Genomic DNA, 43,475 nt, shown 5'->3' with positions numbered 1-43,475 from the left:
GCCGGTCACCGCCAGCACGGTGGTGAACACCGCCCCGGCCTCCACGATGAACATCACCGGGTTACGCCACAACGTCACCGGATTCAGCTTGCGCAGCGCCTCGGGCAGTGAGGTGAGGAGCTGCTTGGGGTCGAGCAGCCCGCCGCCGACCTTTTCGTCGCGGGGTTCGGGAGCGGGTCCGGGCGGTGCGGGGGCACGGCCCGGGGCGTAGATCCCAGGTGTGGCCATTAGCTGATTCCTTCTGCGAGAGGCCCGAGCGCCAGGGCGGGGAGGAAGGTGAGCGCGACGAGGATGACCGTCACGCCGACGACCATGCCGACGAACTGCGGCCGGTGGGTGGGCAGCGTGCCGGCCGACGCCGGCACCGGCGCCTGCCGGGCCAGCGACCCGGCCAGCGCGATGACGAAGATGATCGGCAGGAACCGGCCGAACGCCATGCACAACCCGAGGACGGTGTCGTACCAGGGGGTGTTCACCGTGATGCCGGCGAACGCCGAGCCGTTGTTGCTGGAGGCGCTGGTGAACGCGTAGAGCACTTCCGACAGGCCGTGGGGACCCGCGTTGAGCATGCTCGCCCGCTCGGCCGGCGAACCCATCGCCAGGGCGGTGCCGACGAGCACCAGCACCGGCGTGGTCAGGAAGTACATCGAGGCCAGCTTGACCTCGCGGGCGCCGATCTTCTTGCCCAGGTACTCCGGAGTGCGGCCGACCATCAGGCCGGCCACGAACACCGTGATCACGGCGAGCACGAGCATCCCGTACAAGCCTGCGCCGACGCCGCCGGGCGCGACCTCGCCCAGCATCATGTTGACCATGGTGATCATGCCGCCGAGGGCGGTGAAGGAGTCGTGGAAGGAGTTCACCGCGCCGGTCGAGGTCAGCGTCGTGGCCGCCGCGAAGGCGCCGGAGTCCGGCACGCCGAACCTGACCTCCTTGCCCTCCATCGCGGCGCCCACCGCCTGGGGGACGGTGCCGTGGTGCGCGATCTCCAGGCCGGTGAGCACGGCGACGCTCGTGAACGCCAGCACGCCCATGACCGCGACGATCGCGTACCCCTGCCGGGTGTCGCCGACCATCCGTCCGAAGGTGCGCGGCAGCGCGAAGGGCAGCACGAGGATCGCGAAGATCTCGATCCAGTTCGTCCAGCTCGTGGCGTTCTCGAAGGGGTGGGCGGAGTTGGCGTTGTAGAAGCCGCCGCCGTTGTTGCCGAGCTCCTTGATGATCTCCTGGGTGGCCACCGGCCCGCCGGTGATCTTCTGGGTGCCGCCGGCCAGCGTGGCGACCTCGTGCACGCCGGAGAAGTTCTGGATCAGGCCGCCGGCCACCAGCACGAGCGCGCCGATGAACGCGATCGGCAGGAGGATGCGCACCGTGCCGCGCACGAGGTCGACCCAGAAGTTGCCGAGGTTCTCGGTGCGCCTGCGGGCGAAGCCGCGCACCAGGGCGATCGCCACCGCGATGCCGACCGCCGCCGAGACGAAGTTCTGCACCGCGAGGCCGGCCATCTGCACCAGGTGGCCCATGGTGGACTCGCCCGAGTACGCCTGCCAGTTGGTGTTGGTGACGAAGCTGACCGCCGTGTTCCAGGCGATGTGGTCGGGCACCGCGGGAAGGCCCAGGTTGAGCAGCAGCTTGTCCTGCAGGCGCTGGAAGGCGTACAGGAACAGGATGGACACGGCCGAGAAGGCCAGCACGGCGCGCGCGTAGACGCTCCAGCGCTGCTCGGCGTCGGGGCGCACGCCGATGAGCCGGTAGACCACCCGCTCGACGGCCAGGTGCCGGGTGCCGGTGAAGACGCGGTACATGTAGTCGCCCAGGGGGCGGTGCGTCAGCACCAGGGCGAGTATGAGGGATCCGATGAACAGGACGCCCGCGAAGGTCGATGACATCAGAAGCGCTCCGGGAAGAGCAGGGCCGCGACCATGAAGATCACCAATGCCGCGGTGACCACCAGCCCGGCTGCGTTGACGGCGCTCACAAGCGCTCCACCGCCTTGACGACGAGCCCGAGGATCGCGAAGATCGCGATCGTCAGGGCGACGAAGATGACGTCGGCCATCCCCACTCCTTGAAATCCGGATCGGCATGCTCGAGGCCGCCCAGACGGACGGCCACAGAGTCAGCAAATCGCGAGATTTGGGGGGTAATACGACTCTTGACGCCTTCCATACGCGTCCGTCTGGATTATTGACGCGATCCCGACGAGCGCCCTTGATCGGCCCGTTCCGCGCCGGCCGTCCGCCCGACCAGCACGGTCACGCGCCCGCGCTCAGCCGACGTGGACGTGCGGGCGGCGCTCCAGCGCCGGCTCGGCCTGGCGCAGCACCTCGCGGGTGAGCGGCGGCACGTCGCCCCCGCCGAACACCAGATAACGCAGCATCGCCGTGATCGGGTTGCCCTCGGCCCAGTGGAAGTAGACGTGCGGCACCCGGCCGGTACGGTCGCGCAGGTACAGCATGAGCGCGGCCAGGGCGTTCGGGACGGTCGAGCTCTCCACCCGCAGGATGCGGTGCCCGTACCTCTCCTCGCCGGTGACGCGCAACTCGGTCTCGAACTCCGAGGCGTCCGGCACGGTCACCTCGACGAAGATGATCGGGTCCCTGCTGTGCAGCCGGTGGTTCAGCCAGGTCTCGCGCAGCTTGTCGTGGTACTCGTCCTGGTCGCGCCGATGCGGCTCGTTGGCGATCAGATGGATCTCGCCGCAGGCGTCCCGCACGAACCGGTCGGCCTGCGCGTCCAGACGGACCTCGCTGACCCGCAGCTCGGTCGAGCGGGTGGCCCGGGAGACCAGCGAGGTGACGATGATCGCCACGATGAAGAACGAGGCGATCTTCACGCCGTCGGGCCGTTCGATGACGTTGGCGACCAGCGTGTACGCCAGCACCACGCCGATCGCGACGAACCCGTACATCAGCCCGCGCTGCCCGTGCCGGCGGGCGGCCAGGGCGACCGCGACGTTGGCCGACATGAACAGCACCAGCACGCCCGTGGCGTACGCGCCGCCCTGCGCGTCCACGTCGGCGTCGAAGATGATGGTGATGGCGAACGCGATCGCCGTGAACACCAGCACCAGGGGGCGCGTCGCGCGGGTCCAGTCGGGCGCCATGCCGTACCGGGGGAGGTAACGCGGCACCAGGTTGAGCAGCCCCGCCAGCGCCGAGGCGCCCGCGAACCACAGGATGGCGATCGTGCTGACGTCGTAGAGCGAGCCGAACCAGTCGCCGAGGAACCCGTGGGCCAGGTAGGCCAGGGCACGGCCGCTCGCCTTGCCGCCGCTCTCGAACTCCCGCTCGGGGATCAGCACGGTCGTGGCGAAGCTGCTGAGGATCAGGAAGACGCTCATGATGGCGGCCGCGACGGTGAGCAGGCGCTTGGTCCCCCGGACGCGCCCGGCGAGGTCGCCCTTCACCAGCGGCATGACCGCGACGCCGGTCTCGAAGCCGGACATGCCGAGCGCGAGCTTGGGCATGGCGAGCGCGGCCAGGGCGGCGCTCGCCGAGGTGCGGCGGGTGCTGCGGCCCGGGGGCCGGCTCCACTTCTACGAGCACCAGCGCTCGGAGCACGCGACCCTCAGGCTGGCCGAGCGGCTGGTCACCGCCCCGGTCTGGTCGCGCGTCGCCGGTGGCTGCCACCCGGCCAGGGACGTCCTGGCCGCCATGACCGCGGTGGGGTTCGCCATCGATGGGCTGGACCGGTTCCAGTTCTTCCACGTCAACCACGTCCTCGGCGTCGCCCGGCCCGAGTGAGCCGGCCCGTACGCCGCACCAGGGCCCGTCAGCGCGGGCCCTGGTGGAGATAGGCCCGTGGGCGTCATTCGAAGCCGAAGCCCCAGGGAAGGGGAGCGTCCTTGAACAGATGGGCGGGGACGGCGTCGGCCAGGGCCTGGTAGCCGGTGGGGTTGAGGTGCAGGTGGTCGCCCACGTCGTAGGCGGGCAGGAGCTGCCGCGGGTTGGCGGGGTCGCGGGCCGCGCGGTCGAAGTCGATCACGGCGTCGAAGCGGCGGCTGGTGCGGATCCACTGGTTGACCGCCTGCCGGGACGCCTCCCGGTACCCCTGCGGATCGTCGTAGGCCTGGTTGCCCCCGAACGGCGTGAGCGTCGCGCCGTACACCCGGATGCCCAGCGCGTGCGCCCTGATGACCATCTGGCAGAAGGCGTCGATGAGGTCGGCCGTGACCTGCCGCTGGGCGGCCTGGCTCGCTTCGGCGGTGCCGATGTCGTTGACGCCCTCGAAGACGAGCTGCCACTTCACCCCGCTCTGCGAGAAGACGTCGCGGTCGAGGCGCGAGAGGGCGTTCGGGCCGAGACCGTCGTTGAGCACACGGTTGCCGCCGGCCGCCTGGTTCAGGACGGCGACGCCGGAGGTGGCCGGAGAGGCGTGCAGGCGTTCGAGCAGCCGGTCCGGCCAGCGGTCGTTCCCGTTGGTGGTGGATCCCCGGCCGTCGGTGAGCGAGTCGCCGACGACGACGACCGCCGCGGTGCCGGGCTTGGACCACACCTCGAGCCCGCTGAGGAAGTACCAGTGCGCGGTGGAGGCGGCGCCCGGCAGGTCCTCGGCGTCCACGTGGTCGCCGTTGATCATGTACGAGGTGGTGCGGGAGCCGGGATGGGAGGTGATGGCGGTGGACTTCTGCCCCTCCGCCAGGTAGATCGTCACGGTGAGGTCGGACCGCGGGGCCAGCTCGAAGTTCAGCGGGTCGGAGACGGCGAGCGAGCCGACGGGGATGACGACGGACGGCCGGCCGTTGAAGGTCACCGGCTGGGAGGTGCCGGGCTTGATAGAGCTGACGCCGGCCTGGCCGCCGGCGGGGAGCGCCACCGAGACCCGCGTGATCGGCAGCGCCGCGCCGCCGAAGGCGTTGGAGAAGCGCAGCCGCACCTGCCGCCCGCCGATGGAGGTGTGGACGGTCTGCCGCAGCGTGCTGTCGGCGAGCACGAGGCCGTCCTGGGTGAAGGGGGCGGGCGGCATGTTGGACGGCTCGGTGAGCTGCGGCATCGACACCCACGTGTTGACCCAGTGCCCGTTCATCTTCGGTGTCACCTTGGTAGCGTGATCGCCGCCCCGTGCGCCGAACGCCCCGAGAGCGGGGGAGGCCACCGCGACCGCGACCGCGGCGGCCGCGGCGGCGGCCACCTTCGCGAACGTGGACGGGGACGGAATGCTCGACATCGGATACGGCGTCGACCGGTCGCCGGGCCGCCTGCCGGTCCGGCGGACATTACGCCATAAGGCGAGCAACACGGACCTGAGATGTGTCATCGAGGCTCCCATCGGCCCGGCCATGGCGATCATGGCCCGAAACATTTCGCCATATCCTCGAACATTTCTGGCGCACCGTATGTCAGGGTGATCACCCGGTCAACGTCCTGCGCGCACTTGCCGGGACGACCGTGCGTCCGGGCTCGCGCCGTCGTGAAAGCTTCACGTCCGGGGCCCTCGCCGGGCGCGGACGCGCGGCGAGCGCCGACGCCCACCGGGTGGCCGCCCATCGCGCGCGGCCCCGGCCCACTCACGGCCGCGGCGTGAATCCCGTCACTGCCGGGCTGCTCGTCAAGAAGGCGTCTGTTCCTCGGGCCTGGCCGTCAGGGCTCCGTCAAGGCGAAGTCATCGGTCGGTCATCGCCGTCTAGCTTGGCTTTTGAGGGGTTTGACCCCGATCGCCGGTTTCGATGCTAGGAGGATCATCATGGCCGACCCGTTGTTAGTGGTGCCGGTACGCGAGGGGACGGCAACGGTCTCGCTGCGGCTGTTCCGCACGGCCACGGGCGACAGGACGGCGGTCGCGTTCTCCTCGCCGCTCGCGCTGGCACGGGTGCTCGGCCCCGGCCAGCGCTGGATCCGCCTCAGCGCTCCCGCGCTGCGCCACATGGTCGCCGACCTCGGCGTCACCGGCATCGTCCTGGACCCCGCCGGGACCCTGCCCCCGCGGAGCCCCGCGACGGGCCACGACGTTCACCGCCTGCGGGTGGCGTGATGTGCCTGCTGGCCCAGCACCTGCAACTCGACGAAGATCCGGTTAGGAGCGAGGTACCCATGATCGCGATGACCACCATGCCGCCCGTGGCCGAGATCGGCAGGGGCCCGTGGCCCTCGGCGGCCTGGTTCGGACCCGGCGGCGAGGCCACGCTGGCCGGAATCCCCCTGGTACGCCTCGCCCAGCGGTTCGGCACCCCCGCCTACCTGCTGGACGAGACCGACGTCCGGCTGCGCTGCCGCGCCTACCGCGCCGCGCTGCCCAAGGCCGAGATCGCCTACGCGGCCAAGGCGTTCCTGTGCCGCGCGATGGCCGACTGGGTCCGCTCGGAAGGGCTCAGCCTGGACGTGTGCAGCGGTGGCGAACTGGCCGTCGCCCTCTCGGTCGGCTTCCCGGCCGAGCGGATCATCTTCCACGGCAACGCCAAGACCCCGCGTGAGCTCCAGGCGGCGGTGACCGGGGGAGTCGGCCGCATCGTGGTCGACAACATCGGCGAGATCAACCGGCTCGCCGCGCTGGTCCCGTTCGGCCGGCGGCAGAAAGTGCTCGTGAGGGTCGTCCCCGACATCGCGGCCGGCGCCCACGCCGCCGTCCGCACCGGGCGCGAGGACCAGCAGTTCGGGCTGTCCATCGCCACCGGCGCCGCGGGCGAGGCCGTGGCCCGGGTGCTCGCCCAGCCGTCGCTGGAGCTCGCCGGCCTGCACTGCCACCTCGGCTCGCAGATCACCGACGCCGCGCCGTACGAGGCCGCGGCGCGGGTGATGGTGGAGCAGATGGCGCGAATCCGGGAGACCCACGGTGTCATGCTCGCCGAACTCGACCTCGGCGGCGGTCACGGCATCGCCTACCTTCAGAGCGAGCGCGGGCTGGACCTGGTCGACTACGCCGGGCGGCTCACCGCCGCGGTCGAGGAGCGCTGCGCGGGCCTCGGGCTGCGCGCGCCGCGGCTGGTCGTCGAGCCGGGACGGGCGATCAGCGGCCCCGCCGGTCTCACCCTGTACCGGGTCATCTCGGTGAAGAAGGCGCTGAACCACACCTACGTCGCGGTCGACGGCGGGATGAGCGACAACCCGCGCCATGCGCTGTACGGGTCGCGGTACGAGGTCCGCGTGGTCGGCCGCAGTCATCAGGGCGGGATGCGCACGATGACCGTGGTCGGTCACCACTGCGAGACCGGGGACACGATCGCCGACGACGTGCCGCTCCCGGCCGACGTCCACCCCGGAGACGTGATCGCCGTCGCGGCGACCGGCGCCTACCACCACTCCATGGCCTCGACCTACAACCTCACCGGCCGCCCCCCGGTCGTGGCCGTCGGCCCGGACGGCGCGCGACTGCTCGTCCGCCGTGAGGAAGCGGGCGACCTGATGGGCCGCGACGTCGGCTTCTGACCCGGCGATCGCGTGCTCAGTGGGGGGCGCGCAGGGCGATGGCCAGGTAGCGTTCGCCGGTGTCCTCGCAGGTCGTCAGGGTCCAGCCGGTGCCGCGCAGCAGGGGCCGCAGGTTGTGCTCGGCGCGGATGTCGTCGGGCGCGGGGACGCGGCCGCGCCGCGCCGCCAGGACCGCGCGGCCGACCGGGTGGAACAACGCCAGACGCCCGCCGGCGACGGTGACGCGCGCGAGCTCGCCGAGCACCGCCGCCGGGTCGGGCAGGTGCGAGAGCAACCCGGCCGCGAGGACCGCGTTCACGGCGGCGTCCGGCAGAGGGAGGCGCCCCACATCGGCGATCAGCAGCCGGCCGTGGGCGTGGCGGCCCCGGTCGCGGGCCGATCGGATCATCTCGGGGGTCAGGTCGACGCCGATCACCCGTCCCGCGGGCCCGACGGCCGCCCGCAGCGGGGGGAACGCCCGGGCGGTGCCGCACCCGGCGTCGAGCACGACGTCGCCCTCGGCCAGCCCCATCGCGCCGACCGCCGCCGCGAAGGCCGGATCGTCGTCGGGGAACTTCTCCTCCCAGCCGGCCGCGCGGGAGGCGAAGAACGCCCGCGTCTCCTCCGGGGTCCGGGCCGACGACGCGTCCTCGGGCGCGTGCGGACCACGCTTGACGCCGCCGGACGCCTCGGGGCCGCACTCGCCGCCGCCGGACGTCTGCCCGCCGTGCTCCCTGCTGTCGGAGATCATGCCCATTTCGCTCCTTTCCTCCCACCGCTTGGGAAGACCTCGCCGGTGGAACGATTCGACCACCCTGCCATGCGCGTCCGGTCATCGCGTACGCCTCGCGGATCGTGAGCGGGCGGGGACGGGCCGCCGGCCGGGGCCCGGGCTCGAAGTAGGTCTTGTGGGCGGCCCGACCTGGTGTTACGTTGCCGGAATCGAATCAGTTCGACGGTGCCAGGGAGCCGGGCAATGGCCGTGACGATCGCCGATGTGGCGAGGCACGCGGGGGTCTCGCGCAGCACCGTGTCCTATGTGCTCAGCGGCAACCGTTCCATCTCCGCCGAAACGGTCAAGCGGGTCGAGCGCGCCATCGAGGAGTTGCGGTTCCGGCCGCACGCGGGCGCGCGGTCCATCAGGACGCGCAGGTCCGGGGTGATCGCCATGGCGCTGCCGATGGTGCACGGGCCGCACAACCAGGTGCAGATGCCCTACGTCTGGGCCGCTCTGTCGGCCGCGCAGGACGCCGGGCTGAAGCTGCTCATGCTGACCGACGACGACGGCGAGAAGGCGATCAAGGACGCGGTCGCCGGCGCGCTCGTGGACGGCGTGATGCTGATGGAGGTCCAGCGGCGTGACCCGCGGGTGGAACTGCTCAGGACGCTGGAGTGTCCCGCCGTCCTGGTCGGCACGCCCGACGACCCTGCCGGGTTGTGCCAGGTGGACTTCGACTTCGTCCTGTCGGGACGGCTGTGCGCGCAGCGCCTGCTCGATCTCGGGCACACCGAGGTCGGGTTCCTCGGGCAACCGCCGGAGGCCTACGCGCGCGGCGGGGCCTACGCGGCGCACGCCCGAGACGGCGCGCTGGAGGCGCTGGCCCGCGCGGGGGCGAAGGCCGCGTGGCAGCCGTGCGAGCCCTCGTCCGGCGGGGTGGTCACGGCGCTCGACGCCATGTTCGGCAGGCTGCCGGGCATGAGCGCGCTGATCGTCTACAACGAGTGGGCGCTGCCGCTGGTGGTGGACCGGCTCACCGGCACGGGCCGCCGGGTCCCGCGGGACATCTCCGTCATCGCCATCAGCTCCGACGATGTGGCCGAGCGGATGGCCGCCCCGGTGACCTCGCTGGTGCTTCCGGTGGAGAACCTGGCGCGCACGGCCGTCCGGCGCCTGGCGGGCCTGATCCGCGGCGAGCCGCAGCCGCAGGTCACCATGCTGGCGCCCGAGCTGAAGATCCGCGAGAGCACCCGTCCCTACCGGCGACCACGGCGCGATCGGGATCAGCCGCCGGCATCGCCCCGACTGGACCGCGCCCGATCATGACCGCCCTGCTCCGGGCCGCGCCCGGTCATGGCGCGCTCCTTCGGGCCGCGCCCGGTCATGGCGGCCTTCGTGCGGGGCGCGCCCGGCCTCTCCGTGACGGGAGGCCGGGCGGGTGCCGGCCCGGTCAGCTGTTGTGCTGGTCCATGGCCCGGTGGACCACGTCGCGGATCCGGTCCATCATCGCCACCGGCGTTCCCACCAGCACGTTCTTGGTGGCCGACTCGATGCCGGGGTGCGGATGCGTGGGCGCCATGGCCTCGGCCGCCTTCACGCCGGCGGCCAGGGCGCGGCGCTCGGCGGCGGTGGTCTGGGCGCGCAGTTGGGTGAACTCGTAGCGTTCCTCGCTGCGGGCGTGCGCCGTCACCGCCGTGCGGAGCAGGAGGAGTCGTTCCAGGAAGTCGGGGGCGTCGGGCCCGTTCTTGTCCAGGTCCTCCAGCAGTTGCTTGGCCTGGTTCTCCTCGGCCAGGCGGTCGTCCACGACTCCGTCCCCGCCGTCGATCTTCTTGCGCGCGTACGGGTGGACGGTCTCCTCCTCGGCCGTCTCGTGCACGGCGAGCATGCGCACCAGCCGGGTGAACGCCTCGGGCCGTTCCTCGGCGGACGCCTGCTCGACCTGGTCGAAAAGGTCCCTGATGAGCGCGTGCTGGCGCAGCAGCAGCTCGATCACGTCGTCCTCGGCCATCGTCTCCGGGGCGGGCGGGTCCTGCGTCATCGTCTCCTCCTTGGCCGTGCCGGTGGTCAGCGGTCGGTCCGCAGGCTGGGCACCGGGTGGGGGCCCTCGGTCTCCAGCCGGTACTCCTGGCCGCTCTTGTCGCGGTTGTCGGTGATGACCTGCTCGGACGGCAGGGGCTCGCCTCCCATGATCGCCTCTTGCATCTTCTCGAAGCGCTCGTGGGCGTCCTGCACGTATCCGGTGCCGATGGTGGTGTAGTCGATCTCGGTGGCGATCAGTTCGCGCAGGTAGGCCTTGTTGGGCTCGAAGGTGACCGGCGCCGGCAGCTCGGGGGCGAGCACCTGCTCGGGGTCGCGGCCGTCGTGCTTCTTGAACAGCTCGGCGGCCAGGCGCAGGTGTTCCAGCTCCATGTTCAGGTGCAGTTCCCAGATGGCCTTCACCTTGGGGTCGGACTCGGTCTCCATGAACGAGTGGTACAGGTAGCACTCGTTGTACTCGTGGTTGAGCAGCATCTCCCACCAGGTCTCACCCGGGTCGACCAGCGACTCGTAGTGGGTGACGTGCTCTTCTTCGATCAGGCCGATCTCCTGGTAGAGCCGGCGGGCGATCGGCTCCATGTAGGTCGGGCCGACGTTCATGTAGAAGTTCATGGTCTGCTGTTCGGCGGCCATGATCGTCAGGGCGTGCAGTTTGGAGATCGGCGCCGCGGCGCTCTTGTCGTACGGCTCGCGCACGTTGTCGACCGGGTCGCGGTGGTGCAGGTAGGTCGGCCGTCCCGGCATGACCTCGGTCAGGTCGTCCACGATCTTCTCTGCCTTGCGGTGCTCGATCAGCTCGTACAGGTTGGCGTACCGGTACAGGTGGTCGAAGTCCTCCAGCACGCCGAACTGGTAGGCGCGCTTGAGGTAGGGGTCGGGCTCCATCCGGGCGACCCAGGCCGTCAGGTCGACGGCCACCTGCTCGTAGGCGATCGTGGTCTCCAGCACCGAGGCCAGGCCGGGCAGCAGCCAGTTCACGGCCTTCTGCTGCTGGGCCTCGATGTAGCGCACGCGGGCGAGCTGCTGCTTGAGCTCCACGCTCGGGCAGTGCCGGGCGAGCTGGTGGCTGAACATGATCGCCTCCACCTCGATGCCGTTCATCGCGATGATCCGGCACCGGGTGTAGGGATCGGAGTGGTCGGGGTCGACCGGGGCGACGTCGAGCTCACGCCAGTTGCGCAGCTGCTTGTCCAGCGGGATTCCGCGCTCGTGCAGGGGATTGAACGTCATGCGGCACTCCTAGGAGACTGGAAGGACGGTGCGGCGACCGCCCCCGTACGTGTTCGGACGACCGCGTGCCCTCGGGCGGAGCGGTGAGGTCCGGGGTCCGTCTCACGGCACGCGGCGAGGAACCGGTCCGCGTCGTGCGCGCTGACTGACGCACGGTCAACGCATCGTGGACGCTCGGCTTCTGGCGCCGACCGTGCACGGCCGGAGCTCAAGGGTGCCGAGCCTTGGCGCTGACGGATGCACGGTCAGCGCTCAAGGGTGCTGAGCCTTGGCGCTGACGGATGCATGGTCAGCGCTCCTTCGTGCGAGCCCCTGTACCCGTGACGGACCCGCCAAACACGAAGTCCCCTCCTCCAGCGCAGGAGCGCTCCTGGAGGGAGACCTGAGGCGCGGTGTGTGCCGTTGTGCACGCTCGCGGCGCTGTGTGGATTCCTACGTATAACGCCGCCGGCCGCGGACCTAACGTCTGGGTTGTCCGAAACGCACCCTTACGGCAGACCTAAGGAAGATTCTGATGACGAACATCGAGCGCACCGGCCGCGAGCGGAAGACCTGGCAGCGCGTGGCCGGCCGGATGACGGCGGGGGCGGCGATCTCGGCGCTGGCCCTCGGCGCGGTCGCGGTGCCGGCCGGGGCGGCCACCGCCTCCTCGCCCGCCAAGGTGAGCGCGGCCTCCGCGTCCACGGTTTCGGCCGCCGGGCATGTGACGGTGAAGCCGAAGAGCTACTACTTCGGTGCGGTGCTGCTGGGCCGGAATGAGGTGCGGGAGCCGGGTAAGAAGGTGAACGATCGGGATGGCGTCGCGGTGGCGAAGTTCCGGATCCAGGGGAACCGGATGTTCTACTTGGTGCAGTGGAAGCGGACGGGCAGGCCGACGGCGTTCCACATTCACCGGGGTAAGGCCGGTGTGAACGGTCCGGTGGTGATCGATCTGCTGCACGATGGCACGATCCGCGGTAACTCCGCCTTTGGTTCGGTGCGGGTGAAGGACCTGAGTGTGCTGGCGGGGATCAAGAGGAACCCGGGGAACTGGTACGCCAACATGCACACCGAGCAGTTCGCCGACGGCGCCGTCCGTGGCCAGCTCCTCAAGACCGGCCGCTGGTAACCCTTCCCGGCCCGGACGAGGCCGGGGTCTCACGCCCCGGCCGGCCTTCAGCCGCGGCGGGCGAACCGGGTGAACCTGGCGAACCGGCTGAACCTGCCGGGTGCTGGGTGCAGCCACGCGGCGATGTCGGCCACCACCGCGGGGTCGACGTGCTGCGCCCTCTGGTATCCCGCCGGCGTCGAGGGGCCCGTCCCGGGAAAGAACAGGTGGTCGTCGGCCGCATAGAGGCGGAACTCGACGTCCGCGCGCCGCGCGAGGCCCGCCTTCCACCGCGCGAGGTCGTCCTCGACCGTCACCTGGTAGTCGCGCCCGCCCTGGAGGATCAGCATGGGCACCTCCAGCGCCGCCGCGGCGGCCACCGGGTCGTAGGCGCGCAGGTCCAGCCAGTACGACGCCGGCAGGCCGAGCGGCAGCAGCGCGGCGGGCGTCGAAGGCGAAAGGGCGGGATCCTCCACCTGGGCGGCCTGCCGGGCGATCGCCTCGGCATCCGGCTCCGTCATCGCGCCGATGGCCGGCGAGGCGAGGTGGCGGGCGACCCGCACGGCGGAACGGTGCATCGGCTCGGCGTCACCCGCCATGATCACCAGCCCGGCGACGGACGGCTCGGCCGCCGCGACCCGTGGCGCGACCTTGCCCCCCATGCTGTGGCCGGCCACGAAGACCCGCGCGGCGTCCACGGAGGGCCTGCTCCGCAACAGGCGGACGGCGGCGACCGCGTGCGGCACGTACTCCTCGGTCATCGTGAAGCCGTCCGCGTCGCTCACCCGCGCGCCGTGGACGCAGGTCACCTTGTCGAACCGCAGCACCGCGACCCCCCGGCAGGCCAGGCCCCACGCGAGGTCCTTCAGCGGCTTGTTCGGCCCGCTCGTCGCGTCGCGGTCGAACGGACCGCCGCCGCTCAGCAGCACGACGCCGGGGTGCGGGCCCCGTCCGCGCGGCATGGTCAGGGTGCCGGGCACGGCGAGCGGACCGGTGCCGAGCGTGACGTCGTGCTCGCCGAACCTTCCGCGCGCGGCGTAGGGCGGCGGCGCCCAGGACGTCGTGGCCGCGGGGGCCAGTCGCAGGCCGTTCAGCGCGCCGGCCCCGTCCACCGACATCACCACGGTGAGCCCGCCATCCCGCCCGCTCACCGGCACACTCACCCGTGTCAGCCCCGCCCGTCCGGCTCCGCCGCCCGATGCGCCCGCCGGTCCTGCGCCTGAGCCCTCCGGCGGTCCGCCGGCCGCGTCTCCCGCCGGTCCGTCCGCGCCATCGGGCATCGGTTCGGTCGCCGGGGTTCCTATGGCGGAGACCGGGCCGATGGAGGCGATCTCGGCCGCCCAGGCCATCCGCAGTGTCCTGGCGGAGACGACCGCGCGCAACCGTGGCGCGAACAGCGCCTCGATCTCGGTGAACCGTCCGTCGCGGGCCATCTCGACGACGGTGACGGCGATCGCCGCAGGGTCGGTGTCGTTCCCCATGCCAGACGCCATCCTTTCTCATTTTTGCGAACGGTAGCAGATATGAGATCGTATGGCGATGGACCCTCTGGAGCTCCTGGCCCACCCCGTGCGGCTGCGCATCGTGCACGCGATGCGCGGCGGGCGCGAACTCGCCACCTCCGAGCTCAGCGCGCGCATCCCCGACGTCTCCAAGGCGACCGTCTACCGGCACGTCGACCTGCTCGCGGCCGGCGGGGTCCTGGAGGTGGCCGGCGAGCGACGGGTGCGCGGCGCGGTCGAGCGCCGGTACCGGCTCCGCCAGGACAGGGCCGTGATCGACGCCGAGGCGATGCGGTCGCTGTCGGCCGACGACCATCGCCGCGGGTTCGCCGTGGCCATGGCCGCCCTGCTCGCCGAGTTCGGCTCCTATCTCGGCCGCGAAGGCGCCGACCCGGTCGCGGACTTGGTCGGCTACCGGCAGCACGCGGTCTGGCTCAGCCGCGAGGAACTGCTGGAGATGATCGCCCAGATGCGCGCGGCGATCGCCCCCCGCCTGGCCAACCCGCCCGCTCCCGGCCGGGCGCGCTATCTGCTCAGCCCCATCCTGTTCCCCACCGAGGACCCCTTCACCACCGCCGAGGACCTCTCCACCGCCGATGAGGACCTCTCCACCACCGCCGGCGAGGCCCCCTTCGTCACCGAAGAAGACCCCTCCGCCATCGACGAGGACTCTTCCGTCGCCGCCGATCCGGCCGGCCCAGGCACGCCCGCCTGACCCGAATCCGGCCCCGGCCGAGTGGCGCCGCGGCACGCGCGATGCGGACGGCCGGGCTACCCCCGTGTGGAGCCGCTCAAACCGGTGCGCGCGTCACCGCGTTCCCTCGATACGGTCTGGTTCCGGCGCGGGAATGGGCCGATCTGTGTCGTCCCACGTCGAAGGGGTACGGCTCACTGGTAAACGAGAGGTCCGCCGTCGGCCGGACCGGGCGGCGCGCCGGACGCGCCCGTCGCGAGGGGCCGCCGGTGCGCCGGATCGCCACATACCCAGCCATGTGAGGTTCACATGAGCGGAGCGAGTAATCACAAGGCCCGCCGTCTGGCCGCGGCGCTCGGATGGGCCAGCCTGGGACTGGGCGCCGCGCAGCTCGCCGCACCCCGTGTCCTCGGCCGGCTCGGCGGCTTCGAGGACTCGGCCGTGTCCCGGGCCACGGTGCGCCTGGTCGGCATGCGGGAACTGCTCCACGCGGCCGCCCTGCTCGGCAGCCGCAGGCCGGCGTCGATGGTGTGGACCCGGGTCGCGGGCGACGCCATGGACCTGGCGCTGCTCGGCCGCGCCCTGGCTCGCCGCGCGGGCGCCAGACGCCGCCGTGTCATGGCCGTCTCGACGGCGGTGGCCGGCATGACGGCCGCCGACCTGTACGCCGCGATGCGGGTCGAGAAGGGCGGGACGATCACGCCGGTCGCGCCCACCACCGGCCTGCGCGCCTCCATCACCGTCAACCGGCCCCGTCAGGAGGTCTACCGGTTCTGGCGCGACTTCGAGAACCTGCCTCGGTTCATGATCCACCTGGACTCGGTGGAGACCGGCCCGGGCGGGCACTCCCGGTGGCGGGCCAGAGGGCCGGCCAGGAAGCCCGTCGAGTGGGAGGCCGAGATCGTCCAGGACCGCGAGGACGAACTGATCGCCTGGCGGTCGCTGGAGGGCGCCACCGTGCGCAACCGCGGATCGGTGCGCTTCATGGACGCTCCCGGCGGGCGCGGCACCGAGGTGCGCGTGCGGATCGACTACGACGCGCCGGTCGGCAGGCTCGGCCTGGCCTTCGCCCGGCTGCTCGGCGAGCACCCCGACCAGCAGGTGCGGGACGACCTGCGGCGCTTCAAGCAGGTGATGGAGACCGGCGAGGTGACCCGCTCGGAGGGCAGCCCCGAGGGCACCCGGGCCATCCGGCAGCTGTTCCAGCACGTGGCCCAGCCGATGAGATGAGGAGGACCCCATGAAAGCCATCTGCTGGATGGGGCGCGACAAGGTCGAGGTCCAGGAGGTCCCGGAGCCGAGGATCCTCAACGCGCGCGACGCCGTCGTCCGCGTCACCTCCACCGCCATCTGCGGCTCCGACCTGCACCTTTACGACGGCTACATCCCCACGATGAAGAAGGGCGACGTCCTCGGCCACGAGTTCATGGGCGAGGTGGTCGAGGTCGGCCCGGGGGTGTCGAACCTGCGCGTCGGGGACCGCGTGGTCGTCCCGTTCCCGATCGCGTGCGGCGGCTGCCTGTCCTGCCAGAGCGGCATGTACTCGGTGTGCGAGAACTCCAACCCGAACGCGGGGCTGGCCGAGAAGCTCATGGGACACGCGCCGGCCGGCATCTTCGGCTACTCCCACATGCTCGGCGGCTACCCGGGCGGCCAGGCGCAGTACGCGCGCGTGCCGTTCGCCGACGTCGGACCGATCAAGATCGAGAACGGCCTGCCGGACGAGAAGGTGCTGTTCCTGTCCGACATCCTGCCGACCGGCTGGATGGGCGCCGAGATGTGCGACATCAAGCCCGGTGACGTCATCGCCATCTGGGGCGCGGGCCCGGTCGGCCAGTTCGCCGCCGTGAGCGCCTTCCTGCTGGGCGCCGAACGCGTCGTGGTCATCGACCGTTTCCCGTACCGGCTGGAGATCGCCGCACGCACGGGCGCGGACACCCTCAACTACGAGGAGACCGACGTCCTGGACGCGCTGCGCGACATGACCGCCGGCCGGGGCCCCGACGCCTGCATCGACGCGGTCGGCATGGAGGCGCACTACCCGGTCCCCGCCATGCACGCCTACGACCGGGCCAAGCAGGCGACGCGGATGGAGACCGACCGGCCCTACGTCCTGCGCGAGGCCATCATGGCCTGCCGCAACGGCGGGATCGTCTCGGTCATCGGCGTCTACGGCGGCTTCGTCGACAAGTTCCCGGTGGGGTCGTTCATGAACCGGTCGCTGACCATGCGGACCGGCCAGTGCCATGTCCAGCGCTACCTCAAGCCGTTGCTGGAGCGGATCCGCGCCGGGGACATCGACCCCGCCTTCGTGATCAGCCACCGCGTGCGGCTGGAGGACGCGCCGCACGCGTACGAGATGTTCAAGCACAAGGAGAACGAGTGCAACAAAGTCGTCCTCCAACCCTGGTGAGACACCCCCGGGACGGGGGATTCGCGCGCGGATGACCCCCTCGGGGGAGGTCTTCAGGGGCGGAGGCGGGGGACGCCCGCGCGCGTCCCCCGCCGAGGTGGACCGACACGGCGCCGGGGAGTCATGATGATCATGCAGGTGATGGCGGACTCCGCCGACGCCGGCCTGGGCGCCGCCCGCATGCAGATGGCGCTCTCGCTGGGCTGGCACATCGTGCTGGCGTGCCTGGGCGTGGGCATGCCGGCCATCACGCTGATCGCCGAGTGGCGGGGGCACCGCCGCGGCGACCCGCACTACCGGTTGCTGGCCCGCCGCTGGGCCAGGGCCATGGGCGTGCTGTTCGCCGTCGGCGCGGTGTCGGGGACGATCCTGTCCTTCGAGATGGGGCTGCTGTGGCCCCGGCTCATGGGCGCCTACGGCCAGGTCATCGGCCTGCCGTTCTCCCTGGAGGGCATCGCCTTCTTCATCGAGGCCATCTTCCTGGGCGTCTACCTGTACGCGTGGGACCGGTTGACGCCGGTGGCGCACATGCTGTCGGGCATTCCCATCGTGGTCGCCGGGGTGGCCAGCGCCTTCTTCGTCGTCACGGCCAACGCCTGGATGCAGCAGCCGACCGGTTTCCGCCTGGCCGGCGGCCGCGTGGTCGCGGTGGATCCGTGGGCGGCCATGTTCAACCCGGCGACCCCGCCGCAGACCGTGCACATGATCCTGGCCGCGTTCATGGTCACCGGGTTCGGCATCGCGAGCGTGTACGCCGTCGCCATGCTGCGCGGGCGCCGCGACCGGTACCACCGCGCCGGCCTGCTGCTGCCGCTGACGGCCGCGGCCCTGGTCACCCCGGCGCAGATCGTCGTCGGCGACTGGGCGGCCCACTTCGTCGCCTCCAACCAGCCGGTCAAGCTCGCGGCCATGGAAGGGGTGTTCCACACCCAGCGCGGAGTCCCGCTGCACGTGGGCGGCATCGCCGTCGACGACCGGATGCGGTACGCCCTGGAGATCCCGGACGGGCTGTCGCTGCTCGCCCACTTCGACCCCGACGCGGAGATCATGGGCCTGGACCGGGTGCCGGTCGCCGACTGGCCCCCGGTCAACGTGGTGCACCTGGCCTTCCAGCTCATGGTCGGGCTGGGCTTCGCCCTCCTCGCGTTGTCGGCGTGGCTCGCGGTGGCCTGGGTACGGCGGCGCGACCTGCCGCGCTCGCCGTGGTTCCCGCGCGCCGCCGCCGTCTCGGGCGTCGCCGCCGTCCTGGCGCTGGAGGCCGGCTGGGTCGTCACCGAGGTGGGCCGCCAGCCGTGGATCGTCTACCGCGTGATGCGCACCGCCGACGCGGTCAACCCCGCGCCCGGCCTGGTGTGGGGGTTCGTGCTGGTGAGCCTGGTGTACGCCGTGCTCACCGTCGCGACCGTGTACGTACTGCGCCTGCTCGCCCGGGACCGGCCCGTGCCCATCGCGCCCCAGGAGCCCGACGTCCACGACGAGACGGACGAGAGAGTGGTGTGACCGATGCCGCTGGCGGAGGTCATGATCGGGGTCATGTGGGCGGGCCTGACGGCCTACGTCCTGTTCGCGGGCGCCGACTTCGGCGGCGGCGTCTGGGACCTGCTGTCCGGCGGCGCGGCCTCCGGGCGGCGCCGGCGCGAGCTGATCGAGCACTCCATCGGCCCGGTCTGGGAGGCCAACCACGTCTGGCTGATCTTCGTGATCGTCCTGATGTGGACCGGCATCCCCGGGGTGTTCGCCGCCGTCGCCTCCACCCTCTACATCCCGCTGACCCTGGCGGCGCTGGGCATCATCGCGCGCGGCGCGGCCTTCGCCTTCCGCAAGGTCTCCACCGAGCTGTGGCAGCGCCGCCTGTTCGGCGCCGCGTTCGCCTTCTCCTCGGTCGCCACCCCGTTCTTCCTCGGTACGGTGGCGGGCGCCATCGCCTCCGGCCGGGTCCCCGCCGGCATCGCCGCGGGGAACGTCGTGTCGAGCTGGCTCAACCCGACCTCCGCGATCACCGGCGCGCTGGCCGTCGGCGCCGCCGCCTACCTCGCCGCCGTCTACCTCACCCGCGACGCCCAGCGCGCCGGCGAGGACGGCCTGGCCGAGGAGTTCAGACGGCGCGCCCTGACCTGCGGCGCGGTCGTGGGGCTGCTCTCGGCGGCCGGTCTGCTCGTGCTGCGCGCCGACGCGCCGCGGCTGTTCGCCGAGCTCACCGGCGGCCGGGCCCTGCCGCTGCTCGCGCTGTCGGTCGCCGCAGGGCTGGTCTCCCTGGCGTTGTTGTGGCGCCGCGCCTACCTGGCCGTCCGCCTCACCGCGGCGCTGGCGGTGACCGGGCTGCTGTGGGGCTGGGGCGTGGGCCAGTATCCGGACCTGCTGCCCGGCGTCACGCTGGAGGACGCCGCGGCCACCACCGACGTCCTGGCCGCCACCCTGGGCGCGCTCGCCGTGGGCGCCGTGCTGCTCCTGCCGTCCCTGTGGTGGTTGTACGCGACGTTCCAGCGTGGCAGAACCGGCCCGCCGCACGAACGGGGCGATTCGGCGCTGCGTAATGAATGAAGGGCCGGATGGTATTGTCCCGCGTTTATCCGCGCCGGCCGCATCGGAGGACGGCGGTGGCCGGACGAAAGTCGCCGCCCTGAGGTATTCCCGCGTCATCGCAGGTCACCCGCTGTCGGGCATGAGCAGAACGTCACGTCACGGATTCGTAAGAATCGGCGGGCGAACACCGCTGTAACGTCGCCCTGTGATCGAGATCGACCCCTCGGCCGGCCGTCCGGAATCCCCTGTGGCATGCGAGTCGGCCCCCCGAAATCCCGCGGCCCGCCACTTTCACCCCGACCACCCTTCTTTCGCGGGCCGCCGTTTTCCCGTGTCGCCGGCCACCGGGTCCGGCGGGCGTTCGGCCGGACGCGGGGAGGCCGCGTGATCGGCGCGCTGTACGAGGAGGCGCTGCAGGGAGGGGACGTGGACGTCGAGTACTCCGACGGCCAGGTCCGGCCGCTGGCCGCCGGGCGCTGGCTGCGGCCGATCGACGGCGACCGGGGCCTGTTGGACCGGTGCGACGGGCCGACGCTGGACGTCGGTTCCGGGCCCGGCCGGCTGACCACGGAGCTCGCCCGCAGGGGCGTCCCGGTCCTCGGCATCGACATCGCCCCGCTGGCGGTCGCCCTCACGCGGCGCGCCGGCGGGGCGGCCCTGTGCAGGAACGTCTTCGAGCCGCTGCCCGGCACCGGGCGCTGGGCGGTGGCGCTGCTGGCCGACGGCAACATCGGCATCGGCGGCGACCCCGGCGCGCTGCTGCTGCGGCTGCGCGAGCTGGTACGTCCCGGCGGCGCGGTCATCGCCGAACTCGCGCCGCCGGGGACGCCGACCGCGGTGGACCGGGTGCGGCTGCGGCACGGCGGGCGGGTCGCCGACTGGTTCACCTGGGCGACGGTGTGCGCCGACGACATCGGCCCCCTCGCGCGGCGCTCCGGCTTCCCGTCCGCCGAACACTGGACCGAGGCAGGACGATGGTTCGCCACCCTGACCTGAGACTTCCGCGTCGCGTGGACCACCGCCCCGAGGCGGGACGATGATGCGCCATCCCGACCTGAGACTTCCGCGTCGTGCGAAACAGCGTCCCGAGGCGAGACGGATGGTTCGCCACTGTGACGTGAGGCTCCCGCGTCGCGTGGGCCACCGGCCCGAGGCGGGACGATGATGCGCCACCCCCGACCTGAGGCTCCCGCGTCACGCGGAACACCGGCCCGAAGCCGGATGACGATGCGCCACCCTTACCTGATGCTCGTGCGCCCCACGGACACCCTCGCGGAGGTACGCCGGACGCGGGCGGCGCTCGCCTGGTGGGGTGCGCTGATCGTCGCCTCCTTCGCCGCCGGCGCGGTGCTGCACGCGCTGGGCGTGCTGCGCATCGACCACCTGCCGCCGCTGCACGCCCACTTCCGGGTCCTCACGGTCACGCTCGTCCCGGCGGCGGTCCTCGCCGCCGTCGCCGTCCGCGTTCTTCCCGGGGCGGTCCGGCGAGGCGGGTTCGGGCGGGCGTCGCTCGTGGCCTACGGGTTCGCGCTGGCGTGGACGGTGCTGCTGGCGATGTCGGGCGACGGGCTCGCCGCGCCGTTCACCCACCCTCAGGAGTACCTGGCCGTGCTGCCGCAGGTGGGGCACGACCCGCTCGGCTGGCTGGCGGGCTTCACCCGGCGGCTGGGCGAGTACCCGACGCACGTGCGCGGGCATCCGCCGCTGCCCGTGCTGGTGCTCTGGGCGCTGGCCGCCGTGGGGCTGGGCGGGCCGCTGTGGGCGGCGGTCCTGGTCATCGCGGCCGGCTGTTCCACTACGGTGGCGATCGGGCTGACCGTGCGCCGCCTGGCGGGGGAGCAGGCCGCCCGGCGCGCGCTGCCGTACCTGGCCCTCACCCCGGTATCGGTATGGATCGCCACCACGATGGACGCCTTCTTCGCGGGCGTCGGCGCGTGGGGCGTCGCGCTGCTGGTGCTCGGCCGGGGCACCACGGCCAGGACGTTGTGGGCGGGGGGAGCCGGGGTGCTGCTGGGCGCGCTGCCGTATCTCAGCTACGGACTGGTCCCTTACCTGCTGATCCCGGTGACGGTCGCCGTGCTCGCCCGCCTGCCGCGCCCGGCCGTGACGGCGGCGCTGGCCGGGGCGGCGTCGGTGACGGCCGCGTTCGCGGCCGGAGGGTTCTGGTGGCCCGCCGGGGTGGTCGCCACCCACGCGCAATGGGCCGCCGACCCGGGCGCCGCCCGCCCCTACCTGTACTTCCTGGTCGCCAACCTCGCCGTGCTCGCCCTGACGACCGGCCCCGCCACCGCCACAGGCCTCCCCCGCCTCGCCGTCGCCCTCACCAACCGACCCGCCGCCTCCGGCCTCAAGAACCGGCCCGCCACCTCCGGCCTCAAGAACCGGTCCGCCACCATCGCCCTCCGGGACCGGTCCGCCACCATCGCCCTCCGGGACCGGTCCGCCGCCTTCGGCCTCGGTGACCGGGCCGTCTCCCTGTGCCTCGGGGACCGGCCTGCCGCCTTCGTCGTGGCCGCGGCCCTGGTGGCGGTACTGGCGCTGGACGTCAGCGGAGTGACGCGAGGAGAGGTGGAGCGCATCTGGACCCCCTTCGCCATGTGGATCGGCCTGGCCGCCGCGTACGCCCCCGGCCGACGAACGCTCGCCACCCAAGCGGTCACCGGCCTCCTACTGCAGGCCCTGATCCTGTCCCCCTGGTGACCACAGCCCGACCTACCGCGCTCTCGGCCGGTCTCACCGGCCTGGATGTCGCCGCGCCCTGATCCGCCCGCGGCTCGTTACCGTGCGCCGGTGTTCTGGAACTCCCTGGCGGCGATCGGTTCGTAGCCGAGCCGGCCCCGGGTGGCGATGAGCAGTACGACTGCTGCCACCCCTGAGCCGATCGCCAACGTGTGCACGCTGTCGCCGAACGCGTCCAAGGACGGGAAACATGCTTCCCATACGAGGGAGTAGACGGTGTTGACACTGGCGTGGAACAGCATGACGACCGGCAGGCTCTCGTTCGTCCGGTTGAACACCCACGTCATGACGAGGCTCAGTGGGATCGCCGAGCCGACGAACTCCGCCATCATCAGCCAGTCCACATTGGGCCAGTCGGCCCACTCGCTGAAGAACAACGGCAGGTGCCACGCACCCCACAGCGGGCCGAGGATCAGCGAACCGGCGAGCGGGCCGTAGCGGGCCTGCAACCTGGGCTGGGCGAAGTCACGCCAGCCCGGCTCCTCCGCCAGTCCGGTCGTGAGGAACTGCATGACCAGCATCGGGACGTACAACAGCAAGACGGTCGCGCCGGGGATGCGGAAGTCGGCCAGTGCACCGGGAAGCGGGAACGTCGAGACGACCGCGACGACCGGGACGGCCAGCAGGACCCCGAGGTACCAGCGCGGGCTCACCCGCCAGCGGACCAGCCGTTTCGCCCAGAGCCGCAGGCCGGCCCGGCCGTCCACGACGGCGGTGACGATGAACGCGGCCGTGATCGGGCCGAGGTAGCCACCGGGCAGTACCCCCAAGGTCTGTGAACTTCCCAGTATCTCGGGATAGCGGATGGGCAGCAGACCGAGCCCGGTCTCGGACAGGATGTAGGGGAGCCAGCACAGCCAGGTGATGCCGTACGACAGCGTGAAATAGGTCAGTAGCGGATGTTTTCTCATGGTCGGCAAGCACACCAGCGAGCCGGGCGCGTGGCACTACCCCTGGTCACCGATTCCGGGTAGGGCTGGCTATACCTGAGGTGTAGGGCCGGCTCGGTGGGAACCGCCGCCCGTGCTGGTTAGCGTGATCCCTGTGTCCGCCAACCCGCCCCGCACCGCGCTCTCCGCGTTCGTCACACGGCGTCTCATCATGTCCGTCTGGCCCCTCAGGTCCGCGATGTACGTCCTGTCGTCGGTCCCGATCGCGATGCTCCTTGCGGTACCGCTCGGACTGCTGGCCTTCCCATGGGCGCTGCTCGCGCGGCGGGTCGCCACCAACACCGCACAACCCGCGTCCGGGCTGATCCTGCTGGTCCTCGGCGCTGCGCTCGTGGCCACGCTCGGGCCGCTGGTGGCCCGGCCGCTGGCCGCCGCCGAACGGGTCCGGCTGCGCCTGGTCGACCACCGGCCGGTCCCGTCAGTGCGCCGGGCACCGTTCGGCCTCTCCTGGTACCGCCAACCGCTGACCTGGCGGGAACTGTCGTACGCCGTCCTGCTCGTGACCGTGGTCCCCGCGCTCTACAGCATGGTGGCGTTCGTCCTCATACTGATCGCGGTGTGCGCTTTGAGCCCCTGGCTGGTCCCCGCCGGGGAGATCAACTTCGGCGTCACCGTCATCACCACGCCGCCACAGGCCGTGCCCTACTCCATCACCGGCTTCGCCGCCCTGGTGACCGTGCCCTACCTGCTCACCCTTGTCGCCGGCGTCCACGGCGCGGTGGCCCGGGCACTGCTCCACCCCGGCGCCGCCGACGAACTGCATGCGGAACTCGTCGAGGTGTCGCGGTCACGAGCCCGCCTGGTCAGCGCGTTCGAGGCCGAACGCCGCCGAATCGAACGCGACCTCCACGACGGCGCACAGCAGAAGCTCGTCGGACTGACCCTCCAGCTCGGCCTGGCCAAGCTCGACATCCCGGCCGCCTCCCCCGCCGCCGGGGCCGTCGAAACGGCTCATCAGCAGGCCAAGCAGCTGATGTCCGAGCTGCGCGAGCTGATCCACGGCATCCGCCCGAACGTGCTGACCGACCTCGGCCTGCCTGCCGCGCTGCGCGAGCTCGCCGACCAGTGCCCCATCCCGGTCGTCGTCGAGACCGACCTTCCTCGGCGCCCACCGGAACAGGTCGAGGCGACCACCTACTTCGTCGTCGCCGAAGCCCTCACGAACGTCGCCAAACACAGCGGAGCCACGGCCGTCACGGTCACCGCCCGCGAGACCGCGGGCCTGCTCACCGTCGAGATCCGCGACGACGGCCGAGGTGGCGCCGACCCCTCGAACGGCACGGGTCTCACCGGCCTCGCCGACCGGGTCGCCGTCGCCGCCGGGCGAATGCTGCTCTCCAGCCCGCCCGGCGGCCCCACGCTGATCCGGACGGAGCTGCCATGCGCGTAGTCCTGGCCGAAGACGGCGTCCTGCTGCGCGAGGGCTTGGCCGGCCTGCTGGAACGTTTCGGCTTCACCGTGGTCGCCAGCGTCAGCGACGCCACGGAACTTCTGCGGGCCGCGGCCGAGCACTCACCCGACCTCGTGGTGACCGACATCCGCATGCCACCGACGTTCACGGACGACGGCTTACGCGCGGCCGTCCAGCTGCGCCGGGACAACCCCGGCCTGGCCGTGGTCGCACTGAGCCAGTACGTCCAGCACGGTTACGCCGCCGAACTCCTCGATTCCGGCGGCGGGCTCGGCGTCGGCTACCTGCTCAAGGACCGTGTCGTCGACGTGGAAGACTTCGTCTCCGCCCTGCGCCGCGTCGTCGCCGGCGGCACCGTGATCGACCCCCAGGTCGTCCGCCGCCTGCTCAACCGCCAGAACAACCTGATCACCCGCCTCTCCCAACGCGAACGCGAGGTGCTCGCCTTGGTCGCCGAAGGTCACTCCAACCTGGCCATCGCGAAAACGCTGATCCTGTCGGAGGCCTCGATCAGCAAGCACATCGGCAGCATCCTGGCCAAACTCGACCTCTCACCCACCGACGACACCAACCGCCGCGTCCTGGCAGTGCTGACCTACCTACGCGAACGGTTCCCCGAGCTGCCATAAAGATCAGAGCCTGCACGCCTCAAGCACCAGATCCGCCAGGCGCCCACCCGACCAGGACGCTGCCCCCCGATGGCCGGACGAGTTGAGTGCAGTAAGCAGGGCAGGGGAGGAGGCCCTCGTACGGCCTATCGGATCATCTGGGCCGAGGTCGACGCCGGCGTCTGCATGACCGTGACCGCCGCGCCCCTGGAAGCGCTCAGGCGTGTCCTCGCCGAGCAGGCGGATCGTCAGACCGCCGTAGCGCCGCCGCGATGACGGTGTTGGATCCGGCACTGCTCGCAGGCGTGGCATGTCCGCCCCCATGCTGGTCGTTCTGTCGCCGTTCCCTGGGGGATGTGCCTGCCCCCTGTCGTCTTCAGCGGATCCCAGATGATGCAACATTTCGGAGTTCTTGCGCGTCTTAGCCGGGATGAACGAGAGGATTCCCGCCCGTGGATGACGCACCGGATTTCGCGGACTTCGCCGCCGATCGAATCGATGCGTTGTTCCGCTACGCCTACATGCTCACCGGCAACCCACACGACGCCGCCGACCTCGTTCAAGAGGGGATGGTACGGCTGCGCAGCTCATGGCCGCGCGTGCAGCACAAGCACAACCCGGAGAGCTACGTGAGAACGACGATCACCCGGCTGCACATCTCCGTCTGGAGACGGCGCAGGCGCGAACATCTGGTAGGGGAGGTGCCCGAACAGCCGCAACCGGTGGCGGAGCCACCACCGGACCTCTGGGACGAACTGGCCAAACTGCCCAAGAGACAACGTGCCGTACTGGTCCTGCGCTACTACGAGGATCGCTCGGATGCCGAGATCGCCGAGATCCTCGGCATCAACCCCGGAACCGTACGGAGTCAGGCATCCCGCGCCCTCGGCAAACTGCGTGACATCGTCAACCCGCTAAGGAGCCTGCGATGAACGACGTCGAAGAGGCGCTCCGCCGTACGTTCGCCCGAGCGGAGGCGCGCGTCCCGACCACGCCGCCGCATTTGCTGCGGCAGGTGACCGCGGGACAGGCCCGGCGCGCGCGCCGTGGCCTGGTGTTGGCGACCGCGATGGCCACCTGTCTGGTGATTTGGGCGGTATCAGCCGTGACATGGCGGGCTCCCGAGTCGCCACCCGCCATCACGGTCAAGCCTGCGCCGTCCATTCACGAACCACGGATCGTGAAGGAGATCGCGCCGCCGCTGGAACAGGTGCTGCCCTCGGTGATCGCGGAGGTCCCTCGGAAGGTCCCCAACGGTGAGGCCTTCACGCCGAAACGGTTCATCGATTCACGCACCATGCTCGGGTACGTGTCGAAGGAGGGCTACGATCCTGCGCCTGAATTGTGGGCTTATCGCCTGGAATCACAGACCTTTCAGCGCCTGGCCATCATCGACCATCCCATCGCGCCGGTGGACTCGCCGGCGGTGGGCGAAGGGGTGATCGCCTGGTTCGAGTACGTGGACCGAGACATCCACATCATGACGATTCCGGTGACCGGGGGCACTCCCCGCACGGTGGTCTCGTTCCCGGCCGAGCTGGATGTGGACAAGGTGAACGGGGACACCATCCATGGTGTGGACCTGGCCGTCGGAGGCGGCAGCATTTTCTGGTCGTCGACCAAGTCGGGGGGCGTCAACCGGGTTCCGGTGGTGGGCGGCGAACCGTTGTTCGTCCCGGGCACGGAGGGGCTGCGTCTCTTCTCCTGGCCCTGGGCAGGGCGTCCCGCCGATGGTCCGGCAGCCATGACGAATCTGCTCAACCTGAGCACCGGGGAGCGGCTCGACGATCCGGCGCAAGCGCGGTGCGATGTGAGCTGGTGTCTCACCGGCAACCAGGCGACCCGCCGCGGCGGCAGCCAGGTTTTGGAGCTGCCGGGCGACAGCCCCCGGTCACTCGTGGCCGGCCGCTTCGTCACCATGAATCAGGTCGACGAGCAGGGACGGAAGGCCTCAGTGATCTTCGATCTCGCCACATCACGGGTCGGCAGGCTGTGGATTCGCAACGACCGCAAGGCATCCCCCACTCTCTACATCGATACGGAGATGCTCTACTTCAAGCGCGGTGACAAGTGGGCCGTCATTCACGACTCGAACCGCTAGGCCAAGGCCCTGCGATCTGCGTGGACGAAGACGACATGAGCGAACTGTGCGGCGAAGCAGTCCGCCTGGTCAGAATGTAGTGCTGCCGAATCACAAGCCACCGCCACGATGAGGATTCACAAAGGGCCATGCTCGGACGCGGCATCACTTCTCAGTCCGACGCCCGTCGAGGAGTACTTGGCGGGCGGCACCGAGACGTGGCGCTTGAAGTGGCGGGTGAGGTGCGCTTGGTCGTAGAAACCCACCTCGACAGCCACCTCGGCCGGTGGTTCGCCCCGCAGCAGGCGTTTGCGGGCCTGTTCGATGCGACTCGCGATGACGTAAGCGTAGGAAGAGTCACGGAGCTGGTCGGCGAGCGACGATTCGGGTTCTGGCTATGTCCTCGCTCACGTCGGGATCGTACAAGATCCATTATCGGTACCCTCGGAAGATGGATGGTATGAAAACCGAACCCGTCAACCTGACAGAGGCGCTCGCGTCCTTCGACGACGTCTACAGCCCCAGAATCGTCGCCCGCATGAACGACTACGACGTGCGGATCGCCCATACCAGCGGAGAGCACGTCTGGCATGCGCACGAGGAGACCGATGAGTTCTTCCTCGTGCTCGACGGCCGGTTCAACATCGCCATGCGCGACGCCGAGGGCGACGAGACCACGGTCGTGCTCGAGAAGGGCGACACGTTCGTCGTACCTAGAGGCGTCGAGCACAAGCCGTCGTCACCTGGTGGGGCGATTCTCATGTTCGAGCCGTCAGGGACTCTGACCACCGGGGATCGCCACGAAGGGGAGATTCCGGACACGGTGGACAGTACGACCGGTCACGAGCTGGCGTAAGGAGCCGCGACGTGCTAGGCCGACGGCCCCGTAGTACCGCGCGAGGCGAGCCACTAGCACCAGCAATACCTCTTTGAAGTGCCAAATGGTTATTGCGGCATCGGCGGCACCAACGTCAAGCTAGGCGACCCATCCGCGTGCCTGACGTCGGGCCTGGCGCCCAGTGAGAATAGCCCTGCCAGTCCTGGTTGTGTGGCACAGCTGACCTCTGTGGCTTTGAGCCGCATTCGGTCGTTCAGCTTTGCCGCTGCAGGCATCGATGGGAAGCTCATCGTGTTCAGGTGAAAGCAGGACGTTACAGAGTCGTGGCTCATAGCATCAACGCTATGAGCTGGGGTACCGTGGAGCTGGAACAGAGGTTCGGAAGTGGCTTGAAGATCTGCCTGCGGCGTCGTTCGCCAGGGTCGCGTTCTATGTCGATCTGCTGGCGGCGGTGGGCCCCCTGCTGGGCGAGCCCTACACGAAGCAGCTTGACGGCAAGCTGCGTGAGCTCCGGTTTCATCTCGACGAGTTCGCGGTGCGCATCACCTACTGGATCGCACCTCGTCGCCGGATCGTGCTCTTGACCTTGTTCCACAAGACACGGTCACGCGATCACCGTGAGGTTGAGCGGGCTCGGCGAGCAATGCGTCGCTGTGTCGAACTGGCGCACACCGTTGACGAGGAAGAAGAAGCGGTATGAGCGAGCAGGAAAGCTGGCGAGAGCTCAGGGATCGCCGGATGGCCGAGCCGGGTGCGGCTGATGCCTATGAAGCTACACGTCTCGCCTACGAACTGGGCAAGACGGTGCGTGCGATGCGTGAGGAACGTGGCTGGAGCCAAAGCGACTTGGCCCGTGAGGCCGGCATGACCCAGTCGGCGGTGGCGCGGTTCGAAGCAGGCGGAACCGTTCCCACGTTGCCGGTTCTGGAGCGCCTGGCGCGTGCCTTGGACGCGGATGTCGAGGTCCGGCTGACGCCACGGGCTCCCGCTGCCTGAACTGAGGTGCCAGTGCCGCTCGGAAGTTCACTATCACGCGCCGAGAGCTTTGGGAGGCTATTGCGGCCGGCATCGGCGGCACCAACGTCAAGCTAGGTGACCCATTCGATGGGCTGCCTGTCAGACAGGCAGATGTGATCAGGCCGGCGACGATCTCGCCGGAGGGTGGTACCAAAAAGTGATACCATCAGCGTATGGCTGAGACACGGCTCCGGCTGCCGGACGAGACGTATGAGCAGATCAAGCAGCTCGCCAGTGGTGACGCTCAGAGCGTCAACTCGGCGATGGTGGTCGCCATCGAGGAGTACATCGCCCGGCGCAGGCGGGAGCGCTACCAGGCTATGGGCCGAAAGATCGCCGAGCGAGACCGGGAGTTGCTCGAGCGGCTCGCCCGATGACTTCCTATCCGACCACAGAGGACCTACTGGCCTTGGCGGAGGCGGTGCTCCCGGTGGTCCGGATACGTGACGGCGGTCAACTGCACGCTGCGGTGCTCCGCCCGCAGACGACCGTGTTCGGTGACGACGCCTATCCGGACCTGTGGCAGAAGGCGGCCGCCCTGATGCAGAGCATCCTGATCGGGCATCCACTGGTGGACGGTAACAAGCGGCTCGGCTGGGCCGCGGCCGTCGCCTTCCTTGAGGACAATGGGGAGATTCTGGAGTATCGCGACGTGGATGAGGCCGAAAGGCTGGTCATCTCCGTGACGACAGGCGAGTTGGAAGACATTCCTGACCTGGCGCGGCGACTCCGCAAGCTAGGCGCGTGAAGACGAGCCGACAGACGACGCGATCACCGTCTGAAGCCGGAAGCGACTCGCTGCCACCAGCAGCGCCTTCCCAAAGAAACGACTACTGCGGCATCGGCGGCACCAACGTCAAGCTAGGTGACCCATCCGAGTGGGCCGCTTGCCCGACGGGCCTGGTCCCGACCGCAGAGTAGTTTCCGCAGGTCTCGATCTACGGCTCGCGCTCTACTCCTGGGCGTGAGCCGTCCTGCTGTCCGGACCCTCCAACTGATCAAGGCCGATTACTGCCGCACGCGCTGCTCAACGGCCCGGGTCAGTGCGCGGCGAGTCTGACCGTTGCCGGGGGATCGCGGCCGGCACCATTGAACTCGGTCCCGTAAGAGGCCGACAAGGAGAAGGTCCCGCACTAGCCTGAGATTGTCGATGTCGCAGGAGGTGCGAGGGCTATGCCCGAAGCCAGCACAGTAGGTCGGCAGATCAAGTCGCTTCGTGAGGACCGCGGCCTCACTCAAGAAGAGCTGGCCGAGCGCGCTGGCCTTAGCCGTGACATCATCGCCAAGCTCGAACAGGGGCGTCGGCAGACGGCCCGGCTCACTACGCTGGTCCGGATCGCCAACGCCCTGGACGCGGAGCTGAGCGCCCTGATCGGCAAGCGGGACCGCATGGGCGCCGAGCGGACCGGCGGCGGTGTCCTGGCACTTCGGGATGCGCTGCTCTCGCCGTCGTACCTACCTGACGTGGACGATGGACATGACGGCGAGCCGACCCGGCTGGAGGACATCACGACCGCCGTGGACAGTGCCTGCGCGAGCTACTGGCGTGGCGACTTCCCGTGGCTCGTCGCTCACCTGCCCGGCCTGATCGCCGAAGCACGCCTCACACACGCTGCTGTGGGTGAGTCCGCCCTCTACCCGTTGGTGATGGCCTACGACCTGGCCGCCAGCCTCATGGTTCACCTCGGCCGGGATGACCTGGCCGCGATCGGTGCCGAGCGGGCCGTCACCACGGCGCACGGCGGGAACGATGAGTTGCTGTGGGCCACGCTGCATGGCACATATGCGTGGGTGCTGCTCCACCAGGGCCGCCTCGACGCCGCGGAACGCCTCGCCATCTCCATGGCCGAGCGCATCGAACCCTCGTTCTCCGCACCGGCCGACCGGGTGGCCGCGTGGGGCAATCTGCTGCTCATGGCGCTGGCTCCCGCGGCCGCCGCAGGTCGCGACGTCTCGGAGTACATCGCACTGGCCGCGGCCGGAGCCGAACGCCTCGCCGGACAGGTCACGATCTATAACTCCGTGTTCGGCCCGGCGAAGGTCGCCATGGAGGCCACCCACGCTTATACGGTACTTCGCCGGCCAGAGCGCGCTCTGGCCGAGTCGCGGCGTGTCCGGCGGGAAGACGTTACCGGCATTTCCTATGGCCGGCATTTGCTCGACGTCGCACAGGCCCACGTGGACGCAAGACACCACGGCGCAGCGGTGCAGCGGCTCCAGGAGTCGCAGGCGTTGTCGCCGGTATGGTTCCGCCATCAGCGGGTCGCGCATGATCTGGTCATGGGGATCCGTGAAGTGGAGATGCGCCCGTCGTCGGCCATCCGCTCGCTTATGGGATCTCTCCACATCGGGATGTAGGACACAGTGTCCTCATCGGCAGCGAAGCGATCGGGCCATCTGGACAGCCTGTCCCTGGTGGTAGGCATGCAGTGATCTCACTATCGGTACATGGAATGTCACCGAGCGGATGCAGCAGGACATGGACTCTCGGACGCTGCCCCAGCTCCGACCCCCGGCTGGCGAATGTGGAGGTCGGACGCCGGCCGATGGTGGGCGACCCGAGAACAGCCCTATGACGAAGCTGCCGAAAAGGCCGGGGCGTGGCGCACGGTCGACGCCGACGACGAGCTCGCGCTCGCCAGGGCGATTGCCGAGCAGGAGAGCATCGCCGACCTGGCGGCCACCTCATGACCGATCAGGAGCCCACCGTCCTGGAGCGCGTAGCCGAATTGGTGGCACAGCAGCTCGCCGTTCTCGGGCAGACCTACCCGGCGTGGCGGATCCGGCGGATCATGTGGCCGGACGGCACCCCGGGCGGGTGGTGGGCCACCCGGTACGCCGAGCTCACCCCCGCCCAGCGCGCGGCCGGCCTGATCCCGTCGATCGCCCGCCGCGACGCGATCGGCCTCATGATGGAACTCGCAGTCCAGGACGAGATCGCCCACCAGAACGGGTACGCGGAGGGCGACTCCGGACCCGTTTCCCAGCCGAGCACCTCAACCGACTCGGCTTCGTGACCATGCCTCCCCAGCAGCTCAGCGGCCGGTGCCTGTACTGCCTAGCCGAGATCTACCGCATCCCAGGTGGCACATGGCGTTCCGTACAGCAGCACAGCGACACCTCGGGCTCCCTGCTCCGCACTCAGTGCCCCTCCCAACCACTCCTGCGCGCGGAGCACCGGTCTCACGTCCCCCAGCCGCAGCGGACCGATGGACTCCTGCCCGGTCAATCGCCGGTGGACCGTCAAGCCGAGCGGAGCTCGCCCCCTGACCGACCACGAGCCAGCACAGTGGCTGCTTACGTCGACGCTCACCTTGATAAACACCCACATTAGGAGAGCGGTAGTGCCCTGGATCAGCTGGAGGCTCTGACCTGGGCGATCGCATCCGATCTACGGAAGGCAATGAAGATCATCCCGCACCTGTCCCGGGGGATGTTGGTGGGGATGCTCGCGTGCATGTACTTCGCTGGCCTTTGGCCTGCCGGGGCAGGGCCGGGCTTCGGGAGAGGACTGTCATCTTCCAGCAACTGGATGGGGCCTGCGCACTTTGGAGGAGACGCTGCCAGAGAGCGGGCGGCGGTTCTTGGACTTGGGGAAGATGTACGACATACGCGGGCTCAAGCAGCACTCCCCCACTCCCGCCGATCATGGTGCAGACTTTTCCCGTGACGGATGATGAGCTCTTCAACGGCGGGGCCCTGAACGATTACCTACAGCACCGGCTGGATACAGCGGTGAAATCCGCTGGCCAGATCCCAGCCCAAGAGATCCGCTTCTCGCCGACCGCCGTCGTCGAGCGCCTGGTGAGCGAATATGCAGTCGAGCCGACGCAGGTCAACTTCAGTGCAATGACCCGGACCGATATCAGCGAGGCGACGATCCGCTGGCAGAACGGTTACCGTGCGGCGCAGACGCCTGGACAGCAGTTCTCAGTGATCGTGCCATTCACTGGTGATCCGGAACTGTTCAGGCGACAAGCCAGCACCAGACGCATGAACGCACCGCCTCGCGCGACCATTCGTGATGACGCCTTGGTGTTCTACGTCCAAGCTCCCCGCCTCACTCCAGAGTTCGTGGATCAGCAGGTCTCGGCAATGCAGCAAGAACTGACCGATCGGCTGCAATGGGCCGCGAACGATGTTCAGGGATGGGTGACGCGCCTGCGATTGGAGGTAAGCCGTGCAGTCCGCGAGCGCAAGGAGCTACTTGATCACGCAGAGTCGTTGTCCTCGGAGCTCAACATTCCCTTGGCCCCCGCTCCTCCAGATCAGCAGGTCCATGTCCCGCTCACGCGGAAAAGGTTGCGCATCGAGCCCGCTGCCCCCGACCCGGGACGGGACGATCCCCGGCTGGCTGAGGACATGTACGAGGATGTCGTCAGGACCATCAGTGGAATGAGCAGAGCGGCTGAACGCCTCCCCGCAACCGCCCTCCACTTGGGCGAAGAGGGCTTTCGCGATCTTCTTCTGTTCACGCTCAACGCCAATTATGAAGGAGCAGTGCGGGGTGAGGTCTTCAACTGCACCGGTAAGACGGACATCCTGCTGAGCTGGAAAGACCGCAACGCTTTCATCGGCGAGTGCAAGATGTGGCGCGGCCAGAAGAAGTTCGTCGACGCGATCGATCAGCTTCTGGGCTACACCGCCTGGCGAGACACCAAAGCAGCGCTCATCCTGTTCATTCAAGGGGGGAACCCCACAGAGATCATTAAGAAGGCCGGCGAAGCGATCCGCAGCCACCCCGCCTTCTGGTCAGCAGCTCCAACCACGGAACCAGAACTTCGCCAGAACTACCTGATGAAAGCGCCTCAAGATTCGCAGCGGTTCGTCACCATGGCGTTCCTGCCCGTGGTGATCCCCGCGACGTAGCTCCCGCGACCCAGCGGACCGCAGGCCCTTGCTGGTTGCCACAGAACTGCGCGTTCTTCCAACCCTAAAGAGATGTATTGACGGCTGGCTCGAACCACGACCGTCCTCGCCGCAGCCAACGTCCTTCGAGCGAGGATCGGCAACACCGCTCTAGCCATAGGGCTCGCTGGCCCTGCGGACATATCCGAAGGTCTCCACCGATCCCCGCTACGCGGCCATTAGCCGCCCCGGAGCGCACGGCCGTCAGGCCCGAGCACCGGAAGCGGCGCGGCAGTCTGGGACTGCACCGTGAATAGGAATACTTCAGGCTTTGCCGTCGCCGAGTCGCTGAGCATCGATCTCATGAAGTCGCAGTAGCAGATGCTTATTGTCGTCATCTTCTGGAGATCCCCACATATCATATTTGATGGCTGAAACCCTCCAGCCTGGATTTAGGGGAGGCTCAATCCTGGCCTTCTCCCACAAGTACGCCACATAGTTCGCTGCATCTTCACTCAACAGGCCCAAGCCTGTCATTATCATGGAGTATGGGTCTAGTCTAAGGAATTCCTCAACGTTCTCTTTTATCGACTTAGAATATGGATTGAACAGCAATCCATATCCGAGGTCATCCACGAATTCGCCCGTCTCCTCTCCTCCGAAGCCTCGCAGGTCGACTGCGGTTTGGAATGCATCGATCTTTCGAACATCGGGCTGTTCGGTGACTCGGAGTAAACAGAGGTCGGGAAATTGAACAAACTTTACGGATACGATCTCTCGGCGAAGCCAGCGACGCATACGATTCTCTATCGATGGCAGTATCTCGACCTCTACGGCATCGGCGCTCTCGTCTACTTCAAACTCGCGGGCGATCCGTTGGGTAATCTTGATGGCGTCACGAATACCGATCCGAAAGAATTCCCTCGCCTTGTTAATCCGGAGATGGCTGAGCTCGCTGTGGATCTCACTTTCGGCCGCGTCCACATCCGAGACTATTTCGTCATAGATGACCTCGAAGTCAGCTGGAACTCCCGTTGCACGGGACAACTCCCGGACACGTGTTGTGGTGTCGCGCGTCGTCTGCCCGATCTTGAGAATCCCCGGCATGTGCTGGTTCGCGAGGATGTAGATGATCCCGCGACGTGCGGTTCTGGACGTCATCTTGCGTCTCCCTCGTGGGCAGCGAGCTGCTATGCAGCGAATAGTAGAGCGCGAGTCCGACACTTGGCCTTGTGGGCGATGCGGGATGTCCGCGTGGGCGGCGCTGGCCGCGACCGGCCGAAGAGCCGCAGCGCGGCCAGCGACCGCCCGACGCGCGGCGAGCCGCCGAAGGCGGATCGCCTTTAATACATGTACAGATAAGTTACTTTCGATCTTGGTCGATTCGCATCTTCGCCGGTTGTTCGAGTGGTGGCCGGTGTTCCGCTCGCTGGTTGGTACGCCAGCGTGGGGACGAGTGGGGACGTCCTGTCTGAGCAGGGATCTCTAGGACGTCTCGGTGGTGTCCGGCTGTGTGGTGTCCTCGTTCTGGCTGTTGGTCGCATTCTTGGTCTCGGTATCGATCGAAGGGAGCGAGAAGGGAGGCGAGCATGCGGCGGAGGGAGGATCCGAGAGCGCGGTGCCGTGGGGTGGACGTCGTGTTGGGCGGCTGCCTGGTGGCGGGTGTGGGTGAATGACGAGATGCGGGCGCGGGTGGCGGCGTCTCGGGCGGCGCAGGGGCTTGCGCCGGTGGTTGAGGATCTGGCGGTGTTGGAGCGGGTGGCGTTGGTGTTCCGGCTCGTCGGTGGGGACGAGCCGGAGCGTTTGAGTACTGCCGCTTAGGCGATCCATTCGATGGTGAATCGGTCGGGGTCCCACTTCTTGCGTGGGTCGGCGGGTGCGACGGTGACGGTGCGGATGACCGCAGCGACGATGGCGCGTCGCTGCGAGGCGTTCATGGCCTGCCACCTGGTGAGCATCTCTTGGGCGGTGCCGATGAAGGGGATGAGGGGCGAGGTACGCGACAGGCCGGCCAGTTGTGCCCGGTTCTTGTCCAGGCGTAGTTCGATGGGGGTGCGGGCGGCCATCCATTCTCTGCGGGTGATCTCGCGGGTGGCCCATGCCTGGGCGAGTTCTTCGAGGAGTTCCTCGTCGGCGCGTACGGTCTCAGCGATGTTGTCATCGTCGCCGCCCTGGTGGCGGATGCGCTCGGCGAGGGCGGGGGAGTCGAGCGCGGTCAGGAGCATGTCACGGATGTGATCGTCGGTGCGGGCGGTGTTGGTGGCGATGCCGCCGCAGGATCCGCTGCCGGGCACGTTGGGGCACACGTAGCGTGGGACGCCTTGCCTGGGGCGGCCGTTCATGCGGTGTCCGCATCGTCCGCAGCGCAGGATGCCGGACAGAAGGTAGGAGCGCCCGGTGGCGGCTTGGCGGCGGTAGTCGCGGGCGGGATCGCTGAGCAGCACGCGTAGCCGGTCGGAGTCGACGGGGCTGATGATCGCGGGCCAGACGGCGTTGGCGACGATCTCGCCCAGCAGCGGGCGGGTGGTCCGGTAGGTGCTGCGCGGCGTGTGCTCTCTTCGCCCACTGATGCGGGCTGATGCGAGCAGTCGGCGCAATGATGTGGGGATCCAGTGACGTCCGGAAGGGGTCTTCACATCCCGCTGCTCGTAGTCCTTGCAGACGCTGGCCAGTGATTCGCCTGCCAATACCCGGCTGGCGGCTTCGCGAATCACCTCAGCCTCTTCCTCGATGACGGTTATCCGGTCGTCGGCGTAGCCGTAGGGACGCATCCCACCGCCGGAGACCTTGCCGGCTTCGGCGTTCTGGCGTCGCTGGCGCTTTTGCCGTTCGGCTTTGTGTTCGGCCTCGTGGCGGGCCGCGGCTCCCAGCATGCGCGCGATCAGGCGTCCGGTCGGAGTGGCCAGGTCGATCTCACCGGTCACGGTGGCGAGTTCGATGCCGCGCCGGTCGGCCAGGTCGATGACGTCTTCTAGCTCGCGCGGGGACCGTGTCAGTCGGTCGACGTGCCAGCAAGCGATGGCGTCGACTGTGCCGGCTTCGATGTCCTCAAGCAGTCTTTGCCACGCGGGGCGGGGGCTTCCTGAGTAGGCGCTGACGTCGTTGTCCGAGTACACGTCAGCTACCTGCCAGCCTCGGCGCTCGGCCAGTGCTCGGCAGTCGGCTTCCTGCCGGATGACGCCGAGTCCGGCGCCCGCACGGTCTTGGCTGATCCGGCAGTAGATCGCAGCTCTCCGCATGGGTCACATAGATACACGCTCGTAGGCACGGAGGTGGCCTGGCTGGTTGGCCTCACTCATTCTGAGTGCGGCCATGACCCGATGGAGGTCGTTCTCGTCCATCGCATCCTTGATGACCAGGTCGAACAGCCTCGAGAACACCACACCGACCAGGTCGTTGCTCTTGCGCACGCCGCAGGCCGGCAGGTGATCACTGAGCGCCACCACTGATCACGGGACAGAGGCGTTGTTGTTCGTGCAGTCCCGGTCGCGAGGGCTGGGCCGAGAATCAGTCGACTAGGCCGGCGCGGTAGGCGGCGATGGCCACCTGTACGCGGTTCGTGACGGCGAGCTTGTCGAACAGGTGGGAGATGTGACTCTTAACCGTGGCCTCGCTCATGTTCAGGCGGGTTGCGATCTCGGTGTTGGAGTGGCCGAGCCCGATCTCGGTGAGTACCTCGCGCTCGCGGCCGGTCAGTGCCTCCAGCCGGGCGAGCGCGTCACGGCGGCGTCGAATGGGCTGGTCGGTGGTGAGCCGGTGGATCAGCCGCCGAGTGACCCGCGGGGACAGCATCGAGTCGCCGCCGTGCGCGAGACGGATCGCCCGGATCAGGTCGTGCGGGGAGGTGTCCTTGAGGAGGAACCCGCAGGCTCCCGCCTCCAGGGCGGTGAGGATGTGCTCGTCGCTGTCGAACGTGGTGAGGATGATCACCGCGGGTGCCCGGGCGAGCCGGCGGATGGCACCGGTGGCTGCCAGGCCGTCGTACCGCGGCATCCTGACGTCCATCAGGACGACGTCGGGCCTGAGTCGGCGGATCGCGTCGACGGCCTGGTTGCCGTCCTCGGCCTCGCCCACGACCTCCACGTCGGGTGCGGACTCGATGATGAACCGCAGCCCCGCGCGGATCAGCGACTCGTCGTCAACCAGCAGTGTCCTGATCATGTGATTCCCTTGGGGATGCGTCCGCGGCGTGCCACGGCAGTCGGCCCTCAAGACGCCAGCCTCCCGCATCGTCCGGCCCGCCGCGCACCGTTCCGCCGATCAGCCGGAACCGCTCCGCCAGGCCCACCAGACCGACTCCGGCGCCGGTCTCCGGACTCGGCTGGGGCGATCGTCCGTTGGCGACCGCGATCGTGACGCCGGCTTCCCTGCTCCCGGTCGCCGTGACCGTGACCGGGGCCCCGTGGGCGTGCTTGTGCGCATTGGTCAGGCCCTCCTGGACGAGGCGATGCGCGGCCCTTGCCGTTTCCGGTGGCCACGTGCCGATATCGCCGTGCAGGGTGACGGTCCCGCCGGCCGATACCCAGGAGTCCACCAGCCGCCGCAGGTCGGGGAAGCCGTCGTCGTCATCGTCGGGCCCGGCGCGCAGCACGCCGAGGATCTTGCGCAGCTCTTCGAGCGCCTCCTGCGCGCTGAGCCTGATCAGCGCCGCCTCCCGCTCGACGCGCTCCGGCCCTGCGCTCGCGTTCACCTCCAGGCCGCCGGCGTGCAGCGAGATGAGCGTCATCTTATGCGCGAGCACGTCGTGCATTTCCCGGGCGATCCGGCCGCGTTCAGCGGACCTCGCCTGCTCGCCACGCAGACGCTGCTCGGTCTCGGCGCGTTCGGCGCGCTCGCGCAGCGATCGGGTCAGCTCGCGGCGGGTGGTGACGTACGCTCCGGCCGCCAGCGTGGCCCCGGTGGCGGTCACCGCTGAGATCAGCGCGTCCGTGCCCAACCGGCCGCCGTCCACCCACTGGTGGGCGAGGAACCCCGCCATGCCGATCGCCGCCAGCGCCAGGAAACGCGTGCCCGCGCCGGAGAACAGGCTGATCAGCAACGGCCCCGGATTGCCCGACAGCGCGTACGCGCCCGCCCCGACGACGGCCACCGCGACCGGCCACCGGCTTCGGAACCAGACCGCACCCGTGCCTGCCAGCCCGGCGGCGGCGATGACGGGTCGCGGCAGCGGCGCCCACGGCGTCTTGACCGCCAGGACGGTGAGGAACAGGCAGAGCGCCACGGAGGCCGCGCTGATCGCGTATGGCCCGAGCGCGGCCATCCGCCGCAGCGCCGCGCGGTACGACAGCATCGGTCCAGCGTAGCCAGGGCGGCGGCGCGCCACCTCAGACCGGGGTCGGTGCCGGACGCCGGCCGGTCTCCGACTTTTGTCGCAGGCGCCTGTGGCCGCGATGGCGATGCGGCCGCACTCTCGCCGGCCGCATCGTGGATGGCCTCGACAAGGTCAGGAGCCGTCCCGTGTATGTCTTCCGTTCGCTGCTCGTCGCGGTGTGCGCGGCGCTGGTGATCCTCGTGCCGCGTTCCGCCGCGGCAGCCATCGACATTCCGGAGGAACGTGCTCTGGCAGATTTCTTCGACGCCGCGATGACGGACGGGCTGTCGGCCGGCCACGTGCCGGGTGCGGTCGTCTCGGTGGTGGGCGGTGGGAAGATGCTCTTCAGCAAGGGGTACGGACTGGCCGACGTCGAGAACCGCAGGCCCTTTGACCCGGGCACCTCAATGGTCCGGATCGCCTCGATCACCAAGCTGTTCACCTGGACCGCGGTGATGCAGCAGGTTGAACAGGGCAAGCTGGACCTGAAGGCGGACGTGAACCGCTACCTCACCGCGTTCCGTATCCCCGCGACCTACCCCCGGCCGATCACGCTGCAGGACCTGATGGACCACACGGCCGGGTTCGAGGACCGCACGATCGGCGTGGGGGCGCGGAGCGAGGACGACGTGCCGCCCTTGGGGAACCATCTCGCCGACAACATGCCCGCGCGGGTGCGCCCGCCCGGCGAGGTGTCGGCGTACTCGAACTATGGGGCGGCGCTGGCCGGATACATCGTGTCGCGGGTGAGCGGGCAGCCGTACGACCAGTACGTGCGCGACCACATCCTCGACCCGCTCGCGATGCGGCACAGCACGGCCGCCGAGCCCGTCCCCGCCCCCTTGGCCACTGATCTGGCGCGCAGCTACGACTACGAGGGCGGGGCGTATCGGCGCAAGCCGTTCGTCTTCGACAACCTCGCCCCCGACGGGTCGATCAGTGCCACCGCGAACGACATGGCCCACTTCATGATCGCCCACCTGCGGGAAGGACGCTTCGACGACCAGTGCATCCTCGACGGGCCGACGGCCCGGCTCATGCACCGGCGGACGTTCGCGGCCGATCCGCGCATCGACGGGTACGCCCACGGGTTCAAGGAGCAGACGCTCAACGGGCATCGCGTGATCATGCACGACGGCGGCTGGGAGGGCTTCCAGAGCGCGTTGCTGCTGGTGCCCGACGCCGACCTCGGCCTGTTCGTGTCCACGAACGGTCTGGGCGGGGCCGACGCCTTTACCAGGATCATTCCTGCCTTCTTCGACCGCTTCCTGCCCGGAAAGCGCGCCGTGCCCGACGGCGGTGCTTCCGTCATGCCTGTTGAAGGCTTCTACAAGCTCACCGGTCCGCCGAGTCCAGCATCGAGAAGGTGGTCGCCCTGACCGATTCCACCTCGCTGCGGGTGGAGGGCGGGAAGCTCAGCTTCAGGGGCTCGACGTGGAGCCCGCTGGGGCCCGGGCTGTATCAGCAGAACGGCGGCACGCAGCGGCTGGCGCTGGTGACCGGCGGGAGCGGTGTCGCGTACGTGGCCACGGACGGCCCCGCCTACCAACGCGTCCCCTGGTGGGACACCCCGCCGGTCAATGTCGTCATCGTCCTGCTGTTCGCCGTCACCGCCCTGACCGCCGTGCTAGGCCTGCCGGTGGCCGCTGTGGTCCGCCGGGTCAAGAAGCGTCCCGTTCCGCGTGTCTGGCGCGCCGGGCGTGTCCTGACCGGGCTCGCCGCCGCGGTCGGACTGGTGTTCGTGGTGCTGTTCACGCTGGTCCTGACCGGCGACACGAGCATCCTGTACGGCGTGCCCACCAACGTTCAGGTCCTCCTGGTGCTGCCGCTGCTGGTCCTCGCACTCACCGTCGCCGCGATCGCCGCCACAGTGAGGGCCTGGCGGCGCGCGGGCGTCCTGGCCCGCGGCCACCAGGTGGTCGTGCTGGCGGGACTGCTCGCCCTCCTCTGGTTCTGCCGGCACTGGAACTTGCTCGGCTGGCACCTGTGATCACTCGACCGCCTGGCTCAGCAGGCTCCGGTAGGAGATCTCTCGCACGGTCCTGGCCGATCCGGCAGTAGATCGCAGCTGCCTGCATGGGTCACATGGATGCACGCTCGTCGGGACCGGCGCGCGGTTACCCGGCGGGCGGCGTCATGACTCGGTTGGAGGTAGTGACTGATCAGGCGAGGGGGGCGTTGGCGAATTCCTTCATGCCTTCGGGGAAGGCGATGGCTGCTTGGAAACCGAGTTCTTTGGTGGCTCGGTCGGGGGAGGCGACGATGTGGCGGACATCGCCGAGTCGGTGGTCGCCGGTGACGACCGGCTCGGGGCCGCCCCGCGCGGCGGCGAGCGCGGTGGCCATCTCGCCGATTGTGTGGGGCTCGCCGCTGGCGACGTTGTACGCCGTCACCGATCCCGGCGTGCCACCGGCCAGGGCGGCGAGGTTCGCCCGGGCGACGTCCCGGACGTGCACGAAGTCGCGCCGTTGCCGGCCGTCCTCGAACACCTTCGGCGCGCGACCCGCTTCCAGGGCGGAGCGGAAGATCGCCGCGACGCCGGAGTAGGGGGTGTCCCTGGGCATCCGCGGCCCGTACACGTTGTGGTAGCGCAGGGCGACCGCCGTGCCGCCGGTCTCGCGGGCCCAGTTGGCTGCCAGGTGCTCCTGGGCGAGCTTGGTGGTGGCGTAGGCGTTGCGCGGGTCGAGCGGGGCGTCCTCGCCGATCGTCGCGGAGGTCACCGGGGAGTCGCACCCAGGGCAGCGCGGTTCGAACAGCCCTCGGGCCAGGTCGCCGGCGAGGCGCGGGCCCGGTCGGACCCGCCCGTGCCGCGGGCAGTCGTAGGCGCCCTCTCCGTAGACGACCATCGAGGAGGCCAGCACCAGGCGGCGCACGTCATGCCTGGCCATGGCCGCCAGCAGGACGGCGGTGCCGTAGGCGTTGACCGAGGTGTAGTCGGGCAGGTCGGCGACGTCCACGCCGAGCCCGACCTTGGCCGCCTGGTGGACCACCGCCTCCACCCCGGGGAGCAGGCGGTCGAGGACGGCGTCGTCGCGCACGTCCTGCCCGCTGCGCAGGTCGAGACCCGCCACGTCGTGCCCGGACTCCGTCAGCGCCTCGACGACATGACTTCCGATGAACCCGGCCGAACCGGTCACGAGTACCCTCACCCGGCCGAGCGTAGGCCGAAGCCCGCCTGCTGCGGCGTCGGCGATCCTAAGCCGTTCGCACACCGTAAGAAGTCCTGTCCGACGCCGGGACACCGTGGCGGCCCGCTTCGGATTCCCAATGGCGGTCGGGCTCAGCCGGCCGGTGGCGGTGCGGGCCCGTCGGCACGGAGAGCCGGGCGGACCGTGTGGCGGTGTGGGCCCGTCGGCACGGGGAGCCGGGTGGACCGTGTGGCCGGTGGCGGTGCGGGCCCGGTGTCACGGGGAGCGGGGCAGTCCGGCGCGGCCGGTGGTGGTGAGCGCTCGGCGGCACGGGCCGGGGGCGGGGCGTGTGTGCCCCATCCTGAGACGACGAGGTCGCCGTCCAGGACGAGGACTTCGCAGGACCGTCGCCCGTCCTGGTGGCGGAAGTTGATGACGACGCAGTCGACGCCGGCGTAGACCCCGAGCAGGTCGAAGCGCAGCCCGGGGTTGCGCCGCAAGCCCTCCGCCCAGTACGCCCGCAGCGCCGCGCTGCCGCGGATGACGCCGTGCGAACCCTCGACGAGCCGGACCGCCAAGGGGGAGCGGAACACCACGTCGTCGGCGTAGCGCGTCATGATGCGGTCGAGGTCGTGGGAGTTCCAGTCGGCCACCCAGGCGTCGGCGAACGCCTGCGCGCGATCGAGGTCCATGGCGCGATTCAAACACGGTGACTGTGGCGCCGGCATTCGCCCGGTCGGCCGGGGTGCCGAGGGCGCCAGGGAATGGCTGGTGTGCTGTACAGGAACGTTCACCGGGTCGGGCGCCGTAGTCGGCGCCGGCATCGCCGTACTGCGACTCGCCGACCCGGCGCCGATTACATCCAGCACATACCGGGGTGGGAGCTGCGCTGGGTGGGGGTGTTGGGTGTGGAGCTGCGCTGGGTGGAGCTGCGCTGGGTGTGGAGGTGCGCTGGGTGGAGCTGCGCTGGGTGTGGAGGTGCGCTGGGTGGGGGTGTTG

Annotated in this window: 43 protein-coding genes and 1 pseudogene; 26 read left to right on the top strand and 18 right to left on the bottom strand. The window is 69.7% G+C overall.

Features of this window, described 5'->3' with window-relative positions; all coding sequences use genetic code 11:
• The 4 genes from ABZT47_RS18760 to ABZT47_RS18745 form a co-directional block, all read right to left on the bottom strand.
• Positions 1–228 (bottom strand): hypothetical protein (locus ABZT47_RS18760; RefSeq protein WP_354843163.1); only part of this gene is annotated, 228 nt, incomplete at its 3' end.
• The gene (kdpA, locus tag ABZT47_RS18755; RefSeq protein ID WP_354843160.1) at positions 228–1,889 is read right to left on the bottom strand and encodes a potassium-transporting ATPase subunit KdpA; all 1,662 of its coding nucleotides are present in this window, start codon (positions 1,887–1,889) and stop codon (positions 228–230) included. The genes kdpA and ABZT47_RS18760, both read right to left, overlap by 1 nt.
• Positions 1,889–1,978: a K(+)-transporting ATPase subunit F gene (gene kdpF / locus ABZT47_RS18750; RefSeq protein WP_354843158.1), complete on the bottom strand. Its 90-nt coding sequence runs from the start codon at positions 1,976–1,978 to the stop codon at positions 1,889–1,891. Before kdpF ends, kdpA begins: the two co-directional genes overlap by 1 nt.
• A gap of 290 nt (positions 1,979–2,268) precedes the next feature.
• Complete coding sequence (locus tag ABZT47_RS18745; protein ID WP_354843156.1) at positions 2,269–3,468, bottom strand: hypothetical protein; 1,200 nt, start codon at positions 3,466–3,468, stop codon at positions 2,269–2,271.
• Here ABZT47_RS18745 and ABZT47_RS18740 point away from each other — a divergent pair.
• Positions 3,446–3,745 carry a hypothetical protein gene (locus ABZT47_RS18740; protein WP_354843153.1) on the top strand — a complete coding sequence of 100 codons (300 nt, stop codon included), beginning with the start codon at positions 3,446–3,448 and terminating at the stop codon, positions 3,743–3,745. The two genes, ABZT47_RS18745 and ABZT47_RS18740, sit on opposite strands and share 23 nt — an antisense overlap.
• A 64-nt stretch (positions 3,746–3,809) precedes the next feature.
• Here ABZT47_RS18740 and ABZT47_RS18735 read toward each other — a convergent pair whose 3' ends face one another.
• Positions 3,810–5,168, bottom strand: coding sequence for an SGNH/GDSL hydrolase family protein (locus ABZT47_RS18735; RefSeq protein ID WP_354843151.1), 1,359 nt, complete (start codon positions 5,166–5,168; stop codon positions 3,810–3,812).
• A 516-nt stretch (positions 5,169–5,684) separates the two neighbouring features.
• On the opposite strand from ABZT47_RS18735, the gene ABZT47_RS18730 reads away from it, so the two are divergent.
• Positions 5,685–5,972 carry an SAV_915 family protein gene (locus ABZT47_RS18730; protein ID WP_354843148.1) on the top strand — a complete coding sequence of 96 codons (288 nt, stop codon included), beginning with the start codon at positions 5,685–5,687 and terminating at the stop codon, positions 5,970–5,972.
• A gap of 59 nt (positions 5,973–6,031) precedes the next feature.
• Positions 6,032–7,363 (top strand): diaminopimelate decarboxylase, encoded by a 1,332-nt coding sequence (lysA, locus tag ABZT47_RS18725; protein WP_354843145.1) that lies wholly within the window; start codon positions 6,032–6,034, stop codon positions 7,361–7,363.
• Positions 7,364–7,379: 16 nt separating this feature from the next.
• On the opposite strand, the gene ABZT47_RS18720 is transcribed toward lysA, so the two are convergent.
• Entirely contained in the window at positions 7,380–8,099 is a 720-nt protein-coding gene (locus ABZT47_RS18720) for a methyltransferase domain-containing protein (protein ID WP_354843143.1), read from the bottom strand.
• Positions 8,100–8,318: 219 nt separating this feature from the next.
• On the opposite strand from ABZT47_RS18720, the gene ABZT47_RS18715 reads away from it, so the two are divergent.
• Entirely contained in the window at positions 8,319–9,386 is a 1,068-nt protein-coding gene (locus ABZT47_RS18715) for a LacI family DNA-binding transcriptional regulator (protein WP_354843140.1), read from the top strand.
• Between the two features lie 124 nt (positions 9,387–9,510).
• Here ABZT47_RS18715 and ABZT47_RS18710 read toward each other — a convergent pair whose 3' ends face one another.
• Together ABZT47_RS18710 and ABZT47_RS18705 are read right to left on the bottom strand one after the other, a co-directional pair.
• A complete protein-coding gene (locus tag ABZT47_RS18710) occupies positions 9,511–10,098 on the bottom strand; it encodes a hemerythrin domain-containing protein (protein WP_354843137.1) in 588 nt (195 codons plus the stop codon).
• 26 nt (positions 10,099–10,124) lie between these two features.
• Entirely contained in the window at positions 10,125–11,327 is a 1,203-nt protein-coding gene (locus tag ABZT47_RS18705) for a hypothetical protein (RefSeq protein ID WP_354843134.1), read from the bottom strand.
• Positions 11,328–11,841: 514 nt separating this feature from the next.
• Here ABZT47_RS18705 and ABZT47_RS18700 point away from each other — a divergent pair.
• Positions 11,842–12,435 (top strand): CHRD domain-containing protein, encoded by a 594-nt coding sequence (locus ABZT47_RS18700; RefSeq protein WP_354843132.1) that lies wholly within the window; start codon positions 11,842–11,844, stop codon positions 12,433–12,435.
• Between the two features lie 47 nt (positions 12,436–12,482).
• Here the strand turns inward: ABZT47_RS18700 and ABZT47_RS18695 are convergent, their stop codons facing one another.
• Positions 12,483–13,895 carry a dienelactone hydrolase family protein gene (locus ABZT47_RS18695; RefSeq protein ID WP_354843129.1) on the bottom strand — a complete coding sequence of 471 codons (1,413 nt, stop codon included), beginning with the start codon at positions 13,893–13,895 and terminating at the stop codon, positions 12,483–12,485.
• Positions 13,896–13,953: 58 nt separating this feature from the next.
• On the opposite strand from ABZT47_RS18695, the gene ABZT47_RS18690 reads away from it, so the two are divergent.
• The 7 genes from ABZT47_RS18690 (at position 13,954) to ABZT47_RS18660 (ending at position 22,246) form a co-directional block, all read left to right on the top strand.
• Positions 13,954–14,631 carry a helix-turn-helix domain-containing protein gene (locus ABZT47_RS18690; protein WP_354843126.1) on the top strand — a complete coding sequence of 226 codons (678 nt, stop codon included), beginning with the start codon at positions 13,954–13,956 and terminating at the stop codon, positions 14,629–14,631.
• 288 nt (positions 14,632–14,919) lie between these two features.
• Entirely contained in the window at positions 14,920–15,840 is a 921-nt protein-coding gene (locus ABZT47_RS18685) for an SRPBCC family protein (protein ID WP_354843123.1), read from the top strand.
• A gap of 10 nt (positions 15,841–15,850) precedes the next feature.
• Positions 15,851–17,023 (top strand): zinc-dependent alcohol dehydrogenase, encoded by a 1,173-nt coding sequence (locus ABZT47_RS18680; protein WP_354843120.1) that lies wholly within the window; start codon positions 15,851–15,853, stop codon positions 17,021–17,023.
• Positions 17,024–17,149: 126 nt separating this feature from the next.
• Entirely contained in the window at positions 17,150–18,523 is a 1,374-nt protein-coding gene (locus ABZT47_RS18675; protein ID WP_354843117.1) for a cytochrome ubiquinol oxidase subunit I, read from the top strand.
• Between the two features lie 3 nt (positions 18,524–18,526).
• Positions 18,527–19,564, top strand: coding sequence for a cytochrome d ubiquinol oxidase subunit II (locus ABZT47_RS18670; RefSeq protein ID WP_354843114.1), 1,038 nt, complete (start codon positions 18,527–18,529; stop codon positions 19,562–19,564).
• Between the two features lie 366 nt (positions 19,565–19,930).
• Positions 19,931–20,542 (top strand): class I SAM-dependent methyltransferase, encoded by a 612-nt coding sequence (locus ABZT47_RS18665; RefSeq protein WP_354843111.1) that lies wholly within the window; start codon positions 19,931–19,933, stop codon positions 20,540–20,542.
• 249 nt (positions 20,543–20,791) lie between these two features.
• Entirely contained in the window at positions 20,792–22,246 is a 1,455-nt protein-coding gene (locus ABZT47_RS18660; protein WP_354843108.1) for a hypothetical protein, read from the top strand.
• Between the two features lie 77 nt (positions 22,247–22,323).
• Here the strand turns inward: ABZT47_RS18660 and ABZT47_RS18655 are convergent, their stop codons facing one another.
• Entirely contained in the window at positions 22,324–23,196 is an 873-nt protein-coding gene (locus ABZT47_RS18655; protein ID WP_354843105.1) for a type II CAAX endopeptidase family protein, read from the bottom strand.
• A 190-nt stretch (positions 23,197–23,386) separates the two neighbouring features.
• Here ABZT47_RS18655 and ABZT47_RS18650 point away from each other — a divergent pair, with 190 nt between their 5' ends.
• The 4 genes from ABZT47_RS18650 to ABZT47_RS18635 all read left to right on the top strand — a co-directional run bounded on the left by ABZT47_RS18650 (position 23,387) and on the right by ABZT47_RS18635 (position 27,355).
• Positions 23,387–24,625: a sensor histidine kinase gene (locus ABZT47_RS18650; RefSeq protein WP_354843102.1), complete on the top strand. Its 1,239-nt coding sequence runs from the start codon at positions 23,387–23,389 to the stop codon at positions 24,623–24,625.
• Positions 24,616–25,275 carry a response regulator transcription factor gene (locus ABZT47_RS18645; protein ID WP_354843099.1) on the top strand — a complete coding sequence of 220 codons (660 nt, stop codon included), beginning with the start codon at positions 24,616–24,618 and terminating at the stop codon, positions 25,273–25,275. Before ABZT47_RS18650 ends, ABZT47_RS18645 begins: the two co-directional genes overlap by 10 nt.
• 431 nt (positions 25,276–25,706) lie before the next feature.
• On the top strand, positions 25,707–26,186 hold the full coding sequence (locus ABZT47_RS18640; RefSeq protein WP_354843096.1) for a SigE family RNA polymerase sigma factor: 480 nt from the start codon (positions 25,707–25,709) through the stop codon (positions 26,184–26,186).
• Positions 26,183–27,355 carry a hypothetical protein gene (locus tag ABZT47_RS18635; RefSeq protein WP_354843093.1) on the top strand — a complete coding sequence of 391 codons (1,173 nt, stop codon included), beginning with the start codon at positions 26,183–26,185 and terminating at the stop codon, positions 27,353–27,355. Before ABZT47_RS18640 ends, ABZT47_RS18635 begins: the two co-directional genes overlap by 4 nt.
• Positions 27,356–27,471: 116 nt before the next feature.
• Here ABZT47_RS18635 and ABZT47_RS18630 read toward each other — a convergent pair.
• Positions 27,472–27,690, bottom strand: a pseudogene (locus ABZT47_RS18630) (helix-turn-helix domain-containing protein); the annotation flags it as partial.
• 104 nt (positions 27,691–27,794) lie between these two features.
• Here ABZT47_RS18630 and ABZT47_RS18625 point away from each other — a divergent pair.
• The 8 genes from ABZT47_RS18625 (at position 27,795) to ABZT47_RS18590 (ending at position 34,058) form a co-directional block, all read left to right on the top strand.
• On the top strand, positions 27,795–28,190 hold the full coding sequence (locus tag ABZT47_RS18625; RefSeq protein WP_354843090.1) for a cupin domain-containing protein: 396 nt from the start codon (positions 27,795–27,797) through the stop codon (positions 28,188–28,190).
• A gap of 379 nt (positions 28,191–28,569) precedes the next feature.
• Positions 28,570–28,872 carry a type II toxin-antitoxin system RelE/ParE family toxin gene (locus ABZT47_RS18620; protein ID WP_354843180.1) on the top strand — a complete coding sequence of 101 codons (303 nt, stop codon included), beginning with the start codon at positions 28,570–28,572 and terminating at the stop codon, positions 28,870–28,872.
• Positions 28,869–29,168 (top strand): helix-turn-helix transcriptional regulator, encoded by a 300-nt coding sequence (locus tag ABZT47_RS18615; RefSeq protein ID WP_354843087.1) that lies wholly within the window; start codon positions 28,869–28,871, stop codon positions 29,166–29,168. The genes ABZT47_RS18620 and ABZT47_RS18615 overlap by 4 nt, the downstream gene beginning before the upstream one ends.
• Positions 29,169–29,362: 194 nt before the next feature.
• Positions 29,363–29,566, top strand: a complete 204-nt coding sequence (locus ABZT47_RS18610; RefSeq protein WP_189167799.1) for an Arc family DNA-binding protein — start codon at positions 29,363–29,365, stop codon at positions 29,564–29,566.
• Positions 29,563–29,937 (top strand): Fic family protein, encoded by a 375-nt coding sequence (locus ABZT47_RS18605; protein ID WP_354843084.1) that lies wholly within the window; start codon positions 29,563–29,565, stop codon positions 29,935–29,937. The genes ABZT47_RS18610 and ABZT47_RS18605 overlap by 4 nt, the downstream gene beginning before the upstream one ends.
• A gap of 425 nt (positions 29,938–30,362) precedes the next feature.
• Entirely contained in the window at positions 30,363–31,547 is a 1,185-nt protein-coding gene (locus tag ABZT47_RS18600; protein ID WP_354843081.1) for a helix-turn-helix transcriptional regulator, read from the top strand.
• A 329-nt stretch (positions 31,548–31,876) separates the two neighbouring features.
• A complete protein-coding gene (locus tag ABZT47_RS18595; RefSeq protein ID WP_354843078.1) occupies positions 31,877–32,206 on the top strand; it encodes a hypothetical protein in 330 nt (109 codons plus the stop codon).
• Between the two features lie 649 nt (positions 32,207–32,855).
• Positions 32,856–34,058 carry a hypothetical protein gene (locus ABZT47_RS18590; protein WP_354843076.1) on the top strand — a complete coding sequence of 401 codons (1,203 nt, stop codon included), beginning with the start codon at positions 32,856–32,858 and terminating at the stop codon, positions 34,056–34,058.
• 303 nt (positions 34,059–34,361) lie between these two features.
• Here the strand turns inward: ABZT47_RS18590 and ABZT47_RS18585 are convergent, their stop codons facing one another.
• From ABZT47_RS18585 to ABZT47_RS18565, 5 genes are all read right to left on the bottom strand, one after another.
• Entirely contained in the window at positions 34,362–35,198 is an 837-nt protein-coding gene (locus ABZT47_RS18585) for a GIY-YIG nuclease family protein (RefSeq protein ID WP_354843073.1), read from the bottom strand.
• Between the two features lie 656 nt (positions 35,199–35,854).
• Complete coding sequence (locus ABZT47_RS18580; protein WP_354843070.1) at positions 35,855–37,276, bottom strand: recombinase family protein; 1,422 nt, start codon at positions 37,274–37,276, stop codon at positions 35,855–35,857.
• 3 nt (positions 37,277–37,279) lie between these two features.
• A complete protein-coding gene (locus ABZT47_RS18575) occupies positions 37,280–37,480 on the bottom strand; it encodes a hypothetical protein (RefSeq protein WP_354843067.1) in 201 nt (66 codons plus the stop codon).
• Between the two features lie 64 nt (positions 37,481–37,544).
• Positions 37,545–38,198 (bottom strand): response regulator transcription factor, encoded by a 654-nt coding sequence (locus ABZT47_RS18570; protein WP_354843064.1) that lies wholly within the window; start codon positions 38,196–38,198, stop codon positions 37,545–37,547.
• The gene (locus tag ABZT47_RS18565; RefSeq protein ID WP_354843061.1) at positions 38,176–39,327 is read right to left on the bottom strand and encodes a histidine kinase; all 1,152 of its coding nucleotides are present in this window, start codon (positions 39,325–39,327) and stop codon (positions 38,176–38,178) included. The genes ABZT47_RS18570 and ABZT47_RS18565 overlap by 23 nt, the downstream gene beginning before the upstream one ends.
• Positions 39,328–39,494: 167 nt before the next feature.
• Between ABZT47_RS18565 and ABZT47_RS18560 the strand changes: the two genes are divergently transcribed.
• Positions 39,495–40,727, top strand: coding sequence for a serine hydrolase domain-containing protein (locus tag ABZT47_RS18560; RefSeq protein WP_354843058.1), 1,233 nt, complete (start codon positions 39,495–39,497; stop codon positions 40,725–40,727).
• Positions 40,715–41,338, top strand: a complete 624-nt coding sequence (locus tag ABZT47_RS18555; protein WP_354843055.1) for a hypothetical protein — start codon at positions 40,715–40,717, stop codon at positions 41,336–41,338. Before ABZT47_RS18560 ends, ABZT47_RS18555 begins: the two co-directional genes overlap by 13 nt.
• A 172-nt stretch (positions 41,339–41,510) precedes the next feature.
• Here ABZT47_RS18555 and ABZT47_RS18550 read toward each other — a convergent pair whose 3' ends face one another.
• Complete coding sequence (locus ABZT47_RS18550) at positions 41,511–42,497, bottom strand: NAD-dependent epimerase/dehydratase family protein (RefSeq protein ID WP_354843052.1); 987 nt, start codon at positions 42,495–42,497, stop codon at positions 41,511–41,513.
• 131 nt (positions 42,498–42,628) lie between these two features.
• A complete protein-coding gene (locus ABZT47_RS18545; protein WP_354843049.1) occupies positions 42,629–43,168 on the bottom strand; it encodes a nuclear transport factor 2 family protein in 540 nt (179 codons plus the stop codon).
• Positions 43,169–43,475 lie beyond the last annotated feature (307 nt).

The sequence above is a fragment of the Sphaerisporangium sp. NPDC005289 genome, from assembly GCF_040607455.1.
Lineage (GTDB): Bacteria > Actinomycetota > Actinomycetes > Streptosporangiales > Streptosporangiaceae > Sphaerisporangium > Sphaerisporangium rhizosphaerae.
This window is presented reverse-complemented; position numbering and strand designations above follow the sequence as displayed.

Excerpts from the sequence above, each read along its gene's own strand:
- kdpA (WP_354843160.1), bottom strand. The coding sequence starts at position 1,889 with ATGTCATCGACCTTCGCGGGCGTCCTGTTCATCGGATCCCTCATACTC.
- ABZT47_RS18740 (WP_354843153.1), top strand. The coding sequence starts at position 3,446 with ATGCCGAGCGCGAGCTTGGGCATGGCGAGCGCGGCCAGGGCGGCGCTC.
- ABZT47_RS18745 (WP_354843156.1), bottom strand. The coding sequence starts at position 3,468 with ATGCCCAAGCTCGCGCTCGGCATGTCCGGCTTCGAGACCGGCGTCGCG.
- ABZT47_RS18735 (WP_354843151.1), bottom strand. The coding sequence starts at position 5,168 with ATGTCGAGCATTCCGTCCCCGTCCACGTTCGCGAAGGTGGCCGCCGCC.
- ABZT47_RS18730 (WP_354843148.1), top strand. The coding sequence starts at position 5,685 with ATGGCCGACCCGTTGTTAGTGGTGCCGGTACGCGAGGGGACGGCAACG.
- lysA (WP_354843145.1), top strand. The coding sequence starts at position 6,032 with ATGATCGCGATGACCACCATGCCGCCCGTGGCCGAGATCGGCAGGGGC.
- ABZT47_RS18720 (WP_354843143.1), bottom strand. The coding sequence starts at position 8,099 with ATGGGCATGATCTCCGACAGCAGGGAGCACGGCGGGCAGACGTCCGGC.
- ABZT47_RS18715 (WP_354843140.1), top strand. The coding sequence starts at position 8,319 with ATGGCCGTGACGATCGCCGATGTGGCGAGGCACGCGGGGGTCTCGCGC.
- ABZT47_RS18710 (WP_354843137.1), bottom strand. The coding sequence starts at position 10,098 with ATGACGCAGGACCCGCCCGCCCCGGAGACGATGGCCGAGGACGACGTG.
- ABZT47_RS18705 (WP_354843134.1), bottom strand. The coding sequence starts at position 11,327 with ATGACGTTCAATCCCCTGCACGAGCGCGGAATCCCGCTGGACAAGCAG.
- ABZT47_RS18700 (WP_354843132.1), top strand. The coding sequence starts at position 11,842 with ATGACGAACATCGAGCGCACCGGCCGCGAGCGGAAGACCTGGCAGCGC.
- ABZT47_RS18695 (WP_354843129.1), bottom strand. The coding sequence starts at position 13,895 with ATGGGGAACGACACCGACCCTGCGGCGATCGCCGTCACCGTCGTCGAG.
- ABZT47_RS18690 (WP_354843126.1), top strand. The coding sequence starts at position 13,954 with ATGGACCCTCTGGAGCTCCTGGCCCACCCCGTGCGGCTGCGCATCGTG.
- ABZT47_RS18685 (WP_354843123.1), top strand. The coding sequence starts at position 14,920 with ATGAGCGGAGCGAGTAATCACAAGGCCCGCCGTCTGGCCGCGGCGCTC.
- ABZT47_RS18680 (WP_354843120.1), top strand. The coding sequence starts at position 15,851 with ATGAAAGCCATCTGCTGGATGGGGCGCGACAAGGTCGAGGTCCAGGAG.
- ABZT47_RS18675 (WP_354843117.1), top strand. The coding sequence starts at position 17,150 with ATGATCATGCAGGTGATGGCGGACTCCGCCGACGCCGGCCTGGGCGCC.
- ABZT47_RS18670 (WP_354843114.1), top strand. The coding sequence starts at position 18,527 with ATGCCGCTGGCGGAGGTCATGATCGGGGTCATGTGGGCGGGCCTGACG.
- ABZT47_RS18660 (WP_354843108.1), top strand. The coding sequence starts at position 20,792 with ATGCTCGTGCGCCCCACGGACACCCTCGCGGAGGTACGCCGGACGCGG.
- ABZT47_RS18655 (WP_354843105.1), bottom strand. The coding sequence starts at position 23,196 with ATGAGAAAACATCCGCTACTGACCTATTTCACGCTGTCGTACGGCATC.
- ABZT47_RS18650 (WP_354843102.1), top strand. The coding sequence starts at position 23,387 with ATGTCCGTCTGGCCCCTCAGGTCCGCGATGTACGTCCTGTCGTCGGTC.
- ABZT47_RS18645 (WP_354843099.1), top strand. The coding sequence starts at position 24,616 with ATGCGCGTAGTCCTGGCCGAAGACGGCGTCCTGCTGCGCGAGGGCTTG.
- ABZT47_RS18635 (WP_354843093.1), top strand. The coding sequence starts at position 26,183 with ATGAACGACGTCGAAGAGGCGCTCCGCCGTACGTTCGCCCGAGCGGAG.
- ABZT47_RS18625 (WP_354843090.1), top strand. The coding sequence starts at position 27,795 with ATGAAAACCGAACCCGTCAACCTGACAGAGGCGCTCGCGTCCTTCGAC.
- ABZT47_RS18615 (WP_354843087.1), top strand. The coding sequence starts at position 28,869 with ATGAGCGAGCAGGAAAGCTGGCGAGAGCTCAGGGATCGCCGGATGGCC.
- ABZT47_RS18610 (WP_189167799.1), top strand. The coding sequence starts at position 29,363 with ATGGCTGAGACACGGCTCCGGCTGCCGGACGAGACGTATGAGCAGATC.
- ABZT47_RS18605 (WP_354843084.1), top strand. The coding sequence starts at position 29,563 with ATGACTTCCTATCCGACCACAGAGGACCTACTGGCCTTGGCGGAGGCG.
- ABZT47_RS18600 (WP_354843081.1), top strand. The coding sequence starts at position 30,363 with ATGCCCGAAGCCAGCACAGTAGGTCGGCAGATCAAGTCGCTTCGTGAG.
- ABZT47_RS18595 (WP_354843078.1), top strand. The coding sequence starts at position 31,877 with ATGACCGATCAGGAGCCCACCGTCCTGGAGCGCGTAGCCGAATTGGTG.
- ABZT47_RS18585 (WP_354843073.1), bottom strand. The coding sequence starts at position 35,198 with ATGACGTCCAGAACCGCACGTCGCGGGATCATCTACATCCTCGCGAAC.
- ABZT47_RS18580 (WP_354843070.1), bottom strand. The coding sequence starts at position 37,276 with ATGCGGAGAGCTGCGATCTACTGCCGGATCAGCCAAGACCGTGCGGGC.
- ABZT47_RS18570 (WP_354843064.1), bottom strand. The coding sequence starts at position 38,198 with ATGATCAGGACACTGCTGGTTGACGACGAGTCGCTGATCCGCGCGGGG.
- ABZT47_RS18565 (WP_354843061.1), bottom strand. The coding sequence starts at position 39,327 with ATGCTGTCGTACCGCGCGGCGCTGCGGCGGATGGCCGCGCTCGGGCCA.
- ABZT47_RS18545 (WP_354843049.1), bottom strand. The coding sequence starts at position 43,168 with ATGGACCTCGATCGCGCGCAGGCGTTCGCCGACGCCTGGGTGGCCGAC.